This window comes from Pseudomonas sp. RIT-PI-q (assembly GCF_001297125.1).
GTDB lineage: Bacteria > Pseudomonadota > Gammaproteobacteria > Pseudomonadales > Pseudomonadaceae > Aquipseudomonas.
The window spans coordinates 1-49,500 of the sequence record NZ_LHPC01000070.1 but is presented as its reverse complement, the minus strand read 5'-3'; the positions used below and the strand labels follow the sequence as shown (position 1 = coordinate 49,500).

Genomic DNA, 49,500 nt, shown 5'->3' with positions numbered 1-49,500 from the left:
CATCAGGAATGTGCCGAGTAAAGCCATGACGGCTTGCTTGGCGAAAATATCCGCGGCAAACGGGTACACCGACTAACGAGCCAGCAGCAACACATCCCCTGTAGCAGCTGGCGAAGCCTGCGTTCGGCTGCGCAGCAGTCGTAAAACCAGCCGACGCGGTGCGTCAGACCCACCGCGCGCTCAGGGTTTACGACTGCTGCGCAGCCGAACGCAGGCTTCGCCAGCTGCTACACGGTTCGCGTTTTGGCTTGATTGATCGGTATGTTATGGGTCAGGCGCACAGCGCCAACCGCCAGTTGGGATAAATGTGCCGAGTGAAGCCATGACGGCTTCATTGGCGAAAATATCCGTGGCAAACGGGTCCACCGATGCTGGCAGCAGGCATTGGCCCGTGTTGGCGGGGAGCGTCGAGCATTCAATTGCCCATGGGGTTTGTCCGGCGTGATGCCGGCCAAAAGACAGTTCGCAGGCAAACAGGGAAGCAGGGTTTATTGAGCTTTCAAGTTGACTGAAATTTTCGCGCAAATGAGTGCCCGGTGTCAGCGGTGCAGGACGGCTGGCGGCGAACAGAAAATAGTCCCCGGCCAACAGCAGACAGCCCTGACGCGCTGGATCATCCATTGCTTGCAACCATTGACCACGACAAGCGCCGAGCGAGTCGGGCAATCGGTCCCATATTTCGTAATAGCTGTCGTCCAGCGCGGTTTCGATCAGGCACTCACTGGTTTCAAAATGCATGCGACCAATGTCTTCATCGCCACTGACCGGCTGATAGTCCAGTTTGCGATGCCATTGGCAAATGTCGGCATCAATCTGCGTCACCCCGGCGAAACCTTTCTGTTCACACAACGCCAGATATTGAGCGTGGCTGAGTGCTTCGAGCGCCAGACCTGGTAGCGGACTGGAGGGGATTCGCAGGTCGGCAAACAGTAGCGGTGTCTGTAGCCAATACACCGCCGTTTCACTGTCCGAAAGCCCTGAGCGATGCTGGATCAAACGCCGCTTCCAAACGCCACGGTAACTTTGCGCAACTTGCTGCATTGATAGTTCCTTTGTCAGTCGTGGCGATTGGGCAGATAGGGCGGCAGATACCGCCTCGCAGAGGCATCGAACACCCGCATGCCGTCCTCGGTCAACCCCATTGATCGTTCCCACACTCTACGTGGGAACGATCAGAAGCTCAGGCCAAACAGTAATCGATACCCGTCACCTGATTTTTGGTGAAATGTGCGAGCGACTACTCCGGCGGATCAATCTGATCCAGCACTCGATTGGCCGTGATCTCGGCCAGCATGATGCTGTTGGAAATCCCCAACAGCACATAACGCGACTCACCGTCGAGGTGATCCACCAACTGATGGACCATCACATCGACCGAGGCCAGCGTCTCGACCAGATAAACCACGAGGGATTCGATATCGCTCTCTGGGTCGACGGAAAAACCCTTGTAGGGTGTGCGCGGTGTGGCTTTGATGTCGGCAATTGATGCGAAGTGGAAATCGAGCGCAGCTTCGGCGGCGTCGTTGAGTTTTTTCGAACCGGGTTCGTACGGGGAAACGGGATCGGTTTCCGGCGGGTTGGGTGTAGGCTTTTTCATATTTCGGTACTCCAAAGATATGGAGCCATCACCGACTTGCGACTAAACAAGGGGGTGGCAGCTGTGCGCAGGTTAGTCGACCGGGGAGTACCAAACCGGCGCGCCCGAAGGCGCCCTACGCACAGCTACCATGAAGTGCAGGCATGAAACGACCTGACTGTTTGGACGCAAATACGCTTTGATACACCACGAGCGACTAAACCCGATCACTGATGGGCAGTGACAGGACTCAAGTTACCGATGGGCTCCAAAGCGCACAAGCCGGCGGATTCTGGCGTACCCGTAGGCAACGGCGCAAGGTTTTGTAGCTTTCAGGAAGTAACCTTGAGAGCTTTTAAACGCGCACACTCAAGAGATGTTTATTGATCGTAGGTGCGCGTCTTACAGGCGGTTGAAAACCTCGAAGAAGTAACAAGGGGGACAGATTTTTTTCAAAACAACGAAACTGACGAATTAAATCTGGCCATTTTTTCGCTTTTTTCGCCCGCTGGCTACTGAAGTCGATGCTTGGCGGTTACATACTAGCTCTTGTAAAAGTCGGCACTGAATAGCATCCAAACTCTAAGTCTTAGGACAGTCAGCTATGCTTCCGACTATTCACTGGCGTAATCAATAGAAGCTCGGAGAACCGTATGAGAGAGGTATGGGTCATTGGTTTGATGTTGTCGTTGGTGGGCGGTGGCATCGTATGTTGGGTTTTTCTACAAGCCCTTCGTTGGTGGCTGGGTGATTCGCCAAAGCCACGACTGTCGGAGGGGAGCAAGGGCGTCCCCCCCATGGATAACGGGTGTAATCGAACGGTTATTCTTCACCATATTAATTGGTCTTGAGGTGTCTGCGGGATCTACAGCCATGATTGGGTGGCTTGGCCTGAAACTAGCAACAAACTGGAACCATCCAGACCGGAAGGACACGCCGAAAGCTAGAACCTATGCACTATCCGCACTTCTAGGCGGCTTGATTTCAATGCTCTTCGCGATGCTCGGGGGGCTTATCTGTGCGGGCACGCTGGAGATCTAATACACGCTTGCAACTGACCGTCAAAATGCTGCTCATGCTTCACGTTAGCCTGCGGCAGTTTAGGTAACTGTAGAGCCGATGATGAAGCTGTGACTTTCGGTGTTGAGCATGGCTCTTTTTCTGTTTGCGGGGGCGCTAGCACTGAGAGCCATTGTTTCCAAAAAGGGGACAGGGACAAAATAAATCTGCCCCTTGGTCCCCGACATAAGATCAAGCTGTCGCTTGGGCAGATGTTAGAGCTCAGCCTCAAGAAACGATGATAGTTCAGCAGGATTCAAATTCAGCTAACTCATTAGAAAAAACTTTCGACATACCATTTCTATAAAAATCCTGAATACTTTCAATTGTCAAAAACTCATCTTGGGAGATGGCTACGGACAGGGCCACGAGGCGTTCTATCATTTTGGCACTAGTTTCTTTCTGCTTCAGCGCCTCACTCATCAACCCTGGTTTAAGACCTATACGATTGATCGAAACCACTTCATTATATCTACCAATATTAGCCTCAGCCCTATCCAATTTATTTTCAAAAAGAAGAATATGCCTATCTACCATCTGCAAACCAAATTCTCTGAATCGCTCTATACCATCAACATAAGACTTGATAGCCGCCTCGTTAATCTGGGACTGCTGAGCATCAAAGGTGTTTTGCTGCAGCGCCTGCATAGCCTTGAACTCCGAACGCTGCGTCGCCAATAACTCACGCTGCAAGGCAACTGTTTTTAAAACCGCCAACAATGTTATGAATGACACCAGCGGACCAAAAATTCCGCCAATATAACTACCAAAAGCAGACCAGTCGCTTTGATTTTTGGAAAACTGCCAACCAAAAACATCAACGTAATAAAATACAGCAACTGCTGCACATATTAGCAACACTAACGGAGTTATATTTATTAAATCTGATTCTAAATCAAATTTTTTATCTGTTATTTTTCCGCCATTTTCCATATATCGAGCCTTATTACAAATAACGATTCTATTCTCACTTATATACCTCACACGAGCCAAAATTGCCACCATATTGCCATTATCACAGAGGGCGGCATGCATGGGTAAAGCCATGGAGAAAAACACGACACAGCCCCCCTGGGTAGTGATCCACGGCGACATGATGCGCATGATCACCGCCCACGTGGCGATGGCCGCGCAGTTTTCCCTGTCCACACACTTGCGAGGACAACCACACTACTCCCCAACTTCTGCCGCCACCCGGCATGGAGCATCATTATAGAAACCGAAATTTGGCAGATACCGCCCCGCAGAGGCATCGAACACCCGCACGCCCTCCTCGGTCAACCCCATTGATCGTTCGCACGCTTGGCGTGGGAACGATCAGAAGCCCAGGCCAAACAGTAATCGATACCCGTCACCTGATTTTTGGTGAAATGTGCGAGCGATTACTCCGGCGGATCAATCTGATCCAGCACTCGATTGGCCGTGATCTCGGCCAGCATGATGCTGTTGGAAATCCCCAACAGCACATAACGCGACTCACCGTCCAGATGATCCACCAACTGATGAACCATCACATCGACCGAGGCCAGCGTCTCGACCAGATAAACCACGAGGGATTCGGTATCGCTCTCTGGGTCGACGGAAAAACCCTTGTAGGGTGTGCGCGGTGTGGCTTTGATGTCGGCAATTGATGCGAAGTGGAAATCGAGCGCAGCTTCGGCGGCGTCGTTGAGTTTTTTCGAACCGGGTTCGTACGGGGAAACGGGATCGGTTTCCGGCGGGTTGGGTGTAGGCTTTTTCATTGTGAATCTCCGTTTGCTGGTTGAACTGCTCCCATTCGTTTCCAGGCGAAAAGGTGGCAGCTGTACGCAGGCTGGAAACCCGGGGAAACGGCAACCCGGTAGACCCGAAGGTCTCCCGCGCACAGCCGCCATAACGGAGTGCACACTGTGAAAGCGCGCAAGCATAAGTTATGAAGGGCGCTTTTGCGCCATTTACACTTCGGGGTTTCCAGACCCGGCTGCTGAATAGTCAGCGGCACGGAAACGATAGAACCCAGCCCCACAGCGCACAAGCCGGCGGATTCTGGCGTACCCGTAGGCAACGGCGCAAGGTTTTGTAGCTTTCAGGAAGTAACCTTCAGGGCGTTTAAACAAGCACGCTCAAGCGATGTTTATTGATCGTAGGCGCGCGTCCTACAGGCGCTGAAAAACGCGATAAATTAAGGAAGCCACCGACATGTTCCAGGGTTGGACGTCGTAAATGTAGGGGGGAATGAGGGCTCTTGATTCAGTCAGTTTTCGGCCAGAAAGCAGACACTCAAAAAGCGTCCTGAACGATCAGGTTCTCATGTCATGAAATCGTCCAGCTGTCGTACCATCGGCCCATCGACAGAACGGAGGTTGATATGGGAAATGGTCAGGGCAAACGAGTCGTTGTCATTGGTGCAGGCATTGTGGGCGCGTCATTGGCGTATCACTTGGCAGGTAAAGGCGCGAATGTCACCTTGGTCGAGGCTGAAGGTATAGCTTCGGGAGTGACTGGCCGTTCATTTGCCTGGATCAATACCTCACACCCCGAACCTGACCCCATTGCGCAACTGCGCGGTTCTGCAATCAAGGAGTACCGTCGGCTCGAAACGCAGCTGCCTGGTCTGAAGATACGATGGACAGGTGCCTTGTCTTACGGCGTGATGGCGAATGGAGCGCTGCCGATCTCAGGTAACCAAGCTTCGGCAAACCGGGTGTCTCGATCGCAGATTCTCGACCTTGAACCAAATCTCAAGAACCCTCCTCAGTCTGCTTTATATGCGGCTGAAGAAGGGGCGCTGGATGCAGTGGCAGCTTCGCATGCGTTAATTGCAGGTGCCGAAGCCTATGGGGCGAAAATTCTCACCCAGACGCGAGTGCTCGGTTTTGTAACCCAGAGTGCAAAGGTGACAGGAGTCGAAACAACAATAGGCATCATCGATGCCGATATTGTCGTATTGGCAGCCGGGACAGGCATCACAAAGCTGACAGACATGCTTGAAGTGTCCCTGCCAATAGAGGTCTCGCCTGCCATTTTCATCCGTTACACGTCACAACCCAACCTCGTGCACACCCTCATCTCCAGCCCAGAAATGGAAGTGAGGCAAAGTTCGGATGGTGCGTTGCTGGCGGCAGAAGATTACCTGGACGACGCCATCGAAAATCAGCCTGCAGCGATAGCGCTTCGAACTGCCAAGACAATCCAGAACGAACTCCATGGTGTTGTTTCCATAGATCCGCAATGGGCGTGTGTCGGACTTAGGCCCATGCCTGCCGATGGCATCCCCATCATCGGTTATCTACCAAAAGTGGGCGGCGTCTATGTTTGTGCAATGCACCCTGGAATTACTTTGGCGGCGGTAGTGGGACGCCTTGCCAGCGAGGAGATCATCGATGACAAGGCGTCCAGTGCCCTTTGCCCATGCCGACCCGATCGATTTTTCCAAGCGTAGGGGATCCTCTGTGAGCTAGCAATCGGCCAAAAGTGGACGGTGGACACGGTGATGGCAAATGGATAGCTTCGTCAGAGGGCAGCAGTCCTTGCCGTCAACCTTGCTGCGTTTCTCCCTGAGCAATGTCGCATTTGCCGTGACCACTTCTAAGCCAACCTTACCGTTACGGAGCCTCTAAGACATGTCAAATATCGTCGCATGGACGCTGTTCTCCTTGGGTGTCCTCCATATTCCATTCGGTATTTTCAAGTTCAAAACAGCATTCGCCGCCGCTGTAGATTCTGGCTTCGTTGACCAATTCAGGGCGCACGAAGATCGCCGTACAGCCCTCTGGTTTACCATGCTGGGGCCGCTTTTTATGCTCGCAGGGCAGACAGCGATCCACGCCGTAGCCGTTGGCGATCTCGCGCTACTTAAAATTGTTGGCATCTATGTGCTTATGATCTCGATCATTTGCGTCATTGCTGTTCCGAAATCGGGGTTCTGGGCAACGCTGCTGGTTTCTCCGCTGATCATCGCGGCAGGGTATGGCTTTTACGCCTGACAAACGGCTCATCTTTCACGATAGGCAGCAATCGGCCAGGAGCTGCCATTCAACGCGACTCGATAATACTCACCCGACCGTGCATCATGATGCTCGCCATCATCTCCTGTGGCACCAGTGCCAGAAGAGCAGAACACTGTTATCGCGAATCAGGTATTTACACTGCCCGCCCCTGGCGAATGAGCCTATTGAAATGGAAGTCATCTCATGTTTGAACGTAACAAACTGGTTCCAGAGTTAATGGTCACTGACCTGAATAGCAGTCTGGCTTTTTGGGTGTCTTGCCTAGGGTTCGAAGTAGTTTATCAACGCCCAGAGGATGGATTCGCTTACCTCGACTTGCACGGTGCTCAAGTAATGCTTGAGCAGGTTGATCCGGACGCAGGCCAATGGCTGACTGCGCCCCTTACCAAGCCGTTTGGAAGAGGAATAAACCTGCAGATTGACGTTATGGCCGTAGTACCAATCATCCAAAAACTTGGCCAGGCTGGATTTCAACTCTATCGAGAATGCAAAGACACCTGGTATCGGGCTAGCAATGTAGAAGTAGGCCAACGCGAATTCATCGTCCAGGATCCCGATGGTTATCTTGTGAGGTTGGTAGAGCGGTTGGGTGAGCGGCCGGTTTGATGAATCTGAACACAGACCAGGGCGACCGTCCGTTTAGGGTCGGTTTCAGCCGGTCGTGGAAGGCAGAAATCGGCCAAAAGCGGACATGGAGCGCCAACGAAAGCGCAGTATCGCTATCCGTTGTATAGGCACTTTCCTGAAGAATAGGAAAGCGGGCTGTATAGAAGTGAAGTTGTGACTAGCCCATTAAAGCGAGCGACCACCATCAACAATAATTTCCGTTCCCACCGTCCAACGAGACTCGTCCGACGCGAGGTACAAAACCGCCTTAGCTACTTCTTCAGGCGTGCCAAAACGGCCAAATGGGATAGTCGCAGCAATATCTTTGTTGACCTGCTCGCGGTAGGCATCGGGTATACCTGCCTTGTCGTACAGCGGCGTGTCGATCGGACCAGGGCTGACCGCATTTACTCGAACACCACGGGGTAGAAGCTCGCTAGAGAGCGTTTTCGACATGTTCAGAAAGGCAGCCTTTGTTGCGGCATAAATGGATGAACGCGCGGCGCCCAGATGCGCACTTACCGAGGTGTTAAGAACCACCGATGCAGGACTAGAGAAGGTCGGCAGCAGTGCTTGCAGAAGGAAGTAAGGGCCTTTGACATTGATGTCGAAGGAGCGATCAAACATCTCCTCGTTCCAGTCTTCGATTGGCTTCCAGACGGATACGCCAGCATTGAGGAAGGCAACGTCGAGCTGCCCGTAATGAGACTGAACAGCCTGCGCCAGCTCCTTCTGGGCTGCGACACTCGCTGAGTCGGCTCGCAGCACCAGGACTTCGCTACCTAAAATAGCTTGAGCATTTGCCATGGACTCAGGATTAACACCTGTGACGATCACGCGTGCGCCTTCGGCGAGAAATTGCTTGGCGGTCTCCAGACCGATGCCGCTCGTACCACCAGTGATGAGGGTACGCTTGCCTTGTAAACGGGACATGTAAATTTCCTCTCTTTTGGGGCGGCCAGCCGGACGACTGACCTTCTGAGAGCAACTATGTATTCATGCCAGTGCGCTGATAAGATGGGCAAATCGAATAGATCTCATGCAAAATCTGCATGAAAAGGGGCGTGATGGACCGGTTGTTACTGATGAGCTGTTTTGTTCGCGCTGTCGAGACAGGTAGTTTTTCTGCTGCGGGACGTGATCTAGGACTAGGGCAACCGAACGTCAGTCGTTACGTCGCTGCTCTTGAAAACCATTTGCAAACCAGGCTGCTTCACCGATCCACACGAAAGCTGATGCTCACGCCCGAGGGTGAACGGTACTACGCAGATGCGCGGCGTATTCTGGACTCAGTGGAACAGTCAGAGTCCTCACTGAGAGGGAACGTAACGCCGTCTGGGTTACTGCGCGTCGCTTGCCCTACCGCATTGGCTCACACCTTCATCGTACCGCACGTCGCGAGCTTTATAGGGCGCTATCCCGAACTGTCGCTCGATCTTCAAATCAATGATCGCTACGTCAATTTAGTCGACGAGGGGGCAGAACTCGCGATTCGTATTGGGCACCTGGAGGACAGCGCAATGCGAGCCCGGCCACTAGCGTGGTTCGAGCGTGTGTGCGTTGCCAGCCGTGCGTACCTAGAGAAACGTGGCTCTCCCTCCTCGCCTGATGACCTGAAGGAACACGATTGCCTCATTTATACCCTCCTATCCACTGGAACCAACTGGCGGTTTAAGGATACTGATGTCCCGATCTCCGGACGACTGCGTGTCAACTCGCCTGAGGCGATACGTGAATACGTCAATGCAGGATTGGGAATCGCGCAGGGGCCTCAATGGCTTTATGAGGAAGGGCTGAGAAGTGGCAATCTTCAATTGCTGCTTAACGAATACGTGGCGCCACCCGTCCCGATCCAAATCGTATACTTAGCGAATCGGCTGCTGCCCCAGCGAGCCATCGTTTTCATGGATTTTATGACGGATGTTTTTGCTGCATTCCATGAGCGCCCAAAGTAGCCTCCTAGCCCACGGCCAGGGTGCGAACGGAGAACCATCAGCATGGCGGCCCCTTAGGCGAAAATCGCTGCACACTCACCATTCTTGCTCGTCAACGGGGCTTTAAGTAGTCACACCGGACTGCAGGGCTTGCCTCTCAAAAGTGTCCTGATTTATTGCCAACGCCGATTTGATACATCTCTAAATCAAAGGTGCAACGCTCATCTCATGCGGTTAAGAAAACGGGGGCAGATTTATTATTTGGATCACCGACCGCTTCAGGCCGATAGCAGCCCTTCGCGACGGGCAGGAACCAGTCAAGAGCAACTAAACTCAAGCATTGGTTCACAATGCCGTTAACTGCCCAGACCACCACTGCCTCAACCCCCCCCGCCTAACGCCCCACCAACAAACTCCCCAACAAATCCTCCAACCCCATCGGTTTAGCAAAATAATACCCCTGCGCCTGCCCTGCCCCCATCTCCCGCAGCAACACCAACGTCGCCTCATCCTCAACCCCTTCCGCCACCACGCTCAGGTCCAACGATTCCGCCATCCGTACAATCGCCCGCACGATCGCGCGGCTGCGTGCGCTGGTGGTCAGTTCGAGGATGAACGACTTGTCGATCTTCAAGCCGCTGAAACGGTATTGATGCACATAGCTCAGGGATGAAAACCCGGCACCAAAGTCATCGAGCACTACCGACATACCGTTGTCGGCCAGTTGCTGCATTGTCAGTCGGGCGATGGCTGGCTCCGCCACCAGCGCACCTTCAGTCAATTCCAGGCAGATGCGCGAGGGCGCGACGTTGTACCGCGCCAGCAGGGCAAGCACGTCACTGGCGAAGTCCGGGCGGGTCATGCTGTAGCTGGAGCAGTTGACGTGCACCGGCGGCCAGTTGGCGTGCTCGGGTTGGGCGAGGATTACGGCGATGCTGGTGAGCATGTACAGGTCCAGTCGACCGATCAGGCGCAAGCCCTCGACGTCCGGCAAGAACTCGCCCGGCGCGATCACCCGGCCGCCCGGTTGATGCCAGCGAATCAGGGCTTCAAGGGCCAACAGTTCGCCGGTTTCGACGCTGACAATCGGCTGGAAATACGGCAGCAGTTCGTCGGTGCGTTTGAGCGCGTTGCGCAAGGCCCCTTCGCGCTCGACCTGGTCCGAGACTTCGCGGCGCACTTCCTGGTTGAACACCGCGTAGCTGTCGCGCCCGGCACTCTTGACCCGGTACATCGCCGCGTCGGCATCGCGCAGCAAGTCGGCTGGCTCGTCATGGAACTGACTGTCGGCGCTGACAATGCCAATGCTGCAGGACGAAAAAACTTCATGGCCATTGATGACAAACGGCAGGTCAAACGCCACCAGGATCCGTTCGGCGATGTCGATCACCACGTCCAGCGGTGCCTCCGGGGCGAGCACCGAAAACTCATCGCCGCCCAGGCGCGCCAGCATGTCGGTGTCACGCAGACAACCGCGTAAACGGTGGGCGGCCTGCATTAACAGCAGGTCGCCAAAATGGTGGCCGAGGCTGTCGTTGACCAGCTTGAAACGGTCAAGGTCGATGAACATCACCGCCAAGTGCCCGCCTTCGCTGCCGAACTGCGACCAGGCCTGATTGAGGCGCTGTTGCAGGTAGGTACGATTCGGTAGCCCGGTCAGTGCATCGTGGGAGTTTTCGTGTTGCAACTTGGCATTGGCGTGATCGAGTTCGCGAGTGCGGTTCTGCACCCTGGCTTCAAGCTTGAGGTTGGCGGCATGGATCGCTTCGGCGGCGGTGCGTCGTGATAACGCGGTGTCGATGTGCCGCGACACGAACGTCAGGAGTTCCTGGTGACGCAAGGTGTACTGCACCTGCGAGGTATAGCTTTGCACCGCCAGCACACCACGCACCACATCGCCATCGAACAATGGAATGCCCAGCCAGGAGTAGGACCGGACGTACTCATCGGCCAGTTCAATCTCACCGTGCGCAGACAATCGCTCAGCTTCATCCGAGTCAATCAGGCAAGGTCGACGCTGACGGATAACGTACTCGGTCAGGCCCCGGCGCCCACGCCGTGCCACCGGACAGGTGGTCTGCCGCTCATCGACATAATAGGGAAAGGTCACTTCACTGGTCGTGTCGTCGAACAGCGCAATGTAGAAGTTCTGCGCGAACAGCAAATCACCGACGATGCCATGCAAGGTTTGAAACAGCTCAGCCATGTCGCCAGGCTGGCTCGACAGCTCGGCAATCTGGAACAGCGCGCTCTGCAGATGTTCGGCGCGTTCGCGGTCTGCCACTTCCTGGCGTAAGGCGGCGTTGAGTTCTGAAAGTTCCAGGGTGCGGCGCATCACAATTGCTTCAAGGTCCTCGCGGTGCAGGATCCGGTCCAGCGCCATCGCCACGTGGCGGGCCACCACCAGAAACAGCGCGCGGTCCTCAGCGCTGTAGGTACGAGCCACGTCGTAGACCTGCATCGCCAGCATGCCAAAGACGTCATCCGAGGCGTTTTTCAACGGTGCGCCCATCCAGAACTCGGGACGATCACCCACGCAGTAGAAACGGCCCTCGGCCTGCGCCGCGAGAATGCCGGCGGCGTCGATCAACAATGGCTGGCCCGTGGTCAACACCTGGCCGGTCAACGACAAATGCGAACGGTCAAGGTACTCGTAGTTCTCGGACTCCAGGGCATCCACGTCGATGATGTCGACGTAATACGGGTAATCAATTTTGCCACTGTGCGGGTCATACAGCGCGAGGTAGAAGTTCTCGGCGTCGATCAGGCTCGCCAGCAGCCGGTGAACCCCCACCAGAAACACTGAGCGGTCGCGGGTCGAACTGGCCAGGTAGGTAATTTCGTACAGCACACGTTGAGTAATCTGCGCACGGGCCAGGGTATTGGTCTGGACCTCAACGCCCAGGCGCTGGGCAAACTCGGCGAGCGCCGGTTCTGCGGCATCCTCGACTGGCGCGAGTAGCCAACCCAGCACAGTTTCGCCTCTACCGGTCGGCCACCGATGCAAGCGCCAGGTCAGGCAAAAGGCTTCAAACTCTTCATTCGCAACGATTGACGGCCACTGCACCCGGGGGTCGCCCTGCCCGACCAGATGCATTTGTTCACCGGCGCGGTAAACCACCCACGCGGTGGTATGAGTCCAGCTGCGCGCAGAGTTCAGTAATTGTTCGATGGTGTCCCCGTTGCAAGCGTAGGCCATGCCGACACTATTCAGGTTCCCTTTCAGTTGAGATGCGACCACGTCGCAATCGTTCGATTGCCGCAGGGAGTCGGTCAATGGACGAAAACTCATCAGCGCTCCCTGAGCCAAAACTGGCGATACTCACTTACTGGTTGCTAGCAATGTGCCAGTGGGTTTCACATTTAAAGCTTATAGCTGTTTTTTTCAATAGTTTTTATTTGCTTTAGTGCCAACACAAAAAAAGCCCCGCGACCGAATGCGGTGCGGGGCAAAAAATTGGTTGGTTGCGGCCAACCAAAGGAGCTCTATGAAAAGCGCTTACCGGCCGGGGTCAGATGCAATCCTGAGCGGCGCGCTCAAAACTTGAAGGCAGGAAGTTCGAGGCCAGCAAATGCCGCTCGTAGATGAACACCTTGCCGCCGTTCCCGGCCTTGTAGGCCTCCAGCACGTTGTCCGCCGAGACTTTGCTCGGCACCACGATCCGGTAGCTGCGCTGGGTCTGCGAGACAGTCGGGTTCAACGCACTGCCCTGTAATTTCGGTACGACGCAATCGGCGTATTGGGCAGGGGTTTTGCTGGTCTGCAAAGTCAGGGTCGGATCGTTCGGCGCGGAGGCACAACCGGCGAGCAGCAACGAGGCAAACGCCATGGCAGGCACGAATAAAGGGCGCATCGGTCTCATCCTGAAAATAAAAGATTCGGCTCATCAAGCAACGGAAACGGAACTGCACATTTCTTGAGCCGCGTGTTCGATGGAAGTGATTTTCCGACTATTGCCGACAAAGCAGAACTTGCGTTTAGTGATGGTCACTATTACTTCTAGCAATAGTTGCGCGCCGTGCGAACGGACGCACACTCAATCAAACCTGGAAAAGATGGATGAGGATCGCTCCTTGAGAACTTTTGACCTGATTCGCGACGCCGTTTTGCCCGATTTCCGAGACCGGGTGGCCGAGTACCTGATCCAATATGAAACCGTACTGTTGTGCGAAAACGCGCCCGACCCGGAGCTTACACGGGCCACCGCCAATCAATTGCGCGGTTATTTGCGCGGGTTGAATACCACACGGGTGTTGGGCATGGCGGATTGGGAGGAGCTGGATCGGCGGGTGGTTAATACGTGGCTTTAGTGCCTGACTAAATACAGTCTCGACCTACCGGGCTTCACAGCCCGCAACTCCCACGCAAATTTGACGACAATTCGCCGGCGGGCCAACTGCCTGGAGTCGGTAAAGTTATTTCGCATTCAATTTTGCTTACCGTCAAATCTCCAACTACAAATGATATGTGGTGTGGAGTGCGTCCAAATCTTGACAGTGGCTGTCATGGGTCGGACGTCCGATAGATGGCAGCGTTAGGGATGGTCAGACACATGGCTCAAGGAAAATACCGCTCCGACATTGATGGGCTGCGGGCTGTGGCGGTGATAGCGGTACTTTTGCATCACCTCAACACCGGTCTGCTGCCAGGGGGGTTCGTTGGCGTTGACATCTTCTTTGTCATCTCCGGCTTTTTGATCACCTCCCAGGTTTTTTCCGAGGTCAAGCGCAATGCCTTCTCGCTGAAGGGTTTTTATCAGCGCCGCATCAATCGCATTGTTCCTGCATTGGTAACGGTGTTGTTGGCGACTGTGATCGTCGGGGCTTTTATCCTTTCGCCGGTCGACCTGATCCGGCTGAACGTCAGCGCACTGCTCTCGTTGCTGGGCGTCTCGAACATCTATATCTGGGTCAAGTACGGCAACTATTTCGCCGCCGACGCCAGTGAAGCGCCTCTGCTGCATACTTGGTCACTGGGTATTGAAGAGCAGTTCTACCTGATCTGGCCGCTGTTCATCGTGTTGCTCTATCGCTTGGCGCCGCGTTACGTGCTGCCGGTGTTGGCCATTGGCGTGGTCGCCGCGGTGGGCGTTTCAGAATACGCGACAGGCGTCTTTGCAACAGCCGCCTACTATCTGCTGCCTACGCGATTTTTCGAGTTGATGCTGGGCGGGCTGCTGGGGATCTACCTGCATCAACCCCGTATCATCGGGAAGCTGACAGCCCATGGTCTTGCGCTGGCCGGCTACCTGTTGATCGGTTTTTCGTTGTTCGCCTTGAACCCCAACTCGACCTTCCCCGGGATCAACGCGCTGATCCCATGCCTGGGGGCTGCATTGCTGATCCTGGCTGGCAGCGGCGACACGCGCTCGCGTTTGCTCACCAGCCGGCCAATGGTGTTTATCGGCCTGATTTCCTACTCGCTGTATTTGTGGCACTGGCCGTTGATTGCCTACCTGAGCTACCTGGAGATCCCCATCGATTTGCCTGTCGGGGCGATGCTGGTCACGGTCTCGCTCATTCTCGCGTGGTTATCCTGGCGTTATGTCGAGGTGCCCTTTCGACGCAACGGAGCAACGTGGCACTTTTCCCGGGTCTTCGCCCGTCGATTCGCCTTTCCGGCACTGGGTCTGGCCACGCTGGCGGTATTGAGCCTGCTATTTCACGGCTTTCCGCAACGTTTCAGCCCTGATGTTTCGCTACTTGAAGCGATGACCCAGCAGAAGCCGAGCGAGATTCGTAGCGGATGCCACGTCACTAACGCGCTATACAGCACCGGACCTAATGACGCGTGTCGTTTGGGGGTCAAAAAAGCAGAGCTGGACGGCATCATGATCGGTGATTCGTTTGCCAATCACTTCACCGGCATGGTCGACCTTCTGGCCAAGCCCAACAACCTCTCGATCATGGACTACACCATGGACTCGTGCCCGCCGATCATCGGCTACACCGTCGACATGTCCGAGGTCTATGCCGCCCATTGTGCAAAACGCAACGAACGGGCGTTCAGCCTGATCGAGCAGAACCATTACCGCTATGTGGTGCTGGCAGCAATCTGGCCCAGGGATGCGATTGCCAAAGACATGGTCGAAGCGAGTATCAAGCGGGTGGTGGAACACAGCGGCGAGGTCATCGTCATCTTGAGGAATCAGCACATCGAAAAAGCCGCCAGTTGCCCGATCCGCCACTTGATGTTCGGCACCGACCACAATTGCACGGTCGCCCAAAGTGCCATAGCGCCCTATTGGGCTGACATACGGGTGAAATTCCCGCAGGTGCACTTTATCGATCCCAATCAAGTGATCTGCCCGCAAGGCGTGTGCAGCCCGATAATCCAGGGCCAACTGCTGTACCTGGATGACTCGCACTTGAATGAAGTCGGTTCGCGTTTTATCGGTCGCACGTTACTGGACCGAGGCTACTCGTTACTGCACGACCCGGTGGCTCCCCCACATGCTGCCGCGACGAAGTTTGATGCCACCGCTCACCTATAGGGGCGCGCGCCTGACCCAAGGCCGGCGCGCATTGAGCCCCCGGCCATTGTCCGTCACGACGGTTATCCGCGCCGCGTATCGACCACTCGCCTGACCTGATTCAACAGATGATCGACATCCTCGGCGGTGGTTGCGAACGAGGTCACAAAGCGAACGATGTTCGGCCCCCAGCGATCATGGTAGAACCCGAAACCGGCCTTGAGCAGGGCTTCGATGATTGCCGAATCGAGCTTGCAGAACAGGATGTTGGCCTCGGTGTCGCCCAATACTTCGACGCCTCTCAGACCGGCAAGCCCACGCGCCAGGCGCCGGGCGGCACCGTTGGCCTGGCGTGCGTTACGCAGCCACAGGTCGTCGGTCAGGTACGCATCGATCTGCGCCGAAAGAAAACGCATCTTGGACAGGAGGTGGCCGGAGCGCTTGCGGCGATAGCTCATCTCGGTGGCAAGCGTGGGATTGAACAGGACGATCGCTTCGGCGGCCAGCGCACCATTCTTGGTAGCCCCAAAGGACAACGCATCCACCCCGGCTTTCCACGTCATCTGCGCTGGGGAGCACTCCAGGGAAACCAACGCGTTGGCGAATCGGGAGCCGTCCATGTGAAACCCCAGGGCGCTGGCTTTGCACACCTCACCGATGGCGGCGATTTCGTCCAGGTTGTAGAGGCTACCGACTTCAGTGGCCTGGGTAATGCTGACGCACGCAGGTTGGGTCGTGTGCACGTCGCCCACCTTTTCACGTGTCCGTTCGCGCAGGCGGGCAATATCCAGCTTGGCCGATGGGCCTTCGATGGTCATCAGCTTTGCGCCGTTGGAAAAGAACTCGGGTGCGCCGCACTCATCGTTGTTGATATGGCTGGCCGGATGGCAATAGATGTTGCCCCAAGACGGCGTCATCACACTCAGGCACAGGCTGTTGGCGGCGGTGCCTGTGGGGACGAGAAAGACGTCAACGTCGCGCTCGAATATTTCGCTGAGCTTGAGTTTTACCCGCAGGGACAATTCGTCCGTGCCGTACGGACTTGCCTGGCCGGTGCTGTGTCTCACCATGGCTTGCGCCACCTCTGGCGAAGCCCCCGCGATGTTGTCGCTTGCAAAACCCAGTGCGGGCGGTCTGTTTGATTCACCGTTCATCTTCGTGTCCTCGGCTGCCCGGGCGAAGATGATTCGCCCGGTGTTGCGCATCCTAGGGAGAGGGACGGTGCTCAGGCTTGTAAAAAATTGACGGCCGCCGAAATGCCGAAACTCAATTCCTGTAACGTGACGGCGCAACGCCGAAGGCGTGTCGAAAAGCACGATTGAAATGGCTTTGATCGTAAAACCCGACCGCGTGGGCAACCTCGATGATCGGCGTTTCGCTGCGCGACAGCAGGCCACAGGCCTGTTCAAGACGCAGTCGCAGCAGCCATGCATGCGGCGTCATCCCGATGGTCCGTTTGAACTGTTTGAGGAACGAAAACTGGCCCAGCGCACACAGTCCCGCGAGGTCATCGAGGGTAATTCGCTGATCGATGTGACTGAAACAATAGTCCCTGACGCGTGACCATTGCAGGGGCGAGAGTGCTCCTGAAATCGCCTCGGGCTTGATCACCCGAGACTGACGCAACAGACATTCAACGAGGGTGAGCCATTGCGTCTGCACCGCAAGACCGCCAGGTCCAATGGCCTGTTGCATGACCTCGTGCAAGCCGCGCAGATTGCCGACAAGCCCGGTGTTTTCGAGCAACATGCCAGCCAGCTCCAGGCCCTTGGGCCGACCGCTGATTTCCTCAGTGAGGCTCGCGACCAGAGCCTGGGACAGACGGAATGTCTTGAGCGTGTAGGCGCCACCGCCCTCGGCCACGCCATCGTGGATTTCGCCCGGCGGCATCAGGGCAATATCGCCCGGTCCTAACAGAAACGACTCGCCTTTGGATCGGTGACGCTGGATGCCTTCGGTAACAAAGCCAACGTGGAAGTCGAGGTGATAATGGCGATCGAAACCGGAATCCGTCAGGCGCGCCGAGCCCAGCACCAGGCCAGGCACTTCGCTAACGTGATGGTAACTTGCGTGCTCAGTCATGGAACCCATACCAGGATCGGCGGCGAGGAAGGCCGACAAATTCTAGATCTGCGCGAGATATAGAGCTACAGCTTGTCAGCTTTTGGCGGTCGTGAAGCACTGCAAACCCGAAGGAGCCCTTCATAGCTTGCAGCTGACGGCCAAAAGCAGCCTGTGGACGGAGCGAAAGCAAATGAGTAGCTATGCTTGGTCTATTGCCGGAACTGATTGAGCAGATTGGGGCGTTGTCACCCCACTTGGGGTCAATTTAGAGTCAGGCCCAAAGAGGAGTCCGCCATGACCGTAGTCGATCGCCTCAGATATTTGCGCGTCGTTCTAGTTTTGGCTGGCCTCGCATGCCTTGCTCTCTACCCGCTTATGTTGTTCTGGCCGTCCGGCTGGGCCTGGCACGTCGGTCACTCGGACTACCCGATGATGATCGTTGGTATCTACGCCACACTTGGCGTGTTCTTGATCCTGGCCGCACGTGATCCATTAGCTAATCTGAGCCTGATCTGGTTCACCGTGTGGTCTAGCGCCGTACACGGAGGAATCATGGCCGTCCAGACGGCCACCCAGCCGGGGCAAATGGGGCACTTGGCAGGTGACGTGCCGGCGCTCTTCATCGTGGCGGTCGCGTTGGCCATCTTGACGCCTCGCTCGCCATTGGCCGCTCGGCCCCGGACACACAATGGGGCCTAAGAGCAGGTTTGACTGTCAGGATCGGGACGAAAATCGCGTTTCTACGCAATTCTTTGGCCTGCTGATCTGATCAACCGAGCGCCGACAGATTTTACGTAGCAACGCAGTATTCAAGACTGTGCCCGTGTTTTTTTCACAGCCTGGGGCGTTTTCTGCCTGTCACGACTGACCGGTTTGGGTCGGTAGCCGCCCTGGGTGACAGGCAGCTATCGGAGGGGCTGGTCGCCGACGACTAGTGCGGCGCCGGGTTTACGAGCACACGTAGTCGACCTGATAGCGCGCGATGCGTGAATTGCCCAGCTCGCCCCTCACCCGCAGATGTTCAGGGTGGGAGGCGTAGGCATCGAGCGCTTCCTGCGAATCAAACTCGCTGTAGAGCACCACGTCGCAGGCATAGTCGATCCGACTCAAATCCACGCCGACCTCAATCTTCAGAAGTCCAGGTATCAGTCCGGCGAGCCCTTCAAAACGTTCCTTGAGGAACAGGCAAGCTTGCCTGTGCTGTTCAGGCGTTTCGCCCTCCAGGTTCCACATCACGATGTGCTTGATCATCGCTGTCTCCTTGCGGTGCCAGTCATGCCTGCCATATCAACCCTTGCTCTTCTGATACACGTCTACGAATACCGCCGCCAGCAACACAGCGCCTTTGATCATCTGCTGGTAATCGATGCCAATACCCATGATCGACATGCCATTGTTGAGCACACCCATGATGAAAGCGCCGATCACCACACCGACGACCTTGCCAACCCCACCGGACGCGGAGGCGCCACCGATGAACACCGCGGCGATCACATCCAGCTCGAACCCGGTGCCGCCGCGCGGTGTCGCGCTGTTGAGGCGGGCAACGAAAATCAGCCCGGCCACCGCCGCCAGCACGCCCATGTTGACGAAGGCGAAGAAGGTCACCCGCGAGGTGTTGATCCCCGACAGCTTGGCGGCCTTGAGATTGCCACCCACCGCATAGATCCAGCGACCGATGACGGTGCGGGTCATGACGAAGGTGTACACGCCGATCAACACACTCATGATGACCAGCACCGTAGGGATGCCGCGGTAGGTCGAAAGCAGGTAGCAGAAGTACACGATGAGCGCTGCGACCAGGCCATTTTTCAACGCGAACAGGGTCATCGGGGCGACATTGCCGCCGCTCTTGAGGGTGCGTTTGCGACTGCGATATTCGACCACCCAGAACGCCACTGCAACGGCAATCCCCAAGAGCAACGAGGTAATGCGCAGGTTTTCACCGGCAAAGACGTCCGGGATAAAGCCTGAACTGATCGCCGAAAAAGCTGGCGGAAACGGCCCGATCGACTGCCCTTGGGAGATCGCGATGGTCGCACCGCGAAAGATCAACATGCCGGCCAGGGTGACAATGAATGACGGCATGCCCCACACCGCCACCCAGTAACCCTGCGCCGCGCCAATCAGCGCACCCGCCGCCAGGCAAATGATCGTTACGCTGAAGAAGTCCAATCGATACTGGACCATCAGCACCGCGGCCAGCGCGCCGATCACGCCCACCACCGAACCGACCGAGAGGTCGATGTGGCCACAGACGATCACCATCAGCATGCCCAGCGCCATGACCACGATATAGCTGTTCTGCAACAACAGGTTGGTCAGGTTGAGCGGCTGCATCAGCGCCCCGCCGGTGGCCACCTGGAAGAACACCATGATGACGATCAACGATGCCAGCAGACCGTATTCGCGCGCGCCGCGCTTGAATGACGTGAGCGCCGTTGGTTTGGATGTGAGAGGTACGCTGACTTCGCTCACTGGATCACCTCATTTTTCATGATTGCGTGCATGATTTTTTCCTGCGATGCCTCTGCGATCGGAAACTCGCCGACAAAGCGCCCTTCGTTCATCACATAAATGCGGTCACAGGTCCCCAGCAACTCGGGCATTTCCGAGGAAATCATCACCACTCCCCTGCCCTCGCTGACCACCTGATTGACCACCGCGTAAATCTCGTACTTGGCCCCGACATCGATGCCGCGAGTGGGCTCGTCCAGAATCAAGACCTTGGGATCGGAAAACAGCCACTTACCCAGCACGACCTTCTGCTGGTTACCCCCGGAGAGCTTGTCCACCGTCTGCAAGACGTCCGGGCTGCGAATGCGCAGGCGCGTCTGGAAATCGACCGCCACCGCCGTCTCCGCCAGCTCGTTCATCACCCAGCGCTTGGACACGGCAGCGAGGTTGGCCATGCTGGTGTTGCGGGTGATGCTTTCACCCAGTACCAGGCCGGCGCCCTTGCGGTCTTCGGTGGCGTAGGCCAAACCGTGATCGATGGCCTTGCGCACGGTGCCAAGGTCGACGTCACGCCCTTCCAGACGCGCCTTGCCACGGATGTTCAAGCCATAGGAGCGGCCAAATACACTCATGGCGAATTCGGTACGGCCTGCGCCCATCAACCCGGCAATGCCCACCACTTCGCCCCGACGCACGTGAAAATTGATGTTGCGAATGCGGTCACGTCCAGAGTGCTCCGGGTCGCCGACCGACCAGCCTTCAACCTCGAACAGCTTTTCGCCAATGGCGGGCACGCGCTTCGGATAACGGTCCGAGAGTTCGCGGCCGACCATCGAGCGAATCACCCGGCCTTCATCGATAGGCTCGGCGCGGCAGTCGATGACGTCGACGGTACTGCCATCGCGGATCACGGTGATCTCGTCGGCTACCCGCCCAATCTCATTGAGCTTGTGCGAGATGATGATCGAGGTGATGCCACGCCCCTTGAGCTCGAGCATCAGCTTGAGCAAGGTGTCGCTGTCTTTTTCGTTGAGGCTCGCGGTCGGCTCATCAAGAATCAGCAGGCGTACGTCCTTGGCTAGCGCCTTGGCGATTTCCACCATCTGCTGCTGGCCGATGCCGAGGTTGCCCACCAGGGTCTGCGGCCGGGCATCGAGGCCGACCCGCGCGAGTAACTCGCGGGCCCGCAGGTGCGCTTGATCCCAGTCGATCACGCCATGACGCGCAATCTCGTTACCGAGGAACAGGTTCTCGGTGATCGACAGCATCGGCACCAACGCCAATTCCTGGTGAATGATGCAGATGCCCAGCGCCTCACTGTCGCGCAACCCCTGGAACGTTCGCGGCGCGCCATCGAAGACGATTTCACCGGTGAAGCTGCCATGCGGATAGACGCCGCTGAGGATCTTCATCAGGGTCGATTTGCCAGCGCCATTTTCACCGCAGATCGCATGGATTTCGCCATCGCCGACCTTGAGGTTGACCCGGCTGAGTGCCTTCACCGGGCCGAAGCATTTCTGGATATCACGCATGTCGAGAATCGTTTTTGTCATTTTCTCTCTCCTGCCAGCACGCACCGATCGCGAACTGCCTTAGCGCAACTGCTCAGGCGTATAGAACTTGGTGTCATCGACGAGGACTTTCTGCCAGTTGTTGCCATCGACCAATTGCGGGGTCAGCAACTGGGTCGGCACGATCATCGAGCCGTTGTCGTAGGACGTGGAGTCGTTGACCACGACGGTCTTGCCACTCAAGGTCGCGTCCATCATCTGCGCGGCGGCTTCGGCGAGGGCGCGGGTGTCCTTGAAGATGGTCGAGGACTGGTCGCCGCGAATGATCGACTTGATGCTGGAAATCTCGGCATCCTGGCCGGTCACGATCGGCATCGCTTGCTTGCCCGTGCCATAGCCCACACCCCGCAACGAAGACACCACGCCATTGGCGATCTGATCATTCATGGCCAGTACCGCGTCCAGGTGGGCGGTGCCGTAGAAAGCGCTGAGCAGGTTATCCATGCGCGCCTGGGCCTGGGCACCGTCCCAGTTCGGCGTGGCGACTTTGTCCAGGTCTTGCTGGCCGCTGCGAATCACCAGCTTGCCACTGTCGATGAAAGGCTTGAGCTGCGACATCACGCCCGCGTACACCACATGGGCGTTGTTGTCGTCCGTGGAGCCGGCGAAAATCTCCAGGTTGAACGGGCCTTTGCCCTGCTTGAGCTGCAGCTTGTCGACGATGGACTGGCCCTGCAGCACGCCGGTGCGGTAGTTGTCGAAGGTGACGTAGTAGTCGAAGTCTTTGGTGTTGCGGATCAGGCGATCATAGGAAATGACCTTGATGCCTTTCTCCTTGGCCTGCTTGAGCACATCGGCCATGGTCGTGCCATCGATCGGCGCGACGATCAGGCCCTTGATGCCCTTGACCATCATGTTTTCGATTTGCGACAGCTGGGTCGGCGCTTCGTACTGGGCGTATTGCAAGTCGGTGTCGTAACCGAGTTTTTTCAACGAATCGACGATATTGCTACCGTCCGAGACCCAGCGCGCTTCGGTTTTCGAGGGCATGGCAATGCCAATCGTGCCCTTGGTGCTGGTTTCATTCTTCGAGCAGGCACTGACGGCCAGGCCCAACACGACTGCCGCGGCAACCTTGATGATCGTATGCATGGTGTCCTCTTCTTTTTGTTGTTGGCATTTCTCGGGGATGCAACTGCCCTTCCGGCTCTGTTGACAGAGCCGGCGGGGGCGTTTCGCCTACGGGATTACAAACTGCTAATTAGCCAGGATGACTTCCTGGCCATTCAACTCAGCGGACTCGAACAGCGCTTCGAGGATCACGTTGATGTTGTGCGCCTGGCTGGCCGGCACCGTCGAAGGGCTGCCGGTGCGCAACGACTGGACGAAGGCAGCGGCTTCGCGATCGAAATACACCGGGTTACCGATCTCGGCGATTTCCGGGGAATAGACGGTTTTGCGCACCGCCCAGATCTCCGGAAAGCTGTTCTCGTTCCAGTGCGTCCAGCCTTGCTGATGGCCGTTCTTGCCATCGTGGTACAGCTTGTACGACGCCGGCATCGGCGTGGAATGCATCACACCGTGAGTACCGTAGGCGGTAATGTCCCAACTCTCGGTCCAGGGCATCGGGTCCCAGGACATGAAATCGATGGTGATCAACTTATCATCGTAATTGAGCACCGCGCCCACGGCGTCCTCGCGCGCCGAATCGCTCATCTGCCCGGCGAACTTGGTAATCCGCGCATTGACCGATTTGGGCATACCGAAGTGCAGCAGCAAACGGTCGATGGTGTGGCAGCCAATCACATAAAAGGCACCGCCACGGTCGCCCGGTTGCTTCATGTGGTTGGTGTCGGCTTCGTCGTGTGAACAGCCAGCGTGCGCGCGAACCTGCAGCACTTTGCCGATTTCGCCGCTCTGCAGAACCTGCTGCATTTTTTCCACCGATGGCGCGTAGCGCCAGCAGTAGCCGACCTGGAACAACCCGCCGGTACGCTCGACCGCGTCGACGATGCGGGTGGTGTCGATGGTGCCGCGGCCCGCCGGTTTTTCGCAGAGCACAGCCTTGCCGGCCTCCAGCGCTTCGATGGCCCAGTCGGCCATCAAGTAGCTCTTGGGGTGCACCAGCACCACGTGCACGTTCGGGTCAGCGAGGATTTCTTCCTTGCTGCGGGCCTGCAAGTCCAGCGCATCACAGAACGGATCCAGCAGAGGGCTGTCGTCATAGGCGCCAAGAAACTGCACGCCGGGTATGCGCTTGAAGGCTTTGACGCGGCCCGACGTGTGTGGGTGGGTAATCCCCAGGCAGGCCACACCGATAGTGGCGCCATTCTCAAGCTTGTAAGACATGATGTTCTCCAGGTGTTCTTGTCCGAAATAGCCGATGACCGTTCAGGCTCAGAGCCTGACCGCGCGCCCGGTCTTGACCGATTCGACTGCGGCATCGGCCAGCTGCAAGGCCTTGAGACCATCCTGTACGGTGGTCGGCATCGGCGTGCCCTTCACCAGCGCTTCGATGTAGGCATCGAGTTCGGCTTTGTAGGCCTGCTGATAACGCTCAAGGAAGAAGTTCAGCAGCGGCTCGCGCGCATCGGTGACGTCCTGGTTCCAGCGACGGATTGTCGTCGGACGCAGGTTATCCATCTGCAACATGCCTTTGGAGCCGAACACTTCGATGCGCTGGTCGTAGCCATAGACCGCCTGGCGGCAGTTGTTGATATGGCACTGTTTGCCCGACGCCGTTTGCATCTGCACCATGGCGGTGTCGTAGTCGTCGTACTTTTCCATCATCTGCGGATCGATCAGGCGGCTGCCGATAGCGGTCAGCTCAACGGGTTCTTCGCCCAGCAACCAGCGACCGATGTCCAGGTCATGGATGGTCATGTCGCGGAAGATACCGCCCGAATGCTGGATATAGTCTTCCGGTGCCAGACCTGGATCGCGGCTGCTGATGATCACCTGGCGCACTTCGCCGATATCGCCGGCATCGATAGCCGCGCGCATTTCAGCGAACGTGGACTCAAAGCGGCGGTTGAACGCCAACATGACCCGCCCATTCAGGCGCTCCACTTCCTCTACCGCGGCCAGGCTCTTGGCCATATCGAGGTCGATCGGCTTTTCGCACAGCACCGCTTTGCCCTGGCGCACGGCACGCAGCATCAGGCTGATATGGGTGTGGGTCGGGGTGCCGATGACGATGGCTTGGACATCATCGCGATCGATGGCCGCTTCGCAGTCGAGCATGGCGTCGGCACCGAAAGCGTCGGCCAGACTCTGAGCGGCATCGCCGAACGGGTCCGCTACCACGACGAGCTTGGCGAACTTGCTGGCAGCCACGTTGGCTGCGTGGATCTTGCCGATACGACCGGCGCCGAGAACTGCGATACCTACCATTTGTTATCTCCTTGAAACGCTATTGTTCGATGTTGTAGACGAGTGCAACGTCAGCGTGCTTTGGCACATCAATTCAATTCGGGAACTGGATGCCTTCGAATTGCGCGAGGGTGGTGTCAAAGGCTCTCTTCGCCGCCACTTCCAGGGGCAGCTTGCGCAACTCGGCGGAAATCAGCTCGACACCCCAAGGCCCGCGGTAGCCGACATTGACCACCTGCTGGATAAACGCCGGCACATCCAATACACCTTCGCCGCAGAGTTTTCGGTAGTGCGTCGAGTCGTTGAACAGCGTTTCGACGATGGCGTGATTGGCGTCATCCAGCTCGATGGACTTGATCAACTCAAGCGGGATCTTGGCGATTTCATCGAAGCTCATGCCGCCACGTGCGACGTGCCAGGTGTCCACCAGAAGGCCGCCGTTAGGGCGCACGTTCTCGGTCACTGCAATGGCGCGGTCGATGGTGCAGACGCTGGAAAACGGCAGGAACTCGATCACCACGTTGACGCCGAAGGGTTGAGCCCGGTCGCATAACAGGGCAAAGGTTTCGCGCATGCGCGGCACATCAGGCGGCCCGTCTTCGAACAGACCACCGGCGACCTTGAGACTGCGCGCGCCCAGTTCGCCGGCAATTTCCAGCAACTCGTCGCGCATTTTGTCCGACGCCGCACGGCGCTCGCCGTCCAGGTGCCAGTCGGTCAGGAACTCGACTTCCACGTGTTTGATGCCGTTGTCCTGGAGAATGTTGCGCACGGTTGCAATGCCCAACTTGTCGACGTTGTGCAGCAGGTCGGCATGGACAAACCCCATGCCGCGCCAACCGGCTTTTGAAGCGACTTGCGCTCGATCCTGCAGGGAGAACGGGCTGATTTCGCTGGGAGCGCCAGGGTAGGTATCGCCAGCGAGGGTCCAATAGGCAGCAAGCAGTTCGATATTTTTAGTGGGCATGACGATCACTTATGAGTGGTTTGAGAACGGTCAAAGACAGTTGTCGGTTAATCAGAGCGGGGTCAGAACAAAATCCCAATTGACCGCCAGAAAAGGCACGGGCAAGTCGTAACGCTCGGCCACCGCCGGATCGCTTTGAGTGGCGAACTCGGCGATCAATTCTTTCTTCACGCCGAACACGGTGTCTTCGTGCAAGTACTGGCAGTCAGGCGTGAAGATGTGCGTGATGACCTGGTCGTAACCGTTGGCGGTGACGATGAAATGCAGGTGCGCTGCGCGGTTCGGGTGCCGGCCCAGATCACCCAACAGCTTGCCGACGGGACCGTCGGCCGGGATCGGGTAATGGCGCGGCTTGACCGTGCGGAACGCGTAATAACCCTCGGCATCGGTGGTGAACAGCCCGCGCAGGTTGTAGTCCGGTTGCAGACCTTTCTGCTGCACGTCGTAGAAGCCATCGTCGTTGGTCTGCCAGATGTCCAGGGTGGCGCCGGCAATCGGCTGGCCCGCCGTGTCCAGCACCCGACCGCTGACAAGGGTCGGTTCGCCCTTGCCGTCCAGGCAAATGTTCGCGCCGTTCTCGTAGTGCGGCGCATTGGCCACATAGAACGGGCCGAGAATGGTATTGGGCGTGGCGCCCTGTGGCCGGCGATGGTTGATCGCGTCGACCAGCATGGTCGCACCCAGCACGTCCGACAGCAGGATGTATTCCTGACGCCAGTCGGTGCACATCTGGCCGGTCCGGGTCAGGAACTCGATGGCCTTGAACCACTCCTCGTGAGTCGGCTCGATTTCCTTGATGGCTGCATGCAAATGCCGGGTCAGTACCGCCATGACTTCAGCCAGGCGCGGGTTGGCGTCGGCAGAGATTCGGGCATTGACGATTTCGGCGGAATGTTCCTCTTCGAAAAGGCCGCCAATGGCGATGTCGGTGTCCAGGTGAGCAGTCATGATTGGAGATCCTTGATCGTTATTCTTGAAGGCCGGCCGGCGTTTAAGGTTGGGTGCCGGCATGCTCAGTTCTCAATAAGCTTTTACGTTGACAGCACGCCATTTACGCCCGCTGAAGCGCTGCTTCATCTGCTGTTCGATTTCTTCGAGAGTCAGGCCCTTGGTCTCAGGCAACCACAAGGTGCAGAAGATGATCGAGCCGATGTTCACCACGGCGAACAGGAAGAAGGTCATGCCGCCCATCGCACTCAACAGGACCGGAAAGACGAAGGCGACGATGGCATTGAAGATCCAGAATACGCTCACTGAAATGCCATTCATCAAGCCCCGGGCGTGGGTCGGAAACAGCTCCGACATCAACAGCCAATACACTGGGCCGATGCACATCTGCATGAAGAACAGGAACACCAGAACGCCGGACAGCGCCAGGTAACTTTGCACGAGCGAATGCGGCATGAAGTTGAGGACGACACCGAGGAAGATTTGCGCCAGCACCACGACGGTCAGCCCCAGCAGCAGCATCGAACGACGGCCCATGCGGTTGATCACCCACATGCCGATTAAAGTGGCGATCACCGAAACCACGCCATTGCCGATAGTGGCGACCAGTGCGGCATTAGTGCCCATACCAGTCTCTTTGAGGATCATCGGCGTGTAGTACATGAACGCATTGACGCCGGTGAACTGGATCACGAAACCCAGGCCGATACCAATGGCGAGCAGCTTGAGCAACCAGGGTTCGTTGAGCTTGCCGAGCACGCCGCTGTGGTGCTTTTCGACGTTGCATTGAGCAATGATCTCCTTCAGCTCACGGTCCGCCTCGCGCTGGGTATCGCGGATGCCGGCCAAAGTCGTTTTTGCTTCTGCGATACGCCCTTTGCTGACCAGCCAACGGGGTGAGGTCGGCACAAAATGCATTCCGACGTACAGCAACACCGCCGGGACCAGCGCAATGGCGAGCATGTAGCGCCAGATGAACGGACTGTCGAACAGGTGCGCCAGGCCGGCGCTGGTGATGTAGGCCAGGCACTGTCCAGAGACGATCATCAACTCGCTCTGGCAGACCAGCCGACCACGGTGTTTAGGGGCCGCCAACTCGGCGATCAATACCGGAACGGTCGATGACGCGCCGCCGACGGCAATACCCAGAATGAAACGGGTGATGACCATGGTCCAGATATCAGGCGCTACAGCCGTACCCAGCGCCCCCAGTGCAAACAATATGGCCAAGGCCTTGAGTACACCGAGCCGACCATAGCGATCGGATAATTGACCGGCGAACAGTGCACCGAAAGCGCCACCAAATATCAGCGAGGAAGCCACCAACCCTTCCGTCATGGGCGTCAGGCCAAGGCCACCTTGACTGACATCAAGCGTCATGAACGGCAGCGCTCCGGAGATCACTCCGGTGTCATAACCAAATCCCAGCGATCCCATGGTGGTGATGGCTGCTATACGCCAAAGAATCTTTGACGAAGCACGGGAGGCATTTTGATTGTTGGACATGAGGTCAACCTTATTGAAATTATTTGTACGCTCAGTGGAATTGAGACTACTGCCATTGAAACGGAAAAAAAATGCCTCTATGGCAAATGTGTTTTCCGCTGTGTGGAAAACTGTAGTCAGCCCCGCCACGGTTCGGGTCCATTGATCGTGGCGGGGCATTGCCGGGCTAGAACTTCGCCTGGACCTTGAGACCGGCGATCACTGCAGCGTCGATTTCACGCACACCACCGGGGTATTTCACGTACTGCAGGTTGGGCCGAACGGTGAGCCAGTTGGTGACGTGGAACCCGTAATAGATCTCGCTGCTCACTTCGTTGTACTGCAGGGGCAGGTAGGCAGGATTCTCGTAATCGGCAATGCCGTTCTGTTCATTCTGCAAGCGGGCACGCTGGCGGTAATCCGAGTTGGTATGGACCTGCGCGATGCCCACGCCCAGATCGTCTTTGGGCCGGCCATTGAACGGCCCCTTGTAGACGATGCCTGCCTGAACGAAATGATCGACCCGGCTGGTGGCCTTGTCGTGTGCGGTGAAGTTGGCGAACACCGAAAGTCCCCGTTGGCTGTCGCCGTCGCGAGCGGTCAATTGCTGCTGGGCGACAAACCAGTAACCGTGTCGACTGGAGTGCTGTTTGAACTGATCGCCGGACGCGGGCTGGGGGTTGCCATTGCGATCTTCCAGTACGTCGTCGGCGTTGGCCGTGCTCTTGTAATAGCCCAGCCGATATTCGCCAGGCAGCGCGTTGACCGTGGGGCTCCAGACCAGCTCAACCGGTATCAACGCGCCTTTGGCGCCGCTGCCGCTGAGCTTGAAGCCGTTACCGGTTTCCAGGTACGAGGGGTTCTGCTCGAAGACCCCGATCTGCGCATACCACTCAGGAGCGAATTGGTAGCGTGCACGCAGGGCCCACTGGCTGACCGGCCAGTTGTACCAAATGTCGCCAATCCAGTTCGCCGCCTGGGCGCCGCAGAACGGCGTGCTCTGGAAGTCGCAGGGGAAGCTGTTGAAGTCCGAGCCTTCGTCGAAGCGGCCAAATTTCAGGTCCAGCGCCCCGTCCAGCCAGCCTTTACTGAGCCACATTTGCGTCAGGCGCCAGGTTTGCCCGCGGCCATAGACCTCCTGGCTCGAGGAGTAACCGCCCACTCGCGGATCAGCGATGCGATCGTTGGTCAGGTTGCGCCCGTCACGCTCGGTGACGGTGAACTGGAACTGCGAGTTTTCCCAACCGAGGATTTTTTGCAGGTCGGCCTTGAAGCCCAGCGCATATTGCTCGGTCCAGCGCGCCGTATGATCTTTGTCATAACCACCGCGCACGTTGGCTGCCATTTCCCCGGTGTACCCCAACTCGACATCAACGCCCTGGTCCAGCCAGTCACTGCGTACGCCATCCCAGTCACCGGTCATCCAGCGTGAATCGCTGGAAAAGGCTTCATTGGCGGCATTTGATGCATTGGGAATCAGCAGGCAAAAGCTGACCGCAACCGTGCACTTGGCAAAGTTTTTCATGGGCTTAACGTGTCCTTATTATTAGATTTATTTTTAAACGCGCAGGCGAACGCAGACGCCTTTATTGTCGTGTTGGTGAGCAGTATTGAAACGCAGAAAGCAACTTCTCTTTGAACAAGAGAAGTTCAGCTGTTCAAGCGGAGCGGAGCATAGTTGGCACTCGCGGCACTGAATACCATCAAAAAAATAAATGTGTATTCCGTCCAGCGAGAAACTGCGTTAGCGCGTCCAGTAGCGTTCGTACTCGTGCTCGGCAAAGTCCGCGAGCAGAAAATCGATGAACACGCGCAACTTGGTTGGCATGTAGCGACGGCTTTGAAACGCCATGTTGATGGTCAGGCGCGGCAGGTCCCAATCATCCAGCACCGGGATCAGCCGCCCCGCCACCAGGTCGGCATTGATGATGTACTTCGGTTGCACCAGGATGCCGCCATGGGCCAGGGCCGCTGCGCGGACAATCTGGCCGTCGTTGGTCTCCAGGATAGGGTCGACCTTGACCACGCGTTCTTCATCGCCTTTGGTAAAGCGCATGACCCGGGGCTGGTTGGCGTGGCTGTAGATCAACAGATCGTGATTGGCCAGGTCGTCGATGGTCTGCGGCGTGCCCTTGCGTTGCAGGTAACCGGGTGAAGCGGCCAGCACCCGACGCGTTTCGGCGAGGCGGCGAATGGTGATGTTGGAGTCCGGCTCGTATTCCTTGGTCCTGATCGCCAAATCGATTTCGCTGTCGATAATGTCGTAATAGCGGTTTTCACCCAGCACTTTGACCGTGATGTGCGGGTACTTCTTGCGAAACGCCGGGATCAGCGGCGCGATATGCAGCATGCAAAAAGAGATTGATGAGGTAATCGTCAGGGTGCCGACCGGCTGCACCAACGACTCGCTGAGCGAGGCCTCGGCTTCTTTCAACTCGCCGAGCAGGCTCTTGCAGCTCGCATAAAACTGATGACCGGAGTTGGTCAGGGCCAGGCGCCGCGTGTTGCGGTCAATCAATCTGACATTCAGTCGCTGTTCCAACGCCACCAAATGCCGGCTTGCGGCGGCATTCGACAGCCCGAGTATTTCCGCCGCCTTGGTCAGGGTGCCGACTTCCGCCGTCGTTACAAAAAGTTCCAGTTCGGTCAGCCGATCCATTCAGTGCTCCGTTTTTATTCTTTCATATATGAAATAAAGAATTTCGTAGGCGGCCTTTTTCAACGCTGTGCGGAACTATAACGTGCAGCGCTATGACCTGAAAAGAGTGGCCCACGCCGTATCTCGCCAATCGCCGAGCGCGCTTGGGCTTAAGAAAAATCAAGGAGTCAAGATGCGAAATCTGGACGAAGCGACCATTACACAAGCCGTATTGGCGCGTAATAGCAGCACCGCTGATGCGCGCTTGTGCGAGGTAATGACCAGCCTCGTGCAACATCTGCATGCCTTCGCTCGCGATATAAAACTGACGGAAGAAGAGTGGCGAAGCGGCGTTGATTTTCTCGAACAAGTGGGCAAAGCCTGCTCGTCCGATCGCCAGGAGTTTGCGCTGCTGTCACACACGCTGGGGCTGTCAACGCTGGTGCTGGCTCAGAATGACAGGAAGCCGTCGGGCTGCACCGAGGCGACCGCCTTCGACGTGCCGCAGATTCACAACGCCACGGTGTATGACCTGGGCGCCGACATCAGTGCCGGGCTCCACGGCGCCAAAGGGTACATGCGTGGCACCATTCGTGACGCCAAAGGCAACCCGCTGCCGTCCGCGACCCTTCAGGTCAGCCAGGCCGGTGGCGACATGAATAATCCTGTGGCAAGCGACACCGAGCGAGCCCTGCTTCAAGCTGACCCGCACGGGCAATACTTCTTTTCCACCGTCGTGCCGCAGAGCCACCGCGTACGCCATGACGGTCCTGTCGGCACGATGCTCTGCGCACTCAACCGCCACGCCTGGCGCCCGGCGCACCTGGAGTTCGTGATCAGTGCACCCGGATACAAACGGTTAGTCACTCAGGTTTTCCGCGAAGGTGACCCCTACCTGGATTCCGACGCCGTGTTCGGCGTGCGTTCGTCACTGATCACTCACTGGGCTCAACAACCTCCCGGCGAGACACCGGACGGGACGGTCAGCAGCGATCCGTTTTATACCCTGGAATTCGATTTCTTCCTGGCGAAGGCTTAGGCGTCGATCCCATTATCAATGCCAATCTCGAGGGCCCCATGAGCAACGAGCCGTCCATCACTGCGTTGATTTCAGCGCTGGAAGAACAACGTTATCAAGCGATGCAACGTCATGACCTGGAGAGCATTCAGCGTCTACTTCATCCCGAACTGAGTTATGTCCACTCCAGCGGCCAAGTAGATAACCGCGACAGCTTTATGAAGAACTTGCGCGATGGACTTTCGATCTATCACCGCATTCAACACGTTGTTCATAAAGTTCATCAGTCTGGAGACACCGCCATCGTCTTTGGCGAAATGGTCGCCGATATCACTTCCCGTGGCGTGGCTAAAACAATCCAGAACCGAACGTTAAATATCTGGCTGAGGACAGGAATGAATTGGCAATTGTTTGCCTATCAACCGACCCCCATCGCCACCCGTTCATCATCCCTATCTGTTTGCGGAGAATAGACGCATGTCCACGTCCCCTTTTATTTATAACGGCCAACCGTCGCGCGTCATCTTCGGCCAGGGTTCGCTGCAACAGTTGGAAGCGGAAATCGATCGGCTGGGCGCCAAGCGTGCGCTAGTCCTCTGCACGCCGGAACAACGCGCCCAAGCCGAACATATCGCCCAACTGCTCGGCAGCCGTGCAGCCGAGATTTTCGACAAGGCCGTCATGCACGTGCCCATCGAAACCGCCCGTGAAGCCCGCGAACTGGCACGCAAGTTGGGCGCCGATTGCGCCGTGGCGATTGGCGGCGGCTCAACCACAGGGCTCGGCAAGGCCATCGCGATGGACTCCGGGTTGCCGATCCTGGCGATCCCGACCACCTATGCCGGCTCTGAGATGACGCCGGTATTCGGTCTGACCGAAAACGGCCTCAAGCGCACCGGCAAAGATCCGCGCGTGCTTCCAAAAACCGTGATCTACGACGCGCAGTTGACCGTCAGCCTGCCCGTCGACATGTCCATCACCAGCGGCATGAACGCCATTGCCCACGCCGCCGAAGGTTTGTATGCCCAGGACGGCAATCCGGTGATGTCGCTGATGGCCGAGGAAGGCATTCGGGCGCTCGCCGCCGGCATGAAAACCATCCGTCACAACCCGGGCAATCTCGACGCCCGCGATGACTGCCTGTATGGCGCCTGGCTCTGCGGCACCGTGCTCGGCAACGTCGGCATGGCGTTGCATCACAAGCTTTGCCACACCCTGGGCGGCAGTTTCAACTTGCCCCATGCACAGACTCATACCATCGTGCTGCCACATGCGATTGCCTATAACCAGTCTGCTGCTCCGGCCTTGTCGCGCATTTGCCGGGCGTTGAACGTTGAGGATTGCAGCCCGGCGGCGGCACTGTTTAACCTATCGAGTTCACTGGGCGCACCAACCCGGCTGAAGGACCTGGGCTTGACTGAAGCCGACCTTGATCGAGCGACTGACATTGCCTTGTCCAACCCCTACTGGAACCCACGGCCGATAGAAGCAAAGGCCATTCGGCAGTTGCTGCAAGATGCGTACGAAGGCGTTCGCCCGGCGTAAAAGGGTGACTCAGTAAGGCAGATTGAACGGCGTGACAATCTGCACTTGCGACGACGCAATCGGCCCGGCCTTCCACAGGCGATGAAATTGCAGGATATGCAGGAACACGTGGCGAGCATCGATCTGCAGGTTGTGATCGATGATCGCGGCGATTTTTTCCTCGGCCAGCAACTGGCGGTTTTCCTCGTCGAGGTCGTGGCCGATAAACACCTCAAGCGGGCGATCCAGTGCGGCGAACGCGTCGACGATCGCCCGGTTTCCCCCGCCCACGCTGTAGACCGCCTTGAGGTCGGGGTGCTGTTTCAGCGCCTCGATCACGCGCTCGAAGGTGCGCTCGTAAACGCCGTAGCCACCGCTGACATCCAGCACGCGCAAATGCGCGGCACGGCTGCGCAGCCACATGCGAAAGCCCATCTCCCGTTCTTCTTCACCGCGAAACAGCTCGCTGCCGATGACCACGGCGACGTCCTGCGGCTGTGGCGCCAGCCAACGCGACAGCAAGTACGCGGCGGTCTGCCCGGCCGTGCGGTTGTCCATGCCGACATAGCCGATGCGCTCACTGTGCGGCAGGTCCGTGACCAGCGTGACCACCGGAATACCGACGGCGGCCAGTTGCTTGATCGCCAGGTTGACCGCCGGCTCGTCGGCGGCCTTGAGCACCACGCCCTGGCTGCCGGTGCTTGCGCAACGGAGCAATTGGTCGTGCATCGCCTGTGGTTCGATTTCTTCAAACAGGTGAAACCTTGGCGCGATGCGAAACGGCGCCAGACTGCTCAATTGCGCGGTCATCGCCGCCTGCACCGCCGCACTGAAGCGTTGCGGCGTGTGCATGATTACATCGACATGAAACGTACGCCCCGCCGCCAGGCCATTCTTTTCCTGAGCCTCCAATTCGTTCAGCGCCTGCTCGATGCGGCGATGGGTCTGGTAATGCACGCTGCCGCGCTGGTGCAGCACGCGATCGACCGTCGCCTTGCTGACGCCCGCCTGGGTCGCGATCTGTTTGATGGAAAAGTGTTTGGCACGTTCGAGCATCGATTTAAACCTGAGGTTTTCTTGAGGTCTTTTTGGGCGTTGCTGAGGTTTTGCCAATGCTAGTCTCTGTTTCGCCAGGCGTCGAGCCGGCGCCAGGACAACAACGCTCATAACAACAAGAAGCCAGGAGAACCCCATGTCTCAAACCGACCTCAACACCTCATTCAATGGCCGGTACTTTGTCGTCACCGGCAGCACCCAAGGCCTCGGTGCAGCGGTAGCCCACACCCTGGCGCGCCGGGGCGCCGCCGGCCTGATCATTTGTGGACGTCGCGCGGACCAGGGCCAGGCCCAGGTCCGCCAGTTGGCGGAACTCGATTGCCAGGCATTTTTCGTCGAGGCCGACCTGGAGCGAGTCGAGGATTGCCGTGCGGTGATCGACGCCGCCCGCGCCCGTTTCGGCACCCTCCATGGTCTGGTCAACTGCGCCGGCATGTCGGACCGTGGCACCATCCTCGACACCTCTCCTGAACTGTTCGATCGCCTGTTCGCGGTCAATGTGCGGGCACCGTTCTTCCTCATGCAGGAAGCGCTGAAGCTGATGATCAGCCAAGGCGTGGAAGGCGCCATCGTCAACATCCAAAGCATCGTCAGCCACGGCGGGCCGGCGTATCTGACCGCTTACTCGGCGTCCAAGGGTGCCCTGGCGATCCTGACCAAAAACGTGGCCTTCAGCGCCCTGCACAATCGCATTCGGGTCAACGGTTTGAACATCGGCTGGATGGACACGCCCCATGAAGACGAAATCCAGCGCCGCTACCATGGAGCCGAGGATGGCTGGCTGGCGACTGTCGAGCGCGCACAACCTTTTGGCCGCCTGCTCAAACCCGAGGAAGTGGCGCAGAGCGTTGCCTTCCTGCTGTCCCGCGAATCGGGAATGATGACCGGCACCGTCATCGACCTGGAACAAGGCGTGATCGGCTGCGGCGACGACACCGCCCCGCGCCCCGCCAGCCCGCTGAGCCTGATGGGAGACGCGCTATGAATCAACCGCTGTCAGCGTTTGTGCGGGCCGATTCAGTGCAGTTGCAGGACTTCGCCCGACTCTGCGAACAACAGGTCAATGCCGAGGCATATCCCCACTGCAGCGATGTGCAAAACAATGTGCCGATCTATCACGCACAGACCTTGCGCGATGGCCATCGCGGGGAGGTGCTGGACGAACTGCACCGGCTGTTTCGCGACGGCCCCGGGGTCATGGTGGTGCGCCAGGGTTATGCAGACCTGGCCGGGGTCGATCGCCACAGTCAGGTGTTCGAAGCCATCTTCGCCAAGGAAGCCGCGCAGGGCCTCACCGCCGATCACTTCGCCAAGGCCGGCACCAACGGGCGCATCTGGAATTCGTTGCAAAAAGCCGCGCTGCAATCGCCGTCGTCTTTTGTCGAGTATTACGCCAACCCGTTGCTGGGGCTGATTGCCGAATCCTGGCTGGGACCCGGCTTTCAAGTCACGGCACAGGTCAACGTGGTGCACCCGGGCGGCCAGGCGCAACAGCCCCATCGTGACTATCACCTGGGCTTTCAGACAGAGGACGTGGTCGAGCGCTTCCCGTTGCCCCTGCATGCGTTGTCGCAATACCTGACATTGCAAGGGGCCGTGGCCCACTCCGACATGCCGCTGGAAACCGGACCGACCCTGCTGCTGCCGTTTTCCCAGCAATACGCGCTGGGTTACCTGGCCTGGCGCCGCGCCGAATTCAGCGACTACTTCCAGCATCACGCCGTACAGCTGCCGCTGAAAAAGGGCGACCTGCTGTTCTTCAACCCGGCGCTGTTTCACGCCGCGGGCACCAATCACACGCAGGACCGCCAGCGCATGGCCAACCTGCTGCAGATCTCCTCGGCATTCGGCAAGCCCATGGAAACCGTGAACCGCGAACGCATGATGTTAGCGCTCTACCCCTGCCTGCTGCAGCGGCTGGCGGATCAGGTACTGGACGCCCAAGAGCTGGACGCAGTGATCGCCTGCACCGCCGACGGCTACGCCTTTCCCACCAACCTCGACACCGATCCGCCCCTGCACGGTCTTGCCCCGCAGACCGGGCAGCAACTGATGCTGCAAGCGCTGACGGAACGCTGGACCTACGCGACTTTTGCCGAGCGCGTAGCGCAGATGAGCGCCAAACGCCAGGCATGAGCCAATTTCAAACGTGTTCAAAAACAACAACAAAACCGGACTGAAACCATGAAAAAACGACTCCTGACCTACCTCTTCGCCGCCCTCTTCACCCCCTTGGCACTCGCCGATATCCGCATCGGCGTCAGCATCGCCCAGGTGGACGATGTGTTCCTCGCGCAAATGCGCGACTACATGGCCGCCCACGCCAAGGAGCTGCCGGGGGTGACGCTGCAATTCGAAGACGCCCAGGGCGATGTGGTGCGCCAGCTCAACCAGGTGCAGAACTTCACCGCCCAAGGCATGGACGCGATCATCGTCAATCCGGTGGATACCGCTGCCACGCAAAGGATGACCAATGACGCGCAGAAGGCCAGCGTGCCGCTGGTCTACGTCAACCGCCGCCCCGACCAGGCCGAACTGCCGACGGGCGTCGGCTATGTGGGCTCAGACGAAATCAAGGCCGGCGAAATGCAAATGCGCTACCTGGCGGAAAAAATGGGTGGCAAGGGCAATCTGGCGATCATGCTCGGCCTGCTCTCCAACAACGCCACCCACAACCGTACCCGAGGCGTGAAGGAAGTGCTCAAAAGCTATCCGGACATCCACGTGGTCGAAGAACAGAGCGCCGAGTGGCAGCGCAGCAAGGCCATGGACCTGATGAACAACTGGATTCTCTCAGGCAAAAAAATCGATGCGGTGGCCGCCAACGCCGATGAAATGGCCATCGGCGCGGCCATGGCCATCAGCCAGGCCGGCATGCACCCGGGCAAAGACATCCTGGTCGGTGGCAGCGACGGTGGCCCCGCTGGCCTGGATGCGATCAAAAAGGATCAACTCATGGTGACGGTCTATCAAGACAATAAAGGCCAGGCCGTCGGGGCCATTGATCTGGCGCTGAAAATGATCAGGAAAGAACCCTTTGCAGCAGAGTTGACCATTCCCTATCAGTTGATCACCAAGGCCAACTATCAGGACTTTCTTAACCCTTGAATGATGTGGGCAGCACGGCGGACAGACGAGATAAAAAAATCGTTCGGAAGCGCTCCAGTGTCCGGTTAGGGTTGTGGAATGCAGCCCTTCCTGACAGGCAGCAATCGGCTGTGGATTCAACCGGTCGACGCAACAGCGGCATCGTCATGAGGGTAGAACCGATCGCGATACGAACAGTGCGAGCGCGGCAGCCAGTAAAAGAAATACTCCACTTGCGATGAACGTTGCCTGATAGCCAACTCCGTCATACAGCAACCCACCCAATGTCGCGCCGAGTGTGATCGCCAACTGAATCACCGCCACCATCAATCCCCCTCCGTTTTCGGCATCTCGTGGCAGCGTGCGTGATAGCCATGTAAACCAACCTACAGGCGCGCATGTAGCAATCAGACCCCATACCCCCAGCAAAACGGCTGTAGTCCACATCGAACTACCATAGAGCAGTAAAGCCACGGCAATCCCCGACATCAACAATGGGATGATCATCAGCACTCGATAAAGGCTTTTGTTCAACACCGAACCGATCACCATCGTACCCGCCAATCCGGCCATCCCAATGTTCAGCAGTAGCAGGGACAGTTCAGACACATTAACGTGGGTCACCGACTCGAGAAACGGGCGCAGATAGGTGAATAACGCGAATTGCCCCATAAACAAAAATGCCACTGCTGCCATGCCCAGCGAGACTTTGGCGTTACCTAACAGCCGAAACACATCCGTTACAGAGCTGGACTCATTTTGGCCAGGCATTTTCGGCAACGTGAATGCTTGCCAACAGAGCGCCAGAACTGCGAGCGGAACCACGCAGAAGAATGCACCTCGCCAACCGATCAACCCGCCCATGAAACTGCCAATGGGTGCTGCGACTGCAGTGGCGAGTGCGGTGCCGCCCTGAATCAAAGCGATAGCCTTAGGCACGAAACTCTCAGGTGCAATCCGCATCATGACGGCGGTCGACATTGCCCAACTGCCACCAATTGAAATCCCCAAAATGGCTCGGCCAAACATCAGTGTCGAGTAGTTCGGGGCAAAAGCAACGAGCGTGCCTGAGGCGATCATCAAGGCTGTCAGGAAAAGCAAAACGGGCTTTCGGTCGAGTCGGCGAATGACTGAAGAGATGAAAAGACTGGTGATGACCGCGAAGAGGCCAGAAATCGAAATTGCTTGCCCGGCCTGCCCCTCTGTCAGTGCAAGATCGGTCGCAATCGGTGTGAGCAAGCTTACCGGCAGAAACTCCGAAGTCACCAGGGCGAAGGCGCACAGCGACATCGCCAGGACTGCGCCCCACACCTGTCGACTCGCTGCCTGGATGGGTAAGGTGGTGCTGCTCATCTGATGTCCTCCAACACGTAACACTCCAACGCCGGCAAAGCGTGCATGGCGTCGGATTCGTTATGTGGGCTCGTAAGAGTGATGAATGATCCGGAGCTCATAACGGTTGAGCCGGATAAAATCGAAAGGCCCCACTCAATGGCAGGGCCAGCGACTCAGTTGCCTGGTCGCCCAACGATAAATGTCACTTAAGGTTGGTTTTGAAGAACGAGGTCAGCTTGGCAAACGGGATAAGGTCGACCCGATCATAGAGATCTACGTGGCCCGCACCTGGAATGATGACAAGCTCTTTGGGTTGACCAGCCAGTCGATAGGCCTCTTCACTGAACTCACGCGAGTGAGCCTTTTCACCGGCAATGAACAGCATGGGGCGCGGCGAGATCGTCTCGATATCGTTGAACGGATAGAAGTTCATGAACTTGGCATTGCTGGTCAGCGTCGGGTGTGTGGTCAGCAACGGTAATTGACCTTTGGGGGTGAACTCACCACGTGGCGTGCGGTAGAAATCGTAGAACTCGCGTTCGATAGGGTTGGATTTGTCCGTCAGCTCATGGACAGTTCCGCTGGTGTACTTGGTTTCGCCACCGGTGAACTCGACATATCGCTGCTCGGCAGCAGCGGCGATAGCTTGTTTCCTCTGCTCGACAGTCACGGAATGCTTCAGGCCATTACGGTTGGCTGCGCCCATGTCGTACATGCTGACGGTCGCAATAGCCTTCATCCGAGGGTCGATCTTGGTAGCGCTGATGACGAAGCTCCCGCTACCGCAAATGCCCAGGACACCGATCTGGTTCCGATCAATGAACGTCTGTGTGCCAAGGTAATCAACAGCTGCACTGAAGTCTTCAGCATAGATTTCTGGCGAGACCGCGTTGCGCGGTTGTCCTTCACTTTCGCCCCAGAACGACAGATCGATGGCAAGGGTCACGAAACCTTGCTCCGCCAGTTTCTGGGCATACAGGTTCGAACTCTGCTCTTTGACCGCGCCCATAGGATGGCCAACGATGATCGCCGCGCTTTTGCGACCGGGCTTCAAATCTTTAGGGATGAACAGATTCCCTGCAGTTTTCATCTGGTACTGATTTTTGAAGGTCACCCGTTGCATCGTGACCCTCTCACTTTTGTAAAAGTTATCGGCTCCGTTAGACATGTCGGCTCCCAGTGCAGAGAGCGACGCCATCAGAAGGCCGAGCAAGACAACGAGTTTTCTCATGTGCTGCTCCCATCAGTGAATAGGTGCTGATCGACGTGGTTGCCGGGTCTGAATCAGCGGATCGTGTGGGCCCTGCCGTGACCACAGGTGAGGCTTGCCCTATTCTCTGGGAATACGTCATGCTTGATAATCTAATGAAATCTTGTTGAAGTTATAAGCACAGCTAATCAATTGCGACAGGCAGGCTTCAATGCCACGACATAATCTGAACGACCTTCTGGCCTTTGTGACGGTCGCCAGGGAAGGCAGCTTTACCCGAGCGGCTGCCCACTTGGGTGTCACGCAGTCCGCCCTGAGCCAGACTGTTTCCGGGCTTGAAAAGCGGCTGAAAATTCGCCTGCTAACGCGCACCACTCGTAGCGTTTCGCCGACCAGTGCGGGTGAACGCTTGATGCAAACCATCGGTCATCGTTTCGACGAGATCGAGACCGAGCTGGATGCGTTGACAGAGCTCCGTGACAAGCCTGCAGGCACGGTACGCATTACCTGTGGCGATTTTGTTCTGAAGACAATCCTCCTTCCGCGACTCACTCCTCTGCTCCTCGAATACCCTGATATCAAGGTTGAGTTTGATATCAACTATGGCTTCCGGGACATCGTTGCTGATCGCTTCGATGCGGGCATCAGATTTGGCGACACCGTCGATAAAGATATGATCGCCGCTCCAATCGGGCCCGAGGTACGGATGGCTGTCGTGGCATCGCCATCCTATTTCGCACGCAACCGCATGCCCAAGAAACCGCAGGATCTGGTGAATCACAACTGTATCGACATACGCTATCCAACCCTTGGCGGACTTGACGCCTGGGAATTTGAAAAACGTGGTCGAAAAATCAACGTGCGTGTGACTGGCCAAGTCATTGTGAACACAAGCGCACATGTCCCAGCGGCGGCAGTTAACGGTTTGGGTATCGCCTATTTACCGGAGGAAGAATTTGCCCCGCATATTGAGGATGGTCGCTTGGTGCGGGTACTGGAAGACTGGTGCCCTTTGTTCTCGGGCTATCACCTGTACTACCCAAGCCGTCGTTTGCCGACTCCAGCCTTCTCACTTGTTCTGAATGCACTTCGAGGTGAGACTTTGTTTTAACGCAGCGTATGTTTGGTGCTTGGACACGACAGTTACCGCGCGCTGTCGATGATTTGGCCTCCGTGCGGCGTGAGACTGTATCCCGTCAAGAACTGCGCATCCTTGCTAGCGAGAAACAACACCACCGGCGCAATATCCTCTACCGGTGATCCATAACGGCCAAGCGGGTCAGGGACTGATCTGGGTCGATCTTTGCGCAGTCTGACAGGCAGTAATGAGTCGGTAGGCACCCTTCGCGAAGTAGCCTACCCAACGCACCGTTTCTCAACGCGGTTTGAACGCAGACATGTCCTGCAGCAACATCGCCAGCAAACGGCTGGAACCCACACTCAGTTGCCTGCCCAAACGGCTGATCAGATGAACGCGCGGGCTGGCAAAAATTTCATTGTGCAGAGGGATCGTGCAAAGGCGTCCGGCCTCCACTTCTTCATCTACCACGAAGGTCGGAAGTAGCGTCACGCCCCCTTGCATGGAAAACCGCTTGAGCATTGCAATGGTGTTGCAGGTCAAGGTCGGGCTTAGCATCACACCCAACTGATGCTCAGCGAGTGTCAGGATCTGTCGAATACCAAATGAGACCTCCGGCAACGCCAAACGATAAGAATCCAGACCGGCAAGTGGCACCGGGCTCTTGGCTTGTGCCAGAGGATGCCGGGGATTAACAATCACGCAGACCGGCTGAGGCTGCGAAGCGTGAGAACGGATCTTCGGATCACCCGCCGGGTTGAACACCAACCCTAAATGCGCTTCATCCTCTACCACCTGCCGTATCACTTCGTTGGACCCGCACACGTTCACCTGAATCTCGATTCCTGGGTATAGCGTGGAGAAATTGCTGAGCGGGCCGGCGAGTCCATCGATGAATCCTTCCCCCACCGCCAGCACGATGGACCCGCTCTGAAGCCCCCTCAAGGCCTGAAGCGAATCCAGCAGAAGTTCCTGGTGAGTCAGACGCTGACGGTAATACCCGAGAACTCGATCACCGGCCTCGGTAGGTTTCACCCCCCGCCGGTGCCGTTCCAGCAGCGCGGCACCTAACTCCTGTTCGAGCTGCGCTATCTGCCGACTCACCGCGGAGGGCGCGACGTTGAGGTAATCAGCGGCCGCTCGCACGCTGCCCAGTCTTACCGCCTCGAAGAAATAAAGAATCCGACGATCTTGTACCAGGCTCATAGATTTCCTGTGTTGCGATAAAGGCAACAAAGTTTTGAATTTGTGATTATTGCTGGGACGCCTAACGCATGTCCATACTCGGTCCATCAGCAAAAGGAGATGGACATGAACCCTCTTTGGCAGCGTCTTCGCGATCAAGCCCACCAGTTGACCGAACGCAACCCGGTACTGCGCGACTACGCGACAAGTCACCTGCTGGCCTATTCAACCTTCGAAGATGCGCTCGCCGCGAACCTTGCCCGCCAACTGCAAACTCAGGCGAGCACCGTGGGCCTGGAAAACTGGGGCCTGTCAAGCACCGACACCCCCCCAGCCGTCGCCGAGGCGGCGGCGGCGGATATCACCCGCCTGCGAATCGTCAATCCCGCCTGCCCTGACCATCTCACGGCTTTTCTGACGTTTCGCGGCATTCAGGCCGTTCAGGCTTACCGCATCGCCCACGCGCTGTGGACTGAGGGGGACGTGCAAAGCGCGGTGCTGGTGCAGAACTGGGCGGCCAATACCTGGAGCATCGACATTCATCCGGCAGCCCGCCTGGGCAAAGCCCTGTTCGTCGATCACGGCATCGGCCTGGTCATTGGCGAAACCGCTGTCGTCGAAGATGAGGTGAGCCTCTGGCACGGCGTCACGCTGGGCAGCACGCTCAGTGAAGCCGGCGACCGTCACCCGAAAATCCGCCGAGGGGCACTGATCTGCGCGGGAGCAACCGTCCTGGGAAACATCGAAGTGGGTGCTCACGCGATCGTGGCCGCCAACTCTGTGGTGCTCAAACCCGTGGCCGCTGGAACCGTCGTCGCCGGAACACCGGCCAAGGTTGTCGGTAACGCCCCGACTTCTCTCGCCACCTTCACAACAAAATCCCAAGGCTAACCAGGAGCTCCCACCATGACAGCCGCTGCTCAATTCCCGCAGGGTATCGATCATCCCCTGGTCACTGTGCGTGATCACGCCGAGGCCCTGGAGCTTTATCGCAAGATGGGTTTCGCGCCCTCCCCGGTCAGCTATCACCCGTGGGGAAGCGTCACTTCCTTGATGATGTTCCCGAGCAACTTCATCGAGTTGATTGGTGTCGATGATCCCTCCAAGTTCGGCACAAATTCGGTGAACGGTTTCTGCTTCGGGCGTCAGTTGGGGCAATTCCTTGACCGAGGCGAGGAAGGCGTTTCGTTGGTGGCGCTGCACAGTAAGAATGCCGACGCCGATCATGCGCGGATGGTGCAGGCCGGGCTCGAAAGCCAGGGCCGCATCGATTTTCGGCGCAAGATGACCCTTCCTGATGGGCGCCACGATGAAGCCGTGGTTTCCCTCGCCCTGTTCATCGATCCGGAACTTCCCGACGCGTCGAACTTTATCTGCCACCAACATCGGCCAGAATTGATCTGGGTTCGAGGCTGGCAGGACCATCCGAATGGCGCCGATGGCATTCTCGCGGTCACCTACCTGGCAGACCCCAAGCTCCTTGAATCTCGCTGGCGAGCCATCTACGGCGACGCCGTGAAATACAACGGCGCAGCATTGGAGGCTGATACCCAGTGTGGCGTCTTGCGTGCCATCGATGCCGCCACAGCAGCGCTGGAGTTTCCGGGAGTCGAGTTGCCCAAGAGCGCTCAGGAACGGCCTCACGCGATTTCGATTCGCTTGCACACCACAAGCCTGAACACATTGCGCTCAATCCTTGAGACCAACGCGATCCCTCATCGTGAAGTGCCGGGTCGTGTCTTCGTAGAGCCGCAAGCCGCCGGCAACGTCATTCTCGAATTCGTACAGAACATCTAACTGAGACTTTTGAAAATGACCATGAAAGTAGGCGTCATTGGCTTGGGCAACATGGGCGGCGGTATGGCCGCTACGCTGGCCGGCAAGGGCTTCGATGTGAGCGGTTTTGACCTGTCCGAGGCGGCGCTCGCCCACGCCAAAGCCAAAGGTGTCACCCCCATCGCCGATCGCAGTCAGCTGATCCAGGCGTCGGACATTTTGATTCTGTCGCTGCCCAAGGCGGAGCATGTGGAAGCCGTCTGCCTCGGCCAAGGCGGCATCATCGAGTTCGGGCGTGAAGGCTTGATCGTCATCGACACCACCACCTCGACACCTGAAGCAAGCCGCAAGGTCGCTGCCGCATTAGGGGCGGTTGGCATCGCCTTCATCGACGCCCCTGTCTCGGGTGGGCCTAAAGGCGCGGCAACCGGCACCATGTCCATGGTCATCGGCGCAGAGGATGCGGACTTGGCTCGCGCCATGCCGGTGCTGGAAGGCATGAGCGGTACTCGCGTCCATGTCGGCAGGTGTGGCGCGGGTAACGTCGCCAAGATCGCCAACAACATGCTGGCCGCGTGTCACCTGATCAGTACCGCGGAAGCGGTTTCGATGGCTGCAAAAGCCGGCGTGGAACCTGAAAAACTTTTGCAGGGGTTGAACGCAGGGTCGGGCCGCAGTGGCGCGACCCAGATCATGTTCCCGACCTGGGTACTGAACAAAGCCTATGACTCCGGCTTCACCATGGGATTGATGCGCAAAGACGTCGGGCTTGCCAGTGATCTGGCCGACAGCCTGGATCTGGATCTGCCCCTGTCGCGGATCGTCGCGGCGCTTTGGCAAGCCAGCAGCGAATCGCTGCCCGACAACGAAGACTTCTGCGCGATTGTCCAGCGCACCGACGCCAAGCTTTATGGCCGTGGAGAATAATTGATGATTACTGAAAAAATCCTCGAATTGATGCGCCCGTTCTGGGGTGATCGTAGCGTGATCGCCAGCTTCGTCGGGGGCGAGTTCATCGATGGCCACGGTTCACCGATAGAAGTTCGCAACGCCCACGACGACAGTGTGCTGCTGACCTTTCCCGATGCCGACGACTCACTGATTGCGCACACGGACAACGTGGCCAAGGCGGCTCAAGCCCAATGGTGGGCGCTGACTGCGCAAGCGCGCGGCCGCGTGATGTATCAAATCGGCGCGCTGATTCGCGAACAGGCCGACAGCCTCGCGCAAATCGAATCGCTGACCGCTAACAAACCGATCCGGGATGCCAGGGTTGAGGTGTCCAAGGTCGCCGAAATGTTCGAATACTACGCGGGCTGGGCAGACAAACTGCACGGCGAAGTCATTCCGGTTCCCACCTCGCACCTGAACTATGTCACCTACGAACCACTGGGCACCGTTCTGCAAATCACGCCCTGGAACGCCCCCATTTTTACCTGCGGCTGGCAGATTGCACCGGCTATCGCCGCTGGCAACGCCGTCATCCTCAAACCCTCTGAGCTGACCGCGTTGTCTTCGCTGATGGTCGGCGTATTGATCGAGCGTGCCGGCGTACCGAAGGGGCTGGTCAATATCATTGCAGGCTTTGGCCACACCATCGGCCAAGGCTTCATCGCCAAGGCCGATATCCGTAAGGTGGTTTTCGTCGGGTCGCCAGCCACGGGCCGACACATCGCCGTAGCGGCCGCACAACGCTGCATCCCGGCGGTACTGGAGTTGGGTGGCAAATCGGCAAACATCGTGTTTGAGGACGCAGATCTGGACGTCGCATTGCGCGGCGCCCAGGCAGCTATTTTCTCCGGCGCAGGCCAGAGCTGTGTATCGGGATCGCGCTTGCTGGTACAGGCGTCGGTCTTTGAAAAATTCACCCAGGCACTGGCGCAAGCGGCCAGGCATTTCAAGGTGGGCGACCCGAGCGATCCTGAAACCCAGATCGGCCCGATCAACAATGCCAGACAGTACAACCATGTAAAAAACATGGTCGAAGGCGCGCTCAACGATGGCGCGAAACTGCTCGGCGAGGATGCGGATCCCGTTCCGGACAAGCCGGGTTACTACATCAACCCTACGGTGCTGACAGGGACCAACGAACTGCACTGCGCTCAGGAGGAAATCTTCGGGCCGGTCGTTGTAGCAATTCCGTTCAAAGACGAAGCCGATGCGATCCGCATTGCCAATGACAGCCGCTTCGGTTTGGCCGGTGGTGTCTGGACCCGTGACGTCGGTCGGGCACACCGAGTGGCCAGGCAAGTTCGCGCAGGCACCTTTTGGATCAACGGCTACAAAACCATCCACGTCAGTTCGCCATTCGGTGGCTATGGCGACAGTGGTTACGGCCGTTCCTCCGGGCTGGAAGCACTGCGCGAATACAGTGAAGTAAAAAGCGTCTGGGTCGAAACCGCCGCCATACCCACCGCCAGCTTCGGCTATGGCGCGAGCCTGGAGTAAGCAGCATGTCGATTTCCAACGCCTTGATCGAAGATGCCATCGGCTGGCGTCGCAGTTTTCACGCAACTCCCGAACTCGGCTACAACGAGTTGCAGACATCCAACCGCGTTGCGCAGCTTCTGGACAGTTTTGGAATCGAAGTCAATCGTGGGCTGGGCGGTACAGGCGTGGTCGGCACGCTGCGCAATGGGCTGGGCCCGACTATCGGCATTCGGGCCGACATGGATGCCCTGCCCATCCAAGAGTTGGGGCAGTGCACACACAAGTCGACCCATCAAGGCTGCATGCACGCCTGCGGTCATGACGGGCACACGGCAATACTGCTCGCAACCGCTCGCCACTTGAGCGAAACCCGACAGTTCAGCGGGACCGTCCACTTCGTTTTCCAACCTGCCGAGGAAGGTCTCGCAGGGGCGAAAAAGATGATCGACGACGGTCTGTTCGAGCAATTCCCGATGGACGCCATCTACGGATTGCACAACTGGCCAGGCGTTTCGGCCGGGCATGTGGTGATCAACCCTGGCCCCATGATGGCGTCTCTCGACACCTTCGAAATTACCCTGACGGGTAAAGGCTGCCACGCTGCGATGCCAGAGAAAGGCGCTGACCCGATCATCGCGGCCGCAGAGTTGATCCTTGCCCTGCAGACCATACCGGCCCGACGACTTTCGCCGCTCGACAGTGCGGTGATCAGCGTGACCCAGGTCAACGCAGGCGAGGCGATCAATGTGATTCCTGAAACGGCGGTATTGAAGGGCACCGTGCGCTGTTTGCAGTCGCCTGTTCGCGACCAGGTACAACGGCTGATCGGTCAGTTCGTCGAGCAGTTGCCCGGCGCTTTCGGCATCAAAGGCGAACTGGTTTATCACGTCGGCTACCCGGTGACGGAAAACCACGTAGAAGCGGCATCAATGGTTCGAAGGGCGGCGGTTGCAGCAGTAGGAGAGTCAAGCGTTCAGTGGGGTTGCAACCCCTCAATGGCTTCGGAAGACTTCTCGTTCATGCTCAAGGCCTGCCCGGGAGCCTACTTGTGGATGGGGGTGGATGGAGAAAACCCTTCTGCCACTTTGCATAACCCCTATTACGACTTCAATGATCAGATCATCGAGCCTGCCATTGCGCTGTGGACTCAGTTAGTCGAGCAATCGCTACCGGCGGTATAAACCCGCTTGAACATCACCCTAAATCCGGTCCCTGTGGCCCATATAAAAACAAGAAGACGACCGATGCCAAATAACAAAAAGAAATACAGTCCGTGCTGGGTTCCCTGACGACCCGCTCTTGTTTCTGCCCTCCAGATTTGATGTTGAACGCGCGCCGGTATTGGGTGTTCAGCCCCCCTGCGCCCAGATTTAGCACTGACCCGCCCACACACGAGAGCATCGCAATGAAACGAGAAAGAAAGCTGTTGAAATTGGCTTCAACCGTAGCGTGCCTGACCCTCGGCACTGTGTTTGCAATCAATGCCCATGCGGGCGCAACGTTTGAGAACGTCAAAAAGAAAGGCTTCGTACAATGCGGCATCAGCGATGGCCTGCCTGGCTTTTCGTACGTGGATGCCAAGGGTGATTTTCATGGCTTCGACGTCGATGTCTGTCGTGCCGTGGCAGCCGCCGTGTTCGGTGACGCGAAGAAGGTCAAGTACACCCAACTGACGGCCAAGGAGCGGTTTACAGCGCTGCAATCGGGTGAAGTCGACATGCTGTCTCGCAGCACGACATGGACTTCGTCCCGGGACGGTGCCATGGGCATCCAGTTTACGAGTGTCGCTTACTACGACGGCCAAGGCTTCCTGGTCAATAAAAAGCTGGGGGTGAAAAGCGCGAAAGAACTGGACGGCGCGACCTTCTGCATCCAGGCCGGAACAGTCACCGAACTGAACCTTGCGGACTACTTCCGTAGCAACGGCATGAAGTACACCCCCATCACCTTTGATACGTCCGATGAAAGCTTCAAGGCGCTGGAGTCAGGCCGTTGTGATGTGCTGACCACGGACCAGTCGCAGCTCTACGGCCAACGCCTTAAATTGGCAACGCCTGATGATTTCGTGGTCCTTCCCGACGTGATTTCCAAAGAGCCATTAACCCCGGCGGTGCGCAGAGGTGACGAAGAGTGGTTCACCGTTGTGCGCTGGTCGCTCGCCGCGATGCTCAACGCCGAGGAATTGGGTGTGACGTCGAAAAACGTCAGCGAAATGACCAAGTCTTCCAAAAACCCGGACATCTCGCGATTACTCGGAACTGAAGGTGCACTTGGTAAAGACCTGAATCTGCCCAATGACTGGGCGGCGAAGATCATTGCCCAGGTAGGCAACTACGGCGAGTCCTTTGACCGCAATCTGGGTGCCGGCAGTGACATGAAAATCAAGCGTGGATTGAACGCGCTATGGAGCCAAGGCGGCCTCCAATACGGTCCACCCGTACGCTGACATTCACTCGCCCGACAGGTTACTGCCGGGCACTGTCTGAGCAAGTCTCGCCTCACAATGAGGCTCGCATGACAGCTATGTCCCGAGCCGTTGCATAGAAACCGTACAGGCCACTTTCCTGCGGACAAAACAAAACCCCTACCTGCATACGCAGATAGGGGTTTCGGAATTTAATCTTGACGATGACCTACTCTCACATGGGGAAACCCCACACTACCATCGGCGATGCATCGTTTCACTGCTGAGTTCGGGATGGGATCAGGTGGTTCCAATGCT

The 49,500-nt window shown here is 57.5% G+C and carries 44 protein-coding genes and 1 rRNA gene; 20 read left to right on the top strand and 25 right to left on the bottom strand.

What is annotated here, in order from left to right:
* Positions 1-264: 264 nt before the first annotated feature.
* The 4 genes from AEQ67_RS31760 to AEQ67_RS31745 all read right to left on the bottom strand — a co-directional run bounded on the left by AEQ67_RS31760 (position 265) and on the right by AEQ67_RS31745 (position 4,377).
* Positions 265-1,041 carry a hypothetical protein gene (locus AEQ67_RS31760; protein WP_059407692.1) on the bottom strand — a complete coding sequence of 259 codons (777 nt, stop codon included), beginning with the start codon at positions 1,039-1,041 and terminating at the stop codon, positions 265-267.
* A gap of 196 nt (positions 1,042-1,237) precedes the next feature.
* Positions 1,238-1,597 (bottom strand): DUF6124 family protein, encoded by a 360-nt coding sequence (locus AEQ67_RS31755; protein ID WP_059407691.1) that lies wholly within the window; start codon positions 1,595-1,597, stop codon positions 1,238-1,240.
* 1,284 nt (positions 1,598-2,881) lie between these two features.
* A complete protein-coding gene (locus AEQ67_RS31750; RefSeq protein ID WP_152974943.1) occupies positions 2,882-3,739 on the bottom strand; it encodes a hypothetical protein in 858 nt (285 codons plus the stop codon).
* 278 nt (positions 3,740-4,017) lie between these two features.
* Positions 4,018-4,377 carry a DUF6124 family protein gene (locus AEQ67_RS31745; protein WP_059407689.1) on the bottom strand — a complete coding sequence of 120 codons (360 nt, stop codon included), beginning with the start codon at positions 4,375-4,377 and terminating at the stop codon, positions 4,018-4,020.
* 605 nt (positions 4,378-4,982) lie between these two features.
* On the opposite strand from AEQ67_RS31745, the gene AEQ67_RS31740 reads away from it, so the two are divergent.
* The 3 genes from AEQ67_RS31740 to AEQ67_RS31730 all read left to right on the top strand — a co-directional run bounded on the left by AEQ67_RS31740 (position 4,983) and on the right by AEQ67_RS31730 (position 7,230).
* Positions 4,983-6,056 (top strand): NAD(P)/FAD-dependent oxidoreductase, encoded by a 1,074-nt coding sequence (locus tag AEQ67_RS31740; protein ID WP_059407688.1) that lies wholly within the window; start codon positions 4,983-4,985, stop codon positions 6,054-6,056.
* Positions 6,057-6,237: 181 nt separating this feature from the next.
* Positions 6,238-6,600, top strand: a complete 363-nt coding sequence (locus AEQ67_RS31735) for a DUF6463 family protein (RefSeq protein ID WP_059407687.1) — start codon at positions 6,238-6,240, stop codon at positions 6,598-6,600.
* A gap of 207 nt (positions 6,601-6,807) precedes the next feature.
* Entirely contained in the window at positions 6,808-7,230 is a 423-nt protein-coding gene (locus tag AEQ67_RS31730; RefSeq protein ID WP_059407686.1) for a bleomycin resistance protein, read from the top strand.
* 186 nt (positions 7,231-7,416) lie between these two features.
* Here the strand turns inward: AEQ67_RS31730 and AEQ67_RS31725 are convergent, their stop codons facing one another.
* Positions 7,417-8,163: an SDR family oxidoreductase gene (locus AEQ67_RS31725; protein WP_059407685.1), complete on the bottom strand. Its 747-nt coding sequence runs from the start codon at positions 8,161-8,163 to the stop codon at positions 7,417-7,419.
* 134 nt (positions 8,164-8,297) lie between these two features.
* Here AEQ67_RS31725 and AEQ67_RS31720 point away from each other — a divergent pair, with 134 nt between their 5' ends.
* On the top strand, positions 8,298-9,185 hold the full coding sequence (locus tag AEQ67_RS31720; RefSeq protein WP_059407684.1) for a LysR family transcriptional regulator: 888 nt from the start codon (positions 8,298-8,300) through the stop codon (positions 9,183-9,185).
* A gap of 373 nt (positions 9,186-9,558) precedes the next feature.
* On the opposite strand, the gene AEQ67_RS31715 is transcribed toward AEQ67_RS31720, so the two are convergent.
* Both AEQ67_RS31715 and AEQ67_RS31710 read right to left on the bottom strand, forming a co-directional pair.
* The gene (locus AEQ67_RS31715) at positions 9,559-12,456 is read right to left on the bottom strand and encodes an EAL domain-containing protein (protein ID WP_059407683.1); all 2,898 of its coding nucleotides are present in this window, start codon (positions 12,454-12,456) and stop codon (positions 9,559-9,561) included.
* Positions 12,457-12,676: 220 nt separating this feature from the next.
* Positions 12,677-13,018, bottom strand: a complete 342-nt coding sequence (locus AEQ67_RS31710; protein ID WP_059407682.1) for a hypothetical protein — start codon at positions 13,016-13,018, stop codon at positions 12,677-12,679.
* Between the two features lie 220 nt (positions 13,019-13,238).
* On the opposite strand from AEQ67_RS31710, the gene AEQ67_RS31705 reads away from it, so the two are divergent.
* Both AEQ67_RS31705 and AEQ67_RS31700 read left to right on the top strand, forming a co-directional pair.
* A complete protein-coding gene (locus tag AEQ67_RS31705; protein WP_059407694.1) occupies positions 13,239-13,475 on the top strand; it encodes a hypothetical protein in 237 nt (78 codons plus the stop codon).
* 242 nt (positions 13,476-13,717) lie between these two features.
* Positions 13,718-15,658, top strand: coding sequence for an acyltransferase family protein (locus AEQ67_RS31700; protein WP_059407681.1), 1,941 nt, complete (start codon positions 13,718-13,720; stop codon positions 15,656-15,658).
* Positions 15,659-15,720: 62 nt separating this feature from the next.
* Here the strand turns inward: AEQ67_RS31700 and AEQ67_RS31695 are convergent, their stop codons facing one another.
* Together AEQ67_RS31695 and AEQ67_RS31690 are read right to left on the bottom strand one after the other, a co-directional pair.
* The gene (locus tag AEQ67_RS31695) at positions 15,721-16,791 is read right to left on the bottom strand and encodes a threonine aldolase family protein (protein ID WP_059407693.1); all 1,071 of its coding nucleotides are present in this window, start codon (positions 16,789-16,791) and stop codon (positions 15,721-15,723) included.
* 112 nt (positions 16,792-16,903) lie between these two features.
* Positions 16,904-17,719 carry an AraC family transcriptional regulator gene (locus AEQ67_RS31690; protein ID WP_059407680.1) on the bottom strand — a complete coding sequence of 272 codons (816 nt, stop codon included), beginning with the start codon at positions 17,717-17,719 and terminating at the stop codon, positions 16,904-16,906.
* 276 nt (positions 17,720-17,995) lie between these two features.
* Here AEQ67_RS31690 and AEQ67_RS31685 point away from each other — a divergent pair, with 276 nt between their 5' ends.
* Complete coding sequence (locus tag AEQ67_RS31685; protein WP_059407679.1) at positions 17,996-18,400, top strand: DUF6632 domain-containing protein; 405 nt, start codon at positions 17,996-17,998, stop codon at positions 18,398-18,400.
* A gap of 249 nt (positions 18,401-18,649) precedes the next feature.
* On the opposite strand, the gene AEQ67_RS31680 is transcribed toward AEQ67_RS31685, so the two are convergent.
* The 11 genes from AEQ67_RS31680 to AEQ67_RS31630 form a co-directional block, all read right to left on the bottom strand.
* Positions 18,650-18,952 carry a Dabb family protein gene (locus AEQ67_RS31680; RefSeq protein ID WP_059407678.1) on the bottom strand — a complete coding sequence of 101 codons (303 nt, stop codon included), beginning with the start codon at positions 18,950-18,952 and terminating at the stop codon, positions 18,650-18,652.
* Positions 18,953-18,988: 36 nt separating this feature from the next.
* Positions 18,989-20,179, bottom strand: coding sequence for a multiple monosaccharide ABC transporter permease (mmsB, locus tag AEQ67_RS31675; RefSeq protein ID WP_059407677.1), 1,191 nt, complete (start codon positions 20,177-20,179; stop codon positions 18,989-18,991).
* Entirely contained in the window at positions 20,176-21,711 is a 1,536-nt protein-coding gene (gene mmsA / locus AEQ67_RS31670) for a multiple monosaccharide ABC transporter ATP-binding protein (RefSeq protein WP_059407676.1), read from the bottom strand. The genes mmsB and mmsA overlap by 4 nt, the downstream gene beginning before the upstream one ends.
* A gap of 39 nt (positions 21,712-21,750) precedes the next feature.
* Complete coding sequence (gene chvE, locus AEQ67_RS31665; RefSeq protein WP_059407675.1) at positions 21,751-22,821, bottom strand: multiple monosaccharide ABC transporter substrate-binding protein; 1,071 nt, start codon at positions 22,819-22,821, stop codon at positions 21,751-21,753.
* 105 nt (positions 22,822-22,926) lie between these two features.
* On the bottom strand, positions 22,927-24,054 hold the full coding sequence (locus tag AEQ67_RS31660) for a Gfo/Idh/MocA family protein (protein ID WP_269084772.1): 1,128 nt from the start codon (positions 24,052-24,054) through the stop codon (positions 22,927-22,929).
* A 12-nt stretch (positions 24,055-24,066) separates the two neighbouring features.
* A complete protein-coding gene (gene iolG / locus AEQ67_RS31655; RefSeq protein ID WP_059407673.1) occupies positions 24,067-25,062 on the bottom strand; it encodes an inositol 2-dehydrogenase in 996 nt (331 codons plus the stop codon).
* 73 nt (positions 25,063-25,135) lie between these two features.
* A complete protein-coding gene (locus tag AEQ67_RS31650) occupies positions 25,136-26,008 on the bottom strand; it encodes a sugar phosphate isomerase/epimerase family protein (protein WP_059407672.1) in 873 nt (290 codons plus the stop codon).
* A 51-nt stretch (positions 26,009-26,059) separates the two neighbouring features.
* Positions 26,060-26,956 carry an intradiol ring-cleavage dioxygenase gene (locus AEQ67_RS31645; protein WP_059407671.1) on the bottom strand — a complete coding sequence of 299 codons (897 nt, stop codon included), beginning with the start codon at positions 26,954-26,956 and terminating at the stop codon, positions 26,060-26,062.
* A gap of 72 nt (positions 26,957-27,028) precedes the next feature.
* Complete coding sequence (locus tag AEQ67_RS31640) at positions 27,029-28,462, bottom strand: sugar porter family MFS transporter (RefSeq protein ID WP_082378007.1); 1,434 nt, start codon at positions 28,460-28,462, stop codon at positions 27,029-27,031.
* A 166-nt stretch (positions 28,463-28,628) separates the two neighbouring features.
* Positions 28,629-29,966, bottom strand: a complete 1,338-nt coding sequence (locus AEQ67_RS31635) for a carbohydrate porin (protein ID WP_059407669.1) — start codon at positions 29,964-29,966, stop codon at positions 28,629-28,631.
* 219 nt (positions 29,967-30,185) lie between these two features.
* On the bottom strand, positions 30,186-31,100 hold the full coding sequence (locus tag AEQ67_RS31630) for a LysR family transcriptional regulator (protein ID WP_014337560.1): 915 nt from the start codon (positions 31,098-31,100) through the stop codon (positions 30,186-30,188).
* 172 nt (positions 31,101-31,272) lie between these two features.
* On the opposite strand from AEQ67_RS31630, the gene AEQ67_RS31625 reads away from it, so the two are divergent.
* From AEQ67_RS31625 to AEQ67_RS31615, 3 genes are read left to right on the top strand one after another with little or no spacing between them, the layout of a single operon-like run.
* Positions 31,273-32,118, top strand: a complete 846-nt coding sequence (locus AEQ67_RS31625; RefSeq protein ID WP_059407668.1) for a dioxygenase — start codon at positions 31,273-31,275, stop codon at positions 32,116-32,118.
* Between the two features lie 38 nt (positions 32,119-32,156).
* Positions 32,157-32,570, top strand: a complete 414-nt coding sequence (locus AEQ67_RS31620; RefSeq protein WP_059407667.1) for a nuclear transport factor 2 family protein — start codon at positions 32,157-32,159, stop codon at positions 32,568-32,570.
* A gap of 4 nt (positions 32,571-32,574) precedes the next feature.
* Entirely contained in the window at positions 32,575-33,642 is a 1,068-nt protein-coding gene (locus AEQ67_RS31615) for a maleylacetate reductase (RefSeq protein ID WP_059407666.1), read from the top strand.
* A 9-nt stretch (positions 33,643-33,651) separates the two neighbouring features.
* On the opposite strand, the gene AEQ67_RS31610 is transcribed toward AEQ67_RS31615, so the two are convergent.
* A complete protein-coding gene (locus tag AEQ67_RS31610; RefSeq protein WP_059407665.1) occupies positions 33,652-34,677 on the bottom strand; it encodes a LacI family DNA-binding transcriptional regulator in 1,026 nt (341 codons plus the stop codon).
* Positions 34,678-34,813: 136 nt separating this feature from the next.
* On the opposite strand from AEQ67_RS31610, the gene AEQ67_RS31605 reads away from it, so the two are divergent.
* From AEQ67_RS31605 to AEQ67_RS31595, 3 genes are read left to right on the top strand one after another with little or no spacing between them, the layout of a single operon-like run.
* Positions 34,814-35,662 carry an SDR family oxidoreductase gene (locus AEQ67_RS31605; protein WP_059407664.1) on the top strand — a complete coding sequence of 283 codons (849 nt, stop codon included), beginning with the start codon at positions 34,814-34,816 and terminating at the stop codon, positions 35,660-35,662.
* On the top strand, positions 35,659-36,813 hold the full coding sequence (locus AEQ67_RS31600) for a phytanoyl-CoA dioxygenase family protein (RefSeq protein WP_059407663.1): 1,155 nt from the start codon (positions 35,659-35,661) through the stop codon (positions 36,811-36,813). The genes AEQ67_RS31605 and AEQ67_RS31600 overlap by 4 nt, the downstream gene beginning before the upstream one ends.
* 48 nt (positions 36,814-36,861) lie before the next feature.
* Entirely contained in the window at positions 36,862-37,785 is a 924-nt protein-coding gene (locus AEQ67_RS31595; RefSeq protein WP_059407662.1) for a sugar ABC transporter substrate-binding protein, read from the top strand.
* Positions 37,786-37,929: 144 nt separating this feature from the next.
* Here the strand turns inward: AEQ67_RS31595 and AEQ67_RS31590 are convergent, their stop codons facing one another.
* Positions 37,930-39,117: an MFS transporter gene (locus AEQ67_RS31590; protein WP_059407661.1), complete on the bottom strand. Its 1,188-nt coding sequence runs from the start codon at positions 39,115-39,117 to the stop codon at positions 37,930-37,932.
* Positions 39,118-39,301: 184 nt separating this feature from the next.
* A complete protein-coding gene (locus AEQ67_RS31585; RefSeq protein WP_059407660.1) occupies positions 39,302-40,330 on the bottom strand; it encodes an alpha/beta hydrolase in 1,029 nt (342 codons plus the stop codon).
* A 190-nt stretch (positions 40,331-40,520) separates the two neighbouring features.
* Here AEQ67_RS31585 and AEQ67_RS31580 point away from each other — a divergent pair, with 190 nt between their 5' ends.
* Positions 40,521-41,420, top strand: coding sequence for a LysR family transcriptional regulator (locus AEQ67_RS31580; RefSeq protein ID WP_059407659.1), 900 nt, complete (start codon positions 40,521-40,523; stop codon positions 41,418-41,420).
* A 264-nt stretch (positions 41,421-41,684) separates the two neighbouring features.
* Here AEQ67_RS31580 and AEQ67_RS31575 read toward each other — a convergent pair whose 3' ends face one another.
* Positions 41,685-42,593, bottom strand: a complete 909-nt coding sequence (locus AEQ67_RS31575; RefSeq protein WP_059407658.1) for a LysR family transcriptional regulator — start codon at positions 42,591-42,593, stop codon at positions 41,685-41,687.
* Between the two features lie 105 nt (positions 42,594-42,698).
* Here AEQ67_RS31575 and epsC point away from each other — a divergent pair, with 105 nt between their 5' ends.
* The 6 genes from epsC to AEQ67_RS31545 all read left to right on the top strand — a co-directional run bounded on the left by epsC (position 42,699) and on the right by AEQ67_RS31545 (position 49,224).
* Complete coding sequence (gene epsC, locus AEQ67_RS31570; RefSeq protein WP_059407657.1) at positions 42,699-43,463, top strand: serine O-acetyltransferase EpsC; 765 nt, start codon at positions 42,699-42,701, stop codon at positions 43,461-43,463.
* Positions 43,464-43,478: 15 nt separating this feature from the next.
* The gene (locus AEQ67_RS31565) at positions 43,479-44,369 is read left to right on the top strand and encodes a VOC family protein (RefSeq protein WP_059407656.1); all 891 of its coding nucleotides are present in this window, start codon (positions 43,479-43,481) and stop codon (positions 44,367-44,369) included.
* A 15-nt stretch (positions 44,370-44,384) separates the two neighbouring features.
* Positions 44,385-45,275, top strand: coding sequence for an NAD(P)-dependent oxidoreductase (locus tag AEQ67_RS31560; RefSeq protein WP_059407655.1), 891 nt, complete (start codon positions 44,385-44,387; stop codon positions 45,273-45,275).
* A gap of 3 nt (positions 45,276-45,278) precedes the next feature.
* Positions 45,279-46,796 (top strand): aldehyde dehydrogenase family protein, encoded by a 1,518-nt coding sequence (locus AEQ67_RS31555; RefSeq protein ID WP_059407654.1) that lies wholly within the window; start codon positions 45,279-45,281, stop codon positions 46,794-46,796.
* Between the two features lie 5 nt (positions 46,797-46,801).
* The gene (locus AEQ67_RS31550; RefSeq protein ID WP_059407653.1) at positions 46,802-47,959 is read left to right on the top strand and encodes a M20 aminoacylase family protein; all 1,158 of its coding nucleotides are present in this window, start codon (positions 46,802-46,804) and stop codon (positions 47,957-47,959) included.
* Positions 47,960-48,183: 224 nt separating this feature from the next.
* Positions 48,184-49,224: an amino acid ABC transporter substrate-binding protein gene (locus tag AEQ67_RS31545; protein ID WP_059407652.1), complete on the top strand. Its 1,041-nt coding sequence runs from the start codon at positions 48,184-48,186 to the stop codon at positions 49,222-49,224.
* A 174-nt stretch (positions 49,225-49,398) separates the two neighbouring features.
* Here the strand turns inward: AEQ67_RS31545 and rrf are convergent.
* Positions 49,399-49,500: ribosomal RNA gene (rrf, locus tag AEQ67_RS31540) — 5S ribosomal RNA — on the bottom strand; the annotation flags it as partial.

What these genes read in the sequence shown, in the direction of transcription:
- AEQ67_RS31575 (WP_059407658.1), bottom strand. Translation starts at nt 42,593, where the DNA reads ATGAGCCTGGTACAAGATCGTCGGATTCTTTATTTCTTCGAGGCGGTA.
- AEQ67_RS31585 (WP_059407660.1), bottom strand. Translation starts at nt 40,330, where the DNA reads ATGAGAAAACTCGTTGTCTTGCTCGGCCTTCTGATGGCGTCGCTCTCT.
- AEQ67_RS31690 (WP_059407680.1), bottom strand. Translation starts at nt 17,719, where the DNA reads ATGACTGAGCACGCAAGTTACCATCACGTTAGCGAAGTGCCTGGCCTG.
- AEQ67_RS31620 (WP_059407667.1), top strand. Translation starts at nt 32,157, where the DNA reads ATGAGCAACGAGCCGTCCATCACTGCGTTGATTTCAGCGCTGGAAGAA.
- AEQ67_RS31645 (WP_059407671.1), bottom strand. Translation starts at nt 26,956, where the DNA reads ATGACTGCTCACCTGGACACCGACATCGCCATTGGCGGCCTTTTCGAA.
- AEQ67_RS31625 (WP_059407668.1), top strand. Translation starts at nt 31,273, where the DNA reads ATGCGAAATCTGGACGAAGCGACCATTACACAAGCCGTATTGGCGCGT.
- AEQ67_RS31760 (WP_059407692.1), bottom strand. Translation starts at nt 1,041, where the DNA reads ATGCAGCAAGTTGCGCAAAGTTACCGTGGCGTTTGGAAGCGGCGTTTG.
- AEQ67_RS31720 (WP_059407684.1), top strand. Translation starts at nt 8,298, where the DNA reads ATGGACCGGTTGTTACTGATGAGCTGTTTTGTTCGCGCTGTCGAGACA.
- AEQ67_RS31695 (WP_059407693.1), bottom strand. Translation starts at nt 16,791, where the DNA reads ATGAACGGTGAATCAAACAGACCGCCCGCACTGGGTTTTGCAAGCGAC.
- AEQ67_RS31545 (WP_059407652.1), top strand. Translation starts at nt 48,184, where the DNA reads ATGAAACGAGAAAGAAAGCTGTTGAAATTGGCTTCAACCGTAGCGTGC.
- AEQ67_RS31630 (WP_014337560.1), bottom strand. Translation starts at nt 31,100, where the DNA reads ATGGATCGGCTGACCGAACTGGAACTTTTTGTAACGACGGCGGAAGTC.
- AEQ67_RS31550 (WP_059407653.1), top strand. Translation starts at nt 46,802, where the DNA reads ATGTCGATTTCCAACGCCTTGATCGAAGATGCCATCGGCTGGCGTCGC.
- AEQ67_RS31710 (WP_059407682.1), bottom strand. Translation starts at nt 13,018, where the DNA reads ATGCGCCCTTTATTCGTGCCTGCCATGGCGTTTGCCTCGTTGCTGCTC.
- AEQ67_RS31700 (WP_059407681.1), top strand. Translation starts at nt 13,718, where the DNA reads ATGGCTCAAGGAAAATACCGCTCCGACATTGATGGGCTGCGGGCTGTG.
- AEQ67_RS31730 (WP_059407686.1), top strand. Translation starts at nt 6,808, where the DNA reads ATGTTTGAACGTAACAAACTGGTTCCAGAGTTAATGGTCACTGACCTG.
- AEQ67_RS31680 (WP_059407678.1), bottom strand. Translation starts at nt 18,952, where the DNA reads ATGATCAAGCACATCGTGATGTGGAACCTGGAGGGCGAAACGCCTGAA.
- AEQ67_RS31595 (WP_059407662.1), top strand. Translation starts at nt 36,862, where the DNA reads ATGAAAAAACGACTCCTGACCTACCTCTTCGCCGCCCTCTTCACCCCC.
- AEQ67_RS31610 (WP_059407665.1), bottom strand. Translation starts at nt 34,677, where the DNA reads ATGCTCGAACGTGCCAAACACTTTTCCATCAAACAGATCGCGACCCAG.
- AEQ67_RS31650 (WP_059407672.1), bottom strand. Translation starts at nt 26,008, where the DNA reads ATGCCCACTAAAAATATCGAACTGCTTGCTGCCTATTGGACCCTCGCT.
- AEQ67_RS31565 (WP_059407656.1), top strand. Translation starts at nt 43,479, where the DNA reads ATGACAGCCGCTGCTCAATTCCCGCAGGGTATCGATCATCCCCTGGTC.
- AEQ67_RS31750 (WP_152974943.1), bottom strand. Translation starts at nt 3,739, where the DNA reads ATGCGCATCATGTCGCCGTGGATCACTACCCAGGGGGGCTGTGTCGTG.
- AEQ67_RS31740 (WP_059407688.1), top strand. Translation starts at nt 4,983, where the DNA reads ATGGGAAATGGTCAGGGCAAACGAGTCGTTGTCATTGGTGCAGGCATT.
- AEQ67_RS31590 (WP_059407661.1), bottom strand. Translation starts at nt 39,117, where the DNA reads ATGAGCAGCACCACCTTACCCATCCAGGCAGCGAGTCGACAGGTGTGG.
- AEQ67_RS31725 (WP_059407685.1), bottom strand. Translation starts at nt 8,163, where the DNA reads ATGTCCCGTTTACAAGGCAAGCGTACCCTCATCACTGGTGGTACGAGC.
- chvE (WP_059407675.1), bottom strand. Translation starts at nt 22,821, where the DNA reads ATGCATACGATCATCAAGGTTGCCGCGGCAGTCGTGTTGGGCCTGGCC.
- AEQ67_RS31600 (WP_059407663.1), top strand. Translation starts at nt 35,659, where the DNA reads ATGAATCAACCGCTGTCAGCGTTTGTGCGGGCCGATTCAGTGCAGTTG.
- AEQ67_RS31685 (WP_059407679.1), top strand. Translation starts at nt 17,996, where the DNA reads ATGACCGTAGTCGATCGCCTCAGATATTTGCGCGTCGTTCTAGTTTTG.
- AEQ67_RS31640 (WP_082378007.1), bottom strand. Translation starts at nt 28,462, where the DNA reads ATGTCCAACAATCAAAATGCCTCCCGTGCTTCGTCAAAGATTCTTTGG.
- AEQ67_RS31605 (WP_059407664.1), top strand. Translation starts at nt 34,814, where the DNA reads ATGTCTCAAACCGACCTCAACACCTCATTCAATGGCCGGTACTTTGTC.
- AEQ67_RS31615 (WP_059407666.1), top strand. Translation starts at nt 32,575, where the DNA reads ATGTCCACGTCCCCTTTTATTTATAACGGCCAACCGTCGCGCGTCATC.
- mmsA (WP_059407676.1), bottom strand. Translation starts at nt 21,711, where the DNA reads ATGACAAAAACGATTCTCGACATGCGTGATATCCAGAAATGCTTCGGC.
- AEQ67_RS31745 (WP_059407689.1), bottom strand. Translation starts at nt 4,377, where the DNA reads ATGAAAAAGCCTACACCCAACCCGCCGGAAACCGATCCCGTTTCCCCG.
- AEQ67_RS31715 (WP_059407683.1), bottom strand. Translation starts at nt 12,456, where the DNA reads ATGAGTTTTCGTCCATTGACCGACTCCCTGCGGCAATCGAACGATTGC.
- AEQ67_RS31735 (WP_059407687.1), top strand. Translation starts at nt 6,238, where the DNA reads ATGTCAAATATCGTCGCATGGACGCTGTTCTCCTTGGGTGTCCTCCAT.
- AEQ67_RS31755 (WP_059407691.1), bottom strand. Translation starts at nt 1,597, where the DNA reads ATGAAAAAGCCTACACCCAACCCGCCGGAAACCGATCCCGTTTCCCCG.
- AEQ67_RS31560 (WP_059407655.1), top strand. Translation starts at nt 44,385, where the DNA reads ATGACCATGAAAGTAGGCGTCATTGGCTTGGGCAACATGGGCGGCGGT.
- epsC (WP_059407657.1), top strand. Translation starts at nt 42,699, where the DNA reads ATGAACCCTCTTTGGCAGCGTCTTCGCGATCAAGCCCACCAGTTGACC.
- AEQ67_RS31555 (WP_059407654.1), top strand. Translation starts at nt 45,279, where the DNA reads ATGATTACTGAAAAAATCCTCGAATTGATGCGCCCGTTCTGGGGTGAT.
- iolG (WP_059407673.1), bottom strand. Translation starts at nt 25,062, where the DNA reads ATGGTAGGTATCGCAGTTCTCGGCGCCGGTCGTATCGGCAAGATCCAC.
- AEQ67_RS31635 (WP_059407669.1), bottom strand. Translation starts at nt 29,966, where the DNA reads ATGAAAAACTTTGCCAAGTGCACGGTTGCGGTCAGCTTTTGCCTGCTG.
- AEQ67_RS31580 (WP_059407659.1), top strand. Translation starts at nt 40,521, where the DNA reads ATGCCACGACATAATCTGAACGACCTTCTGGCCTTTGTGACGGTCGCC.